This window comes from Streptococcus hongkongensis (genome assembly GCF_053206145.1).
Genome location: NZ_JBRUGD010000002.1, coordinates 57,672 through 115,342, shown reverse-complemented (window position 1 = coordinate 115,342; position 57,671 = coordinate 57,672). Strand labels below are relative to the sequence as shown.

Here is a 57,671-nt window from a genome sequence, read left to right as displayed (position 1 = left end):
AAGAAATTAATATGATATTAGAGGAGGTTAAATCATGACAAAAATTTTGAATTTAGATGGGAATAGTTTAACATTAGAAGATGTGATAACAGTTGCTCGTGAAGGTCAGCAATGTCAAATTGATGAGAATGCAAAAAAAGAAGTAACTGAATCACGTAAAATAGTTGATGATATAGTAAGAGAAAAACGTGTCGTTTATGGGATTAATACTGGTTTTGGTTCTCTATGTAACGTTTCTATCTCACCTGAAGACACAAGACAATTGCAAGAAAACTTAATTAGAACTCACTCATCAGGTTTTGGTGATCCATTACCAGAAGATGCAGTTCGTGCTATCATGTTAATTCGTATTAACTCATTGGTTAAAGGTTTTTCAGGAATCCGTTTGTCAACCATTGAAAAATTGCTTGAACTCTTAAACAAAGGTGTACACCCTTATATTCCAGAAAAAGGCTCATTAGGTGCGTCTGGTGACTTGGCTCCCCTAGCTCACATGGTATTACCAATCTTAGGTTTGGGTAAAGCTTACTATAAAGGTGAACTATTGGCTGGTAAAGAAGCGTTGAAAAAAGCAGGAATTGAACCAATCGAACTTGCTGCTAAAGAAGGTCTTGCTCTTATCAATGGTACAACTGTATTAACTGCAATTGGTGCTTTAGCGACTTATGATGCTATTCAATTATTAAAACTTTCAGATATCGCTGGCGCACTTTCTCTAGAAGTCCATAATGGTATTAACAGTCCTTTCGAAGAAAGATTGCATACTATTCGCCCTCAAAGCGGACAATTAGCTACTGCTCGTAATATCCGTAATCTAATTGAAGGCAGTAAGAATATATCTGAAGCTACGCAGGATCACGTACAAGACCCATATACATTGCGTTGTATTCCACAAATTCATGGTGCAAGTAAAGACTCAATTGCCTATGTCAAAGAAAAAGTAGAAATTGAAATTAACTCCGTTACTGATAATCCAATCATCTGTAAAGACGGACATGTTATTTCTGGAGGCAACTTCCATGGAGAACCTATGGCACAACCATTTGACTTCCTAGGCATTGCCATTTCAGAAATTGGAAATGTTTCTGAACGTCGTGTAGAACGGTTAGTTAATACACAGTTAAGTAAACTACCGTCATTCTTAGTGAAACACCCAGGTCTAAATTCAGGATTTATGATTACACAATATGCTTGTGCAGCTTTAGCTTCAGAAAATAAAGTTTTAGCACATCCAGCAAGTGTGGATTCCATTCCATCTTGTGAAAACCAAGAAGACTTTGTCAGTATGGGGACAATTGCTGCGCGTAAAGCTGGAGAAATCCTAAAAAATTCTCGTCGCATTGTTGCTACAGAAATTATGGCTGCCTGCCAAGCATTGGACCTTAAACCAGAAAATGGCAACCTTGGTAAAGGTACACAACCAGCATACGATGTATTTCGTAAGACTCTTAAATTTATTGAATTTGATAAAGATATCGAAATCTATGACGAATTGAATAAAGCATCTGAAGTTATTGAAAGCAAAGAGTTCTTAGCAGCAGTTGAAAAAGAAGTAGATCTTACTATTCAATTCTAGTTACAATCCATTAGTTAAAGTCTATTTAAGTTGCCATTAAATAGCTTATCCTTAAGTGAGGAAGAGTTTTTGCCAAACTCTTCCTTTTCTTATAAAAAGAAGAATAAGATTTTGTAGACCAAATAATCATTGATAATTGATACAATCACTCTTATAATAGATGTTGGAATTAATAATCGAAGGAGGAAGAAATGTTAAACCATTATTTCCCAACAAGTTGCTCATATTATAGACCTGGAATTGAAGACACAGATTTATATAATGCTAAATGGGGAATGCTTATGTCGTTCCTTGATTTAAATAATCCAGACCTTGTTCCAGAACAAGGAATTGCCTTTGGTATTATTGGCTTTAAAAGTGATAAAGGTGTTTACATCAACAATGGTCGGGTTGGAGCAGGTGAAGGTCCAATTGCCATTCGTTCACAATTAGCTAAGTTACCTTGGCATTTTGGCAATTCAGTAGTATTATATGATTGTGGTGACATTGATGCTCCAAATTATTCTTTGGAAGACATGCAAATGGCTCTTGCGGCAGCTGTGAAGCGAATGAGACAATTACAAATTATCCCTATCGTCTTAGGTGGCGGTCATGGAACTGCCTATGGCCATTATTTAGGACTAAAGGAATCCATGGAAGCTCACGAAGAGTTAGCAGTAATTAATATGGATGCCCATTTTGACCTTCGGCCATATGAGCATACTGGACCAAATTCTGGCACTGGTTTTAGACAAATGTTTGACTATACCTTGGCTAAAAAACAAGTTTTTCCCTATATGGTTTTGGGAATTCAAGAGCATAATAATAATCTATTTCTTTTCGATTTTGTTGCTAAATCAAAAGCTATCCAGTTTTTAACTGGTCAAGACATGTATATGATGGGCTATCAAAAAGTTTGTCTAGCTGTCGATGATTTTTTGAAAGATAAAGAACACGTTTATTTAACTATTGATATGGATTGTTTTAATGTTGGTCATGCCCCAGGTGTTAGTGCCATTCAATCTTTAGGTGTAGATCCGCAATTAGCTCTGATTGTTTTGCAACATATTGCAGCAAGTGGTAAATTGATTGGTTTTGACTTGGTAGAAGTATCGCCACCACATGATATTGATAATCATACGGCTAACCTAGCTGCAACATTTATTTTTTATATTACGCAGATTCTTGCCCAGAAACATCAAATTATTAAAATCATAAAATAAAAACCTGATAAGGAGAAAGAGTTTTGAACTCAAATCTCCATATTAGGTTTTTTACTTTGATAGAACGATTTCTTTGTTCAGAGAATCTAATTCTTTAATTAATTGACAGTCCCGATAAGGATTAAGGTGTGTCTTTGCAGTTGAATAATAATATTGGAAATCATGGGTTAAGAGTGTTTGAAGTCTGTCATCCCGAATGATATTCGTTTGCAGTTTATAGGCTATTATGGCAAATAAATAATTAATATAGCCCTTATCACGTGGATTTGAATAGCGTGAAATCAAACAATCTTGTTTATTAATGACATCAATTAAGGACTGATAATCTCCTTTTGAACAATTAATCAGAGTTGAATAAACTTCTAATTGCGTTTCTTTCCAGGGAAAACGCAATGATTTTAATGCTTTCTTGGATTGCATAAAGATTCGTTCAGCATTTTCATAATCTTGTTTGTAATAGTAGGATATTCCTAATCCAATGTAAAATGAGATGATTGATGGCTCATTTAAATTGTTTTGTGATAATATAATTGCTTTTTGCTGATACGCCATGGCTTGATCAGGATTCCCTTGCATTTGTTTAATTTCTGCCAAATAGTCTAAGGCAGCAGCAATTTGAATAGCATACTTACTTCTTAGACTAGCTGTTAAACTGAAGCAATTAATTGATTCATTGATCTGGTGAATGGCGTCGTCAATTCTTCCCACCATCAGATAATAGAGGCCGTGCAATCTAAGGTTAATGGCGATAGCTTCATGGTTATTTGCCTCCACCGAAGCATCGAGTGCTAAATCAGTGTAGTACTTCATTTCGGGGATGTTTTCTACTTGGATACAGTAGTAAATCAATTGGCGATACCCTTCAAGTAGGTAGTCTGTGTGACGCCACTCATTAGCGAAAGCAATTACCCTTTGGATATTAGCAATCCCTTGTTGATACTGACCAACACGAATCATGTAGCAGCCTTCCAAATAAAGAAACTTAATTAATGATTCTTGGAAATCTTTGATTTTCTCAAAACGTAATTTTAGTTCATCAATTTGTTTACGAATTTGGTCAAATTGATTTTGAATAAGCTGGTGTTTTTCATTCCAAGAGGGACTGATTTGCTCATTTGTCTGAGAGTAAATTGGGAACAGTTCATGGTGAAACTGCAAAATAGATTCCAGATGATTCAATTGAAATGCTAAGGCTTTAATTGGTTGTTTGGCACGCTTATAATGATAAGAAATCTCATTAAAGAGGTGACTTGGATCATGATGTTGATGGATACTCTTTTCCAAGCTCTGAGCAATTTGCGCATGCATCATTCTGCGTTTGGCAATTGTAAGATGTTCATAGCAGTAGATGGCAAATACTCTCTGATGGAAACGACAATTAACTTCTTGCTCACTATATGTTTCTTCCAGAATTTGTTGATGGCATAAGTCTTCGACCATATCCAAACAATCTTGGTAGGAAAGGGTCAGCAATTCAGACAAAAGAGGAAGTGAAGCAGACATGTTAAAGCAGGCCAGATAATTTAAGAGCTCGGCTGCTTGACTATTGACTTGCTCTAATTTAATAGCGAATTTTGCTTCCATTGCTGGCGTCAAAGTTTGGAATTTATAGCCTTGCAATTGCTGCGCACAGTATTCTGAGAGGAAAAATGGGTTACCTTGACTTAGGGTGAGAATTTGTTGAAAATCTTGGTCCCCTAAATTGAGATGGTCTAATTTGTGATGGAGATAAGCTAAACTTTCTTTTTCTGATAAGGGGTTTAACTGTAGCTGATCCAGTTTTTTTCTATAGACCAGTTGATTAATAAACAAGTCTAACTCTCTTGAAGAATCCACATGTTTGGTCAAGACGAATGCAACAGGCAAGTTCTTGATATGATTAATAATATTTTGAAGGATATTAATGCCATCAGTATCCATAAAATGAATATCTTCAATCAGGACAACAGTTGCTTTTTGTTCTGCAATTCCTTTAATTAGGTCAATAATAAAGGCAACTAGTTCGGACTGATTGATAATGACACTTTGATCAGAAAGTAGCGATGGAAAGAAATCTTGAATTCGGTTTTTCCATTCACTTGTCGTCATCAGCTGATGTTGGATGACTAAATCTCCTAAGCCGTCAGTAATTTCTTGCCAGAGGCGAAGTGAATTTTGACTGTCCTCCCGGAAGCATTCAGAGGTAACAATTTGAAACTCTTTAGTTTGATTTGAAAGAACTTGCCTGGTAACAGTCCTTTTTCCAATGCCAGTCCCACCAACTAAGAGCATTGTTCGAGGTTGTGAGCTTTCTAGTATCTTATTAAAATAAGTTTCAAGAGCTTTAATTTCATTAATCCGTCCGTAAAATTGATTAGTTGTTTTAAGGAACTGAGTAACTTTTCGTTGATTTCGATTTTTAGCAACAACTTCTTCATAGATTTGTTGACTAGTTTCACTGGGTGCTATTCCTAGTTCTTTATCTAATAAATTGACCATTTTATAATAAATCTCAATCACTTTCCCGAAACGACGGTGGTGTTGATAAAGACGCATTAATAATTGGTAATTTTTCTCTTCATATTCATCAATTGTTATGAGGTGAAAAATTGTTTCTTCAACCTCTTCAAAAGGAGCAGTAGTCATCATTTGCTCGATTTTTTGATAAGAACATTTAATGAACATCTGTTCACAATGAGAACGCATTTTAGTTAACCAAAGGTCAAAAGTTTCATTCGATTTTAAGTAGAATCCTTGTAAAAAATCACCCTGATATAAATCTAAATGGTGGCTAGGATCTGCTAAAAACTCAGTAACATCAGCTTCAATAGTTAAATCAGGATTGAATGCTAAAATCGAGCGACTGGGACAGATGATAAAATCGTCACCCAGAATTTTATTAACCTGATAAATTGTATTACGCAGATTTTTTTTTGCAGTTTGATTATCTTTATCTTCCCAAAGGATGCCAGCAATTTGATCGCGATTAACGTTACCATTAATTACCATATAATAGAGCAAGGCATTAATTTTAGAGAAGGAGAAAAAAATTTCTTTTTGGTCCAGAAGAATTGAAGGGTTGCCTAATAAATTTAGTGTTAAAACTGACATAATGAAAACGCCTCCATTCACGATATACTACCAATATATACTAATCATTTAGAATAATCAAGCCATCGTAAAAAGCTAGCCTTAATCGACTAGCTCCATTTTTATTTCATTGTTGGGAATAGTAGAACATCGCGAATAGTAGTAGTGTTAGTTAACAACATACACAATCTATCGATACCAATTCCAAGACCACCAGTTGGTGGCATACCATATTCAAGTGCTTCAACAAAGTCGTAGTCAATACCAGTTGCTTCAACATCACCAAGTTCTTTAGCTTGAGCTTGCGCTTCGAAACGAGACAGTTGATCAATTGGATCATTCAACTCCGTGAATGCATTAGCATACTCTTTAGTCATGATGAATAACTCAAAGCGGTCTGTAAAACGGTCATCCTCAGGGTTTTTCTTAGCTAATGGAGAGACTTCGACTGGATGTCCAAAGACAAAAGTAGGTTGAATTAGTGTTTCTTCGACGAATTCCTCAAAGAAGGCATTGATAATATGTCCTACACTTGTAAAGTGTTTTTCAAGTGGAACATGTTTTTCTTTGGCAAGGGCAATTGCATCTTCAACAGACATTTCAGGCCAAAAATCAATCCCAGTAACTTCTTTAATGGCATCAACCATATGAACACGTTTGAAAGGTTGATTGATTAAGATTTCATTTCCTTGATAATCAATTGGTCCATCCCCTTTAACAGCTTTAGCTGCATGTTGGATAATACCTTCAGTCAAGTTCATGATATCTTGGTAATCAGCATAGGCTTGATAGACTTCAATTGAAGTGAACTCAGGGTTATGAGTTGCATCCATACCTTCATTACGGAAGATACGACCAATTTCATAAACGCGTTCCATACCACCTACAATTAAGCGTTTCAAGTGTAATTCTGTAGCAATACGAAGAACCATATCGATGTTTTGGGCATTGTGGTGAGTGATAAATGGACGAGCAGCAGCACCACCAGCTTCATTGTGCAGTACAGGTGTTTCAACTTCCAAGAAATCCATACCATCTAAATAACGACGAATTTCTGAAATCATTTTTGAACGGGTTACAAAACGGTCAAAACTTTCACGATTGGAAATTAAATCTAAGTGACGTTTACGATAAATCGTTTCAATATCCGTTAAACCGTGGAACTTTTCAGGTAGAGGACGGAGTGATTTAGATAAATGAGTTAATTTTGTTGCTTTAATAGACAACTCACCCATATCAGTTCGCATGACTTCACCTTCAACTCCAATAAAATCACCTAAATCGGCTTTTTTAAAGATATCATAGTTTTCTTCACCAACTGCATCCTTACGAACATAAAGTTGGATTTGACCTTCACGGTCTTGTAAATGGGCAAATCCGACTTTACCTTTTCCACGTTTGGTCATAAGGCGTCCCGCAACTGTAGCAGTTTCATTTAAATCATGTAATTCTTCTTTAGTTTTGTCAGCATATTTTTCTTTTAATTGTGCTGAATTGGCAGTGCGTTCGAAACGCTTACCGAATGGATCAATTCCTTGTTCAGCCAAGGCCGTCATTTTTTCACGACGGACAATCTGTTGATCATTTAATTCTTCGATGTGTTCGTTAGACATGGTTTCCTCCAAGTAAGTTTTCCTTCCTATTGTAACACAAAAGCTTCTAGAATACACACACTTTCGCTATAAAAATAGACTGAGTGGCTAGTCTTTTTTTTAACGATTATTTGAATATACGTTACAAAAATAGTATAATGAGCAATAGATTATTCGTAAAAGAGAAAAGAGACTTATGATTACAGCAATTGTTTTTGACGTTGATGATACAATCTATGACCAACAAGCCCCGTACCGAAAAGCTATGGAAAAATGTTTCCCAGATTTTGATATATCTGTAATGAACCAAGCTTATATCCGTTTTCGTCATTATTCTGATATTGGTTTTCCAAGAGTTATGGCAGGCGAATGGACAACAGAATTCTTTAGATTTTGGCGTTGTAAGGAAACTTTACTTGAATTTGGATATAAAGAAATCACTCAAAATGAAGGCGAACACTTTCAAGAAGTTTATGAAAATGAGCTAGAAAACATTACTATGCTTGATGAGATGCGAATGACTTTAGACTTTCTAAAATCTAAAGGTGTTCCAATGGGAATTATTACCAATGGACCAACTGAACATCAATTAAAAAAAGTTAAAAAACTTGGCTTATATGATTATGTGGATCAAAAACGTGTTATTGTTAGTCAGGCAACAGGTTTTCAAAAACCGGAAAAAGAAATTTTTAATTTGGCAGCCGAGCAATTTGACATGAATCCTTCAACAACCTTATATGTTGGTGATTCCTATGATAATGATATTATGGGAGCATTTAATGGGGGATGGCATTCCATGTGGTTTAATCATAGGGGAAGAAAATTAAAAGCTGGAACCAAGCCTGTTTTTGATGTTGCTATTGACAACTTTGAACAATTGTTTGGGGCAGTAAAAGTTTTATTTGACTTGCCTGATAATAAATTTATCTTTGACGTTAACGATAAGAAGAATCCAATTTTGCAATTAGGGTTGAACAATGGTTTGATGATGGCTGCAGAACGATTATTAGAAAGTAATATGAGTATTGATAAGGTTGTTATTTTACTCAGATTAAACAAACAGCAAGAAAAAATATTACGAATGAAATATGTCAAATAAAAAGAGTCTGGGATAGACTCTTTTTAATGCAAGGTATTATCGTAGTATGCCTTTTCGTTCCAAACGAGGCATTGAAAGTTTAGAAAGTCATCCGTTTCAAGAATGGTTAAACTGGCATTATCCAATCCCCCTTGAGCGCGTAATAATGCTGGCTCAAATCCAAGAAGTGAACGAATGGATGCTGTTAAATTAGCACCATGACCAACGATTAAGACGTGGCGATAATCTGTATCCTCAAAACTTTTTATCAAATTTTTAACTCGTTGAGTTGTTTGGTAAATGGATTCTGCCTCAAATTGCGTTGCATTAAATTTGGCTAAGTTATTGTTAAAAGCGTCCATTTGTCCAGGGTAGATCGCTCTCATTGTAGCTATCTTTGCTCCTTCTAATTTACCTAATTGCCATTCTCGAAGAGCTTTAGTATAGGTAATGGGGCAATCATGGCTAGTATTTTCTAATAATAATTCAGTTGTCTTTTTTGCCCGATTTAAATCACTTGAAAAAACGGCATCAAAATCAACTGTCGATAATTTGTGACTTAAGGCTCTAATGTCTTCGTGTGATTCTTCTAAGAGCGGTGAATCTCCAGAGGCACCTTGGAATCGTCCTTCTAAATTCCACTCAGTTTTTCCATGTCTGACAAAATATAACTTCATAAGGTCTTACAAACTCCTTTGTCTCATATGATTTTTACTCCAAAAGGAAAGAGGCTTAACTTAGCTAATTTCAAAGATTGGAAAGCAAACGGTATGCCAACGATGCTAATACATAAAAAGAGAGCAGAAGTGAGATGAATCGTTGCAAGTTGCCATCCACAACAAATGATCCAGATTAGATTCAAAAAGATACTGGTTCCAGACTGACCAATTTCAATCTCTTTTCCAAATGGAAATAGTCCAAAATTAGCTATTTTAAAGCACTGTAAGCCGATTGGAATGCCAACAATGGTGAGTGAAAAGGCAAGTCCAACAAAGCTCCAAGCAAACCATGCCCAAAAGCCTGAGCAGACAAACCAAACTATATTTCCGATTAATTTCATAATGACTCCTTAATATCAACAAATTGACCATTAACGAAATCAGCCAATTCTTGACTATTTATTTGAATAGAACGACCTAGTTCACCAGCAGATACAATTATGGAACCTTTTTCAAGAGCTGACAAGTCAAAAAAAATAGGAAAAGACTGTTTTTGATGGATGCCAACTGGATTATTTGCACCATGTCTATAACCCGTTGTTTTTTGCAAGTCTTTTTGTGGAATCATAGAGACTTTTTTGTTTCCAGATATCTTAGCCAGTTTTTTTTCAGATAAATGATCTGTAAGTGACAAAATACCAATTATAGGTCCAGTTTTATCACCAGTTAAAGCCAACGTCTTATAGATATCCGCCTTAACAATCCCGTCTGGTAAGTCACCTTTCAATGCATTAATTGCTAAGCTTGTATATTGAATTTTTGCCTTATCAAGAATTTGTTCAACTAAGGTTTTTTTGAGTTTTACCTTCTTTGCCATATAACCTTCCTTAACACCAAATAAAAAACGGTATAATAAACTATTATACCATTTTTTTATAATTGCCGTTAGGAACTAATCTTTTGGTGCAAAGAATCGGCCTTGAGTAGGGATTAAAATAATAATAGTAATGAGCACAATGATTGCTGTTAATAAGCCTGCTGTCCCATTAACAGTGAAGGAATACCAAACAGCAGAAGTCCCTTTAGGGGCATAAGACCCCCAGAAGATGACACCAGCGACGAAGTGCCAAAAATACCGAACAAAAGCGGCCAATACTGTTGCTAAAGAGGCAATTGTCAATGCTGACACTTTATTATTAGAATTAATTTGCATTTTTAAATGATTTGAGAAAAGCCCAGCTAACCCCATTGATATAAAAGCAATGATATATTCAATAAATACTTGGCTAAGACTTAGATAGTAAACTTTACCAAGGGCAAAGTGAAGTAAGCCCCAAATTAATCCAGCAAGTAGACCATATTTTAATCCACGACGAAGTGAAAATAAAATTAAAGGAATGGCACCATATGAAGGGCTAAACCAACTAAAAAAGTCTGGAATAAATGATAAGGACATGGCAAGTGCTGCAAAAATAGCAGCTTCAACTAGGTAGCGAACATTAGTATTTTTTGACATAAAAAACTCCTTTTGTTCACAAAAAGAGCCCTGATAGTATGATATTATCATGGTCACAATCCCTACGCTTGTACTAACAAGATCAGGTCTTTAGGATTTCGTCGAAACGATCTCAGCCAAAGCACTCCTTTGTGAAATTTTATTATTTTTAATTATTATAGTATGTAAGCCTTATCCTTGTCAAGATAAGGGGCTTGAAAAGTAATAGGAGGAAGATTGTTAGGCAAGGAATAAAGTGCCTATAAAAAAGCTATTAGGGTAATAAAAAATGAAGGCAACTATTTTTTGACTTCATTTATAGACCTAGAGGTCGTCATTATTTTCCGAATAATTTTTTGTAGGTACTTTTTGTATCTTTGGTAACAGCAATTTGATTTAAATCAAGTGCGTTATTAAAACCAGGTAAGTAACCCTGAGAGGTATACTGATGTAAATCATAGTCAAGCTTTGTGTTAGGGGCAGCTTCATAATATCCCGAGTCACTACCATAAGTAGGGATCCAGACAGCATCAAAACCTTTTGTAGAAATTTCTTGTTCAGCCATGAAATAAGTACCGATATAGAGACCAACATTTTCAGCGCCTAATTTTTTTAATTCGTCACGGAATGCTTGGACGCCTTTATTCATATCTTTCATGGTAACTTCCTCAACATCAATCCAATAGTAAGTAGGATTGTAGGGTGAAGCATTTTTATAGAATGCTCTAGCTTCAGCACGCATTTCTTTTGTGCTTGCACCTAAAGCATAGCTGTAAACTGCGACAGGGACATTGCGTTTCTTGAATTCTTTGATATGTGTTTTAAATGATTTGTCTATACCTGTTGTATAGGCAGCATTGTTTTTAGAAGTAATTTGTGATCCTCCAAAAACACGTACAATGGCTCCAGATATATTTTTTGATAAGGTATCGTAATCAATTTCATTTGGCAATTGCCAACCAGACACATCTACAATGGGATTCAAGATAAATTCTTCATTATCAGTTGTACTCTTGTTTTTTTTATCTGTTTTGCTAGTAACTATTGGAATAGTTGATTTTGCAATACTTAATTCCTTTTCTTTCGTCTTGTCTGAATGATTTTTTCCAATAATTAAAAGAAATGCAAAAAAGATAAAGAAGACTAGTACAACTATAGGCTTTATTCTTCTTCTCATTAGTCATATTGTACCCTAAAGATAAAAAAAAATCAAAATTTCCTAACTGGATTCTTATATTATCTTACTTTATAATCAAATCAGCATAAATCTTTCTTCGATTACTACTATGACAACCTTTAAAGAGTCTAATAAAATGAATTTATTTAGTCTAAAACTATAACAAACCATAAGATGGTATACATTGAAACTATAGGAAAGAGGAAATGAGATTATATTTGTAATTTTTGCTTAATTTTTTTCTTACATCCGATGACTTGTTTATTTTTTTTGACTAGTCAAGATTTCGAATTTCTGTCATAATAGAGTAAAACTGCTAGAAGGAAATTAAGATGTCAAGCAAACAAGTTACCAGAATTGCAATTTTCTCAGCGCTCGCATTTGTTTTACGAATGGCCTTTGGTCAATTGCCAAATATCCAACCGATAACAGCTTTATTTTTTGTCTTTTCTATTTTTTTTGGACTTTATGAAGCTTACTTAGTTATGTTTACGACGCTATTCTTAACATCGTTTTTACTTGGTTTTGGGCCATGGGTATTTTGGCAAATAACTATCTATATGTTGTTATTAACAATTTGGCGTTCTATTTTATACCCGTTTATTAGGAAATGGCATAAACAAGGCCTGTTAATTCAAGCAGGAGTAGTTGCATTTTTAGCCTTACTGTATGGGGTGTTGATTGATTCTTGTTTTGCTTATCTGTATAGTATGCCTTATTGGTCTTATATTTTATTAGGTATACCCTTTGATATTGCACATGCTATTTCTTCATTTCTATTTTATCTAGTTATCATTACCATTTTTAGGAGATTATTTTATGAAAAGAACAGTTAAAACACTTTTATTGTTTACTTTTTCCTTATTTTTAGTTGCTTGTAGTCAGCAAAGCAATTCCAAAAAAGAAAGCTCAGATAGCCATTACTTAACACTAATTGTTAAAGAGGACACAGATACGATTAGTGAGAAGGTTAGTTTTAAGAAGGGGGATACTATTATGGATGTCTTAAAAGCTAACTACAAAGTGAAAGAACAATCTGGTTTTATTACGTCAATAGATGGATTTGAGCAAGATACCAAAAACAAAACGTATTGGTTCTTCAAAATCAATAAAAAAATGGCACCTAAAGCGGCTGATAAAATAAAAGCGCATGAAGGGGACAGAGTTGAATTTTATCAAGAAAAAATAAAATAAAAGGGATGACACAGTCATCCTTTTATTTTATAGTTTTGCACTATATGCAATCACTTGATCAACAGTCTCGCTTAGGAATTGAATAGTATCGCGAAGTGGTTTATCTGTTGAAATATCAGCATGTATCAAACGTGCTGTCTCTAAAGGTGTTAAGCTACCACCTGACTTCAATAAAGTTAGCCATTCTTGTGCACCTTTTTCATTATGTTTTAGGTTCAAATAGCCAGCCGTTGAAATGACCAAACCTGCTGAGTAAGTATAGCTATATAAGCCCATATAGTAGTGTGCTTGACGCATCCAAGTTAGGGCAGCATTGTCATCAATTTCAATAGCATCTCCCCAGAATTCAATTAAAACATCTTTCATCATTGTATTTAATTGTTCAGCACCGAAAGTGCCTCCATTTTCAATCACGGTATAAACTTTTCTTTGGAAGGCTGCTTCAAGTAAATGGGTGATGAAGTTGTGGAAGTAGGTGTCAGTGAGTCTATGGGCTAAGGCGAAGCGTTTTTGGCGAGGGTCTTCAAAAGCATGTTCTAAATAATCACTTAATAATAGTTCGTTAAATGTAGAAGGTGCTTCAACGTAGTAGGTTGACATATGTGTATTAAAATAGCTTTGGTGGTTGTCAGAGAAAATAAATTGTCCAGAATGACCAATTTCGTGAATGAGGGTGTAGACGTCTGACATACGACCTGTCCAACTCATTAATACATACGGGTGAACTTTATAGGGATCAGCTGCATACCCACCAGAATCTTTGTTAGCATTTGCTGCAAAATCAACCCATCGTTCACTTTGATAGCGAGCAACTTCTTGAGTGTACTCAGGACCTAATGGAGCAACAGATTTCATCACTAAGTCGTAAGCATCATCAATTGATACCTGAGGATTGAGTTCATTGTCAATATCTAACTTCCAATCGGCAAATGTCATTTTTTCAAGACCATTGACCTCAGCAACATGTTTAACGAATTTTTGAGCAACAGGTCCAAAATCGGACATGATTAAATCAATTTGACGATCAAACATGGAACGATCAACTTCTTGCTCAGCTAATAAGTAGTCAAAAACGGAGTCATAACCACGCATATCGGCAATTAACTTTTCAGATTTTACTTTAGCAAGATAGGCTGCTGCCGCTGCATTTTGATGTTTTGCCAATCCTTTTGAAAACGAGTCGAAAGCCTTGGCACGAACGTCGTGATTCTCATGATTTTGATAAAAGTTTTCATAAGTAACAAAAGAATTTTTGTAGCTTTTACCATCTACTTCAAAATCATCCATTTCAAAGTCACCGGCACGCATTTTTGTATAAATATCGTATGGCGCATTAAGCACTTCGCGCAAGTTAGCTAAAGCTTTCTCAACATTTGGGTTTAAAAGAAATTTCTTTTGAACTTTTGCTTGACGAATCGTTGCACTATAGTAGCTATTTGATTCTAATTGATTTAGAATGTCGTCACTAGCATTAGCAAGTGCTGTTTCAAAAAAACTAAGTTCAACGCTGGCTTTGGTCATAAAATCTTCACCCGATTGTGCAATCTGAGCAAATTCTTCATTTGAAAAATCAGTTGTTTGTGGCATGAAAGAGTAAGTTGAAATATGACTCATTTGGATATAGATTTGCTCAATCTCCATTAAAGCTCTGTCAAAATCCTCATAGGTATTCAGATGTCCATCAAAGTCTTTTTTAAATTGAACAACATCACCTAAAGCTTTCTCGATAGCTAAGAGAAAGTCTTGTTTGTCTTTGTAGAGTGCTGATAAATCCCAGAGTTCATTTTCTGGAAATTGGCTACGTTCTTTTAATTCCATGTAAGTCTCCTTTGATTACTTGTAATATTAGTATAACAAAAATAAGACGCATATGATATAGGTATTAGAACAAACGATTTTTGAAAATAGAGAGAATAAATTTGTAAAAAACAGACATTATTTTGAAATGTTCTTACTTTTTTTAGAAAAAATGGTATGATAAAAAGGGAAGGTATGTAGAAAAGGAGTGACTAAGATTGGCTATAAAAAAGTTAGAAAGTAGTAATAACCACGAAATTATTGCTGAAGAAGTTAATATTCTAAAAGAGATTTTGGAATCAATCACCCGTCAAATGATTGGAGATGAGGCTTTTTCAAAAATAGAAGATATTCTAAGCATTTCTGAAAAACAAGATTATGTCTTACTTGAGAAAGTAATCGGACAATTAAGCAATGATGACATGGTTGTTATCTCGCGCTATTTTACCATTTTACCTCTTCTCATCAATATCTCCGAAGACGTTGATTTGGCCTACGAAATCAACTTTCAAAATAATACGGATAGCGATTATCTTGGTAAATTATCTCAGACAATTGCTGAAGTAGCAGAGCATGATAAAGCTCAAGATATTCTTGAACATGTCAATGTTGTTCCAGTTTTAACTGCTCACCCAACACAAGTTCAGCGTAAAACGGTCCTTGAATTAACAAATAAAATCCATGATTTGCTAAGAAAGTACCGGGATGTAAAAAATGGTGTAGTTAACAAGGAAAAATGGCTGAGTGATTTACGCCGTTACATTGAAATCATTATGGAAACTGACATTATCCGTGAAAAGAAACTAAAAGTAAAAAATGAAATCACAAATGTCATGCAATATTATAATTCTTCACTTATCGAGGCAATCACATCCTTAACTAATAAGTACAAACAAATAGCTAAAGAAAAAGGTTTCGACTTATCTAATCCTAAACCTATCACAATGGGGATGTGGATTGGTGGCGACCGTGATGGCAATCCTTTTGTAACTGCTGAAACTTTAAAATTATCAGCTTTGCTCCAAAGTGAAGTTATTTTAAACTATTATATTGAAAAATTAACAAACCTTTATAGGAGTTTCTCTTTATCTTCAACCTTGACTAAAACCAGTCGTCAAGTGGAAGAATTAGCTGATTTATCCAATGATAAATCAATTTATAGAGAAAATGAACCATATCGGAAAGCTTTTCATTATATCCAGTCTCGGATGATTCAGACCCTCCTTAGTTTGACGAGTAATGGAGAAAATCAACCATTTGAGCGATATAAAAATCCTCTTGAAGGAAGTGATAATACCAATGCCTCACTGATAGCGGACTATCTACAATCACGACTTAATAACTTATCTGACGATATTAAAGAAAACCGAGTTCCAATTTATCAGTCAGCTAATGAATTTAAATTAGACTTATTGCAAATTGAATCATCATTGGTAGCCAATGGAGATGGTAATTTAGTTAGTGGAGACTTAGAAGAGTTAATTCAGGCTGTTGATATCTTTGGCTTCTACTTAGCAAGTATTGACATGCGTCAGGACTCTAGTATTCAAGAGGCTTGTGTGGCTGAATTATTGAAATCAGCTAATATTTGTCACAATTACAGTGACTTGACAGAAGATGACAAATGTCAGTTATTGCATAAACAATTGACAGAAGATCCAAGAACCTTATCTTCGACGAATTCTGAAAAATCGGAGTTACTCAAAAAAGAATTAGCTATCTATCAAACGGCTCGCTATTTGAAAGATACTCTAGGTGAGGAAGTTATCAAGCAGCATATTATCTCACATACTGAAAGTGTTTCAGATATGTTTGAATTAGCTATTATGCTAAAAGAAGTAGGATTGATTGATCAAGATTCTGCTCGGATACAGATTGTTCCATTGTTTGAGACGATTGAGGACTTAGATAATTCTAACACTATCATGAAGGCTTTCTTGGCTTATCCAATTGTTAAAAACTGGATAGCCTCTAAAGATGACTATCAAGAAATTATGCTTGGTTATTCTGATAGTAATAAAGATGGGGGCTACCTATCATCCGGCTGGACATTGTATAAAGCTCAAAATGAATTGACGCAAATTGGTGACGAACATGGGATAAAAATCACATTTTTCCATGGACGTGGTGGGACAGTTGGTCGAGGTGGTGGCCCTTCATATGATGCCATTACTTCTCAACCGTTTGGTTCTATTAAAGACCGTATTCGTTTAACAGAACAAGGGGAAATTATAGAGAATAAATACGGCAATAAGGACGTCGCCTATTATAATCTAGAAATGCTTATTTCTGCGTCCATTAATCGAATGGTAACAAAAATGATTACTAATCCTGCAGATATTACAGATTACCGGGCGACGATGGATGGTATCGTTGATTATAGTAATCATATATATCGTCAACTGGTATTTGAAAATCCTCATTTTTACGATTATTTCTTTGAAGCAAGTCCTATCAAAGAAGTATCAAGTTTAAATATTGGTTCTCGTCCTGCTGCACGTAAAACAATTACTGAAATCACAGGTTTACGTGCTATTCCTTGGGTTTTCTCTTGGTCTCAAAACCGGATTATGTTCCCAGGGTGGTACGGCGTAGGTTCTGCTTTTAAACACTTTATTGATCAAGCTGATGGAAATTTGGCTAAACTTCAGGATATGTATGATAACTGGCCATTTTTCCACTCCTTATTATCTAATGTTGATATGGTCTTATCTAAATCAAATATGAATATTGCCTTTCAATATGCACAACTCGCAGAAAAAGAAGAAGTGAGAGATGTCTTCCATGCTATTCTTGATGAATGGCAGTTGACTAAAAATATTATCTTATCTATTGAGCAACATTCAGAGTTATTAGAAGATAATCCCTCTTTAAAACATAGTTTAGATTTCCGTCTCCCATATTTTAATGTCCTAAATTACATTCAAATTGAATTAATTAAACGACTCCGTCACAATCAATTGGATGAGGATTATGAAAAACTGATCCATACGACAATTAATGGTATTGCAACTGGACTTCGTAATTCGGGTTGATCTGCCTTTAAGTAGCAGAAATCATATCTGTTACAATAGTTAGTGATTCTATGAAATAGGAACTAAGTATAGACTGACGATTAAAGACAGTTTTGCTTGGTCCTTTTTCTCTTTTTTTTGAACTAGAAAGATGATATAATGCTAAAAGATTATCAGATATATAGGGGAAACTATGAAAATCGATAAAAAGCACTTGTTAAATTACTCTATTTTGGTACCTTACATAATCCTTTCAGTTATAGGACTGATTGTGGTCTACTCTTCTACAAGTGCAACTCTCATTCAATACAATGCAAATTCGTTTCACTCGGTTTTAAACCAAGGGATATTTTGGATTATTTCATTAATAGCCATTTGGTTCATTTATAAATTAAAATTGAATTTTTTAAATAATTCTAAAGTACTTACCTTAGTCATGCTTATTGAAGTGGCCTTGTTATTGATTTCTCGATTTTTTACAAAAGAAGTCAATGGCGCTCATGGATGGATTATCGTGGGGCCAGTCAGTTTTCAACCAGCAGAGTATTTAAAAATTATTATGGTTTGGTATCTGGCATCAACTTTTTCAAGGCGCCAAGAAGAAATTGCTGTTTATGATTATCAAGCATTAACCAGAGGCAAATGGCTACCTCACCAAGTTAGTGATTTAAAAGACTGGCGTGTCTATTCATTAATTTTAATCCTATTGGTTGCTGCACAACCTGACTTAGGAAATGCTGCGATTATTGTTTTAACTTCGATTATGATGATTTCAATTAGTGGAATTGGCTATAAGTGGTTTTCCGCAATCTTAACTCTCATTACAACGTTCTCAGTGCTCTTTTTAGGTAGTATTTCTGTAATTGGGGTAAACAGAGTAGCGGCAATTCCAGTTTTTGGTTATGTTGCTAAACGTTTTAGTGCATTTTTTAATCCATTTCAAGATTTAAAAGGCTCAGGACACCAGTTAGCGCATTCATACTACGCAATGAGTAATGGTGGCTGGTTTGGTATGGGACTCGGGAATTCTATTGAAAAGCGTGGCTATTTACCTGAAGCACAAACAGACTTTGTTTTTTCTATTGTCATTGAAGAATTAGGATTAATTGGTGCAGGTTTAATTCTTGCACTAGTCTTCTTCCTGATTTTAAGAATTTTAAATGTAGGAATTAAAGCTAAAAAACCGTTTAATTCGATGATAGCATTAGGCGTAGGAGGGATGATATTAACGCAAATATTTGTTAATATTGGTGGTATTTCAGGCTTAATCCCTTCGACAGGTGTTACTTTTCCATTTCTTTCCCAAGGTGGAAATAGTTTATTAGTTTTATCGGTTGCCATTGGTTTTGTATTGAATATTGATGCGAGTGAAAAGCGCGACGAAATCATGAAAGAAGCAGAGCTATCCTACAGAAAAACGATTAGCAAAGAACAAAAAAGTACAAATGTCATTAATCTTAATCAATTTAAATAAAATCTTCCGTAAGGAAGGTTTTTTACTTGGCCTATTTAGGAGATAAGTCAAGCTTCAGTGAGCTAAATAGAAAAATAAATTTTATATCAATAGGTAATTAAATAAATTTAATGGATAAATCTTGAATTTTAGATATGATGTGAAAGAAAGAAATGGCTTTAAACATAAAATACTTGCATTTTCCTTAGAATTTGCTACAATAGTAAGGTAAAGTTAGACTGTATTGCCTACCGTCTATCTATAAAATATATTTTATTGGAGGCTTTTCCCAAAATGGCAAAAGAAAAATACGATCGTAGTAAACCCCACGTTAACATTGGTACAATCGGACACGTTGACCATGGTAAAACTACTTTAACTGCTGCAATTACAACAGTACTTGCACGTCGCTTACCAAGCTCAGTTAACCAACCAAAAGACTATGCTTCTATCGATGCTGCTCCAGAAGAACGCGAACGCGGAATCACAATCAACACTGCACACGTTGAGTATGAAACTGAATCACGTCACTATGCCCACATCGATGCCCCAGGACACGCGGACTATGTTAAAAACATGATCACTGGTGCTGCCCAAATGGACGGAGCTATCCTTGTTGTTGCTTCAACTGATGGACCAATGCCACAAACTCGTGAGCACATCCTTCTTTCACGTCAGGTTGGTGTTAAACACCTTATCGTCTTCATGAACAAAGTTGACTTAGTTGATGATGAAGAATTGCTTGAATTAGTTGAAATGGAAATTCGTGACCTTCTTTCAGAATACGATTTCCCAGGTGATGACCTACCAGTTATCCAAGGTTCAGCTCTTAAAGCTCTTGAAGGTGATTCAGCACATGAAGATATCATCATGGAATTGATGGCTACTGTTGACTCATATATTCCAGAACCAGAACGCGACACTGACAAACCATTACTTCTTCCAGTCGAAGATGTATTCTCAATCACTGGTCGTGGTACAGTTGCTTCAGGACGTATCGACCGTGGTACTGTTCGTGTCAACGACGAAATCGAAATCGTTGGTATCAAAGAAGAAACTAAAAAAGCTGTTGTTACTGGTGTTGAAATGTTCCGTAAACAACTTGACGAAGGTCTTGCAGGAGATAACGTAGGTATCCTTCTTCGTGGTGTTCAACGTGACGAAATCGAACGTGGACAAGTTATTGCTAAACCAGGTTCAATCAACCCACATACTAAATTTAAAGGTGAAGTATACATCCTTTCTAAAGAAGAAGGTGGACGTCATACTCCATTCTTCAACAACTACCGTCCACAATTCTACTTCCGTACTACTGACGTAACAGGTTCAATCGAACTTCCGGCAGGTACAGAAATGGTTATGCCTGGTGATAACGTGACAATTCAAGTTGAATTGATCCACCCAATCGCCGTAGAACAAGGTACTACATTCTCAATCCGTGAGGGTGGACGTACTGTTGGTTCAGGTATCGTTTCAGAAATCGAAGCTTAATTAAAAATTAAGTTCCCAAATTAACAATTATTTGTCAGACAACAATGTAATTGTAAGGAGTCTCGTAAGAGGCTCCTTTTTTGTACAATTTTAGAAAGTTTTCAGAAATTTTTTGAAATTTATTTGTGAAAATATTCCTAAATTCCAGTCAAATTCTTTTAATAGGTAGTGAATTATGATAAAATATAAGTGTAAATAAAAAAAGAAGAGGTATGTGAAATGTCACGTAAACCAATTATTGCCGGTAACTGGAAAATGAATAAAAACCCACAAGAAGCTCAAGCATTCGTTGAAGCGGTTGTAGGAAAATTACCATCATCAGAATTAGTAGAAGCAGCAATTGCAGCTCCAGCTGTTGATTTGAATGCTTTACTATGGTTTGCTAAAGATTCAGAATTAAAAGTTGCTGCTCAAAACTGCTACTTTGAAAATGAAGGTGCATATACTGGTGAAACAAGTCCTAAAGTATTGAATGAAATGGGCGTGAACTATGTTGTTATTGGTCACTCTGAACGTCGTGAATATTTCCATGAAACAGACCAAGATATCAACAAAAAAGCGAAAGCAATCTTTGCTAATAACATGACACCAATTATTTGTTGTGGTGAAACTCTTGAAACTTATGAAGAAGGAAAAGCTGTTGATTTTGTAGGCGCTCAAGTTTCTAAAGCACTTGCTGGCTTAACAGAAGAACAAGTTTCAACTCTTGTTATTGCATACGAACCAATTTGGGCTATTGGTACTGGTAAATCAGCTACTCAAGATGATGCACAAAAAATGTGTAAAGCGGTTCGCGATGTTGTTGCTGCAGATTTTGGTCAAGCAGTTGCGGATAAAGTGCGTGTTCAATACGGTGGTTCAGTAAAACCTGAAAACGTAGCTTCATACATGGCATGTCCTGATGTTGATGGTGCATTAGTAGGTGGCGCATCACTTGAAGCAGAAAGCTTCCTGGCTTTACTTGATTTTGTGAAATAATAAAAAAGACTTCAGTCTGATGACTGAAGTCTTTTATTTTCTACCTAAGATGGTTTTAAGAAAGGTAATAGCTTTGTGTTTTAGAGGGTTAGGATAGTAGGTGAAAGTGCCTGGTGCTCTTTCAACGAATCCATTAAAGTTTTGTTTGAAACCTAATACGCCATCAGAACCATCAAAATTTCCTGAGATACCCAGTAGATTATAGCGATTAATTCCTCTTTTAATACCTTCTAGCATAGCATATTCTTGCAAAATAGCAGGAGCATAGAATTTGTTAAACTCTGTATAAGATCCGCTAAAGAGGTAAACAACTTCTTGTTTAGTGAAAATAAATAATGAGCCAGCAAGTATGACATCTTGGTCTTTATATTTTGCAATAAACGCTTTCGCTTCATCTTTTCGAACTTCAAAAGTTTGATATTGACTAGAAAACTCTTTGTGTTGATTTTGTTTCTTTTCAGAGTTAGGATTAATCTCTAACTCGTTTTCTAATTTATCCAATTTAGCCTGTAATTTTGCTTGGTCTTTTTCTAAATTAGTATAATAATCTTGGAAATTTAAAGTAGCTACTATAAATTCAGCTTGTTGACCAAAACTATCAAATAAGGCTTCGTAGTAATCAAGTGTTTTATCGTTATAATCTCTTCGATCAGAAGTTGAGGAAGTGATTTCCTTGAAAGATATTAATTCGTCACGCTTCAAAGGACGAATCTTAATTCCGAAGGTTTTTGCTTTTTTTACTAATGGTTTCCCTTTTTTACTGAATGATTTCAGTAAATCTTTTTCGGTAATCTCGGTCAAATCTTTGATGTAATGCCAATCAAAAGAGTCATATCCTTTTGTTAAGCCTTGATAATTATAGCCGGCTTTTTCAAATAGGGTAATGAGGGAATGGTCTTCTTCATTAATAGGATCGCCATGGTCATCAAAGGTCTGGAAAACACTATAAGGTTTAATCACAAGCTCCATAACGTGCTTATCATTGGCATAGTCTCGTAATTCTTCTAAGAAAAGGGGCAAATACGAGATGTCGTTGTATAGTGGTCCGCAATGAATTTCCATATGTTGGCCACCAAACATTGTAGTACAGTAGATGACTGCAGCGACTTGGATGGTTCCGTTTTTATCTTCATAACCAACTAATTCCGTTGTATAACCACGTTGCTTAAGAAGTGATTTCATACTAGTTGATTGTTCAAAGAAGCGGTGATTAACGGATTCTGAGAATTGTTCGAAACGCTCTTCTGTCAAGGTGATTAATGACATTACTATTTACTCCTAATTTGTTTTCGTAAGTTGTAAGCTAACATTGCCGGACCATAAAGAGGACTAACTGGGATATTGAATTCTCCAGCAAATTCCTCAATACTTGGATTTAATTTTGATTTAAAGTGGTACAAGCCACCGTCTAAATTGTTTTCTACACCACCTAAATTATGGCACAGACATCCCCGTTTGAAAGCTTCTTGAGCTGTCTCGTACCATGTTAAGAGTGCAGCTTGGTAATTTTTGAAGTTCTCATCCATGCCTGCATAGAGATTTTCAGAGGTTTTGCCATAGATTATTGTCAGGGTTGCTGCTAATGGAGCAGTTGTAACACCAGCTTCAAGATAGTCATTTAAGAATGACATTTCACTTGTTAAGCGTTTAATGGCGTTTTCGATTTCGTTCACTTTTCCAGCTTTTGTTTTCTCAGTAAATTGACTTTGTGTCAGCATTGCTTGGTGTAATTGTTCAGTTAATTCTTTCTGACGCTTTTCCAAGTTTAGACTTGCCATTGTTATATAAGAGCTATCTGGATAGCTTTCCATTAGTTTGCGGTAGTAATCAATTCCTCTGAGATTTATCCCTTTTCGGTCTTCAGTTTTCTTCATTAAAGAAGCAAAATCTGTCAAAAGCTCAACTCCCCCAATTGTTAGATCGATACCTTTGTTTTGAGCTGTACGAATAGCTTGCTTGGTTTTTTTAGGAAGTTGTTGAAAAGTTGCATGCTCTGCATGGATATTAGCTTGAATGCGTGGTTGAATTGTTTGACCGATATCTCGTGTTTTCCCTCCCCATTCAACGCCTAACTGATTGAGGAATTGAATGAGTGTGGTAGTGACTTCGTCTTCCTCATCAGTTGTTTCAGAACTATTCGTGACAAGATACCTAGTGAGGAAAAGGGATGGATCAAATTTTACAAAAATAGCGCGTTTACTTTTTCCGAATTTTTTGAGTGATGATACAACAAAATCTACTAATTCATAGTCTGTGTAGTCCATGATTGGCCCACGCGGAATATAAATTAAGGTAAAATTCAGTGGTAAATTTTTGATTAAGAGCGAAGCAGTAGCAATTAATTGATTATCTTGATAAAACCCGATTCTTTCTGTAGCCCAATTTGATTTAATGCTAGCCCAGATGGAACTTTGTAAGAGATTGCATTGTTTATTGGAAAGCAAGAATTGATCATGCTCTTGCTCAGAAATTCCAATTTTATAAGTATACATTAATTTAATACCCACTCGCGTATAGCATGCGCTACGCCGCTTTCATTATTTGATTTAGTAATATATTTAGCAATTTTCTTTAATTCTGGCACACCGTTTTCCATGACAACTGGGTTGCCGACAACTTCTAACATAGCCCGGTCATTCTCGGCATCTCCAATAGCCATGGTTTGATTCATGTCAAGTCCGAGTTTATCAGCAAGGTGTCGAATGGCATTGCCTTTGCTTACAGATTTGGTCATCAATTCTAAATAGAATGGTGTTGATTTGACAATGTTGTATTTGTCATAAAAACTTTCAGGAATATTTTTGATGGCTTGGTCTAAGACTTCAGGTTCATCAATCATCATGATTTTAACAATTTCACGATTTTGCATTTCTTCAGGAGTGCGGTAGAATATTGGCATGTTAACTAAAGTTGCTTCGTGAACAGTATATTTTCCAATATTTCTGTTTGCTGTGTAAATGCCCTCTTTTGTGATGGCATGCATATGAACATCAAGTTTGCGACTTAAGAATTCAATATCTAAGTAATCTTCATAGGACATTGTTTCTTTTACAATCTCTTCACCAGTAGCAGCATCTTGTACTAATCCACCATTAAAAGTAATAACATAGTTACCAGGATGATTTAAATTTAAGTCTTCTAATAATTGGGTAACCCCAGCGATGGGTCTACCAGTAGCTATGACAATGTGTACACCTTCTTTTTTGGCATCTTGTACAGCTTGATAAACCTGGCTTGTTATTTTACGGTCATCAGTAATGAGAGTGCCATCAATATCAACAGCAACTAGTTTTACAGACATGGAATTCTCCTTGAAATAGTCAAATAATAATAAAGATAAAAAATATCCACCCTCTATCATACTAAAAATGAGTCGATTTGTCATGATATAGACAATTATAACTGCTGAGGAAAACGTTTTAACTGCTAAAAATCAACTAATCATAAAAAGGACACGCTTGTCCTTTTAATTTGGAAATTGAAAATGTTCATTTGTTATAAATGCCTTAAATTCTTCTTTTATTGGTTCAAATAAATCATTCGTTTTAAGCATTTCCTTAGGAAAATAGAAGCGTCTGTCCCCGTAGGTTGTTCCAGTTAACGTTTTTACAATTGGTGATAATTGAGAAAGTTCAGAACGGCTACCATCTTTATGAATCATTTCGATTTGAGTTCGTGGATTTTTAGTTTCTGGACGATAAATATCATATGGTAAGTCGAAATTGACATGGATGCCTGTGTAGTATTCAGGATCAAAGCCAACGGCTTCAACTAAATCAGTTACTTTTTTTAAATCCTCAGTGGAATCCTGATCAAAGGTGACTGACTTGAAAATTTTCCGATTAATAAAGCGACCTGCTAAATCGGCTAAAATATCATCAGAACTCGTCATCCAGTTTTGGAAATAAGTATTCATGACACCGTCATCTAATTTTAGATAGTCCATTAAATCAAATTGCCCACTTAAAAATGGGATTAAGGCTGGTGCCGTTTTTTCAAAATAGTTCGGCTCTTTTTCAAACAAATATTTAGCACGTTTTAATAGATTTTGCAAATTGAGTTCGACACCTCGGCTAGCAGGATGGAAATAAACTTGCATATACATTTGAAAGCGACTAACAATATAATCTTCTACAGCATGCATGCCATTTTTTTCAAAGACAATACCGTCTTCCACCGGTCGAATAACTCTCAAAATTCGCATTAAGTCAAATTGCCCATAATTAGCAGCAGAAAAATAAGAATCACGTAACAGATAGTCCATTCGGTCGCAATCGATTTGACTTGAAATGAGCTGAACGACCTGTTTGTTTGGGTAGGTGTGATTGATGACACTCGCAATCTTTTCTGGAAAATCTGGTGCAACTTTAACTAATATTTGATTAATTTCGGTTTTAGGGTTGCAAATAATTTCTTGTGTAATAGCTTCATGGTCAGTCTCAAATAATTTTTCAAAGGTGTGGGAATAAGCACCATGTCCAATATCATGAAGCAAGGCAGCAGTCATAGTTATAAGTGATTCTTCTTTATCCCAAACATCGGGATATTTGTCATCAAAAATCTCAGTAACGCGTCTAGCTATTTCGTAAACACCGAGGCAATGCGAAAAGCGACTATGTTCAGCACCATGGAAGGTGAATGCTGTAGTCGGTACTTGTTTTATACGTCTGAGTCTTTGAAACTCTCTTGAGTTCACTAAATCATAGATGAGCTGATGATTCATGTGAATATAGTTGTGGACAGGATCACGAAATACTTTTTCATTCATGGCTTTATTATATCAAAAATTGCTAAAATGCACAGAAATTGGTAAAATAGACTGATTAAAATTTGCGATACATAAGAAAGATTATAATGACAATTCTAATAAAAAATACAATCAGATATGATGACCAGATAGAAAAAATAAAAGAAGAGTATTCAAGCCAGTTTCAAGAAAAAGGGCGCTATTACTATCTCAGTTATCAAAATACCGAAGAAGAAAAAGTAGTTATTAAATTTAATACTGAAGAAATGACAATCAGTCGTTTTTCACAACCGCAATCAATCATGAAATTCAAAAAGAATAAGCAGGCTTTAATAGCTATACCAACGCCTGTAGGTATTCAACAGTTTATTACGGATACCAGCACTTTTGAACTTAATGAAAGAGATCAAAAGGTTATAGTCACTTATAAATTGCTTCAAGCAAGTAGTCAATTAGAATTTGCTCAGTATCAGCTAGAGATAGAATGGAAATAATATAGAAACGAAAAAGAGTCATAGTATGGCCAGTATTATTGCGTCTTTGGTATGATGGTTGAAGGAAGCAGTTTACGAGTTGCTTTTAAAGAAATAAATGATTTAAATACGGAAAAGACAGTTATTCTTAAATTTCTGAAAGCCGCCATAATGAAACTATAATCGTTTTTGATGAGGACTTTTGTGCCGTTATTGGACTCGCTCTTGCCATTGTTGGAACTGTTTTAACGATGCTAACTCAGAATAGTTTCTATGATGCCTTCTCAGGTTTACTGATAGGTCTGATGCTCTGCGTAGTTGCAATACTGTAAGCTAGGGAATTCTATGGCTTACTATTTGGTGAAAGAGTAAGTGCTGCTGATTTGCAGTTGATAAAGTCAGTTTTTCACCATGAAGATGTTCAGCGGGTTATTGATATCAAAACAATCCATCTCAGTGCAATTGATATTTTAATCACAGCTAAGATTGAATTGAAAGAAACACACAAAATGAAATCATCTGACCTTGTTAATGAAATTGAGGCTTCTATCCGAGAAAATCTATCTGGTAAAAAAGGTTTATATCTATAATAGAATTAGATCGATTTGATGAAAATTACGGGAATAAGATACGATAAATCATCTGATGAATAAGCTTGTTTTTTTGAAAATTGCGGTGTTTTCACTTGTGTTTTCCTAGAAATTTTAATATAATATTCCTATATCAAGGGAGTAGCAGACGGTTTACCGTGGCTTGTGTCGTCATTACGGAATTTCGATTTCCGGCACAGTCTGAAACAGCGAGACTTGTTTAAGAAAATGAACAGGTCTTTTTATATACTTTTTAGGGGACCAAGGAGGAAAGAAATTTGTCGAAAGAACAAAAGAAACACACCTTTTACGTAGAGTCGGAGGAATCTGTCTTAAGTATTCTAGACTCTAGCAGAGAAGGTTTAACTAGCGATCAAGCAGAAAAACGATTAGCAGAATATGGTCGAAATGAACTTGATGAAGGTGAAAAACGTAGTCTCTTGATGAAATTCATTGATCAATTTAAAGATTTAATGATTATTATCTTAATTGTGGCAGCAATTTTGTCAGTGGTCACTGAAGGCTCAAAAGGGTTAACGGATGCCATCATTATCTTAGCAGTTGTTATTTTAAATGCTGCTTTTGGGGTTTATCAAGAAGGACAGGCTGAAGCAGCCATTGCAGCCTTAAAATCTATGTCTAGTCCCATTGCTCGTGTACGACGCAATGGGCATATTGTGGAAGTTGATTCTAAAGAATTGGTTCCCGGAGACATTGTTTTACTTGAAGCAGGTGATGTTGTTCCGGCGGATATGCGCTTTTTAGAAGCAAGTTCGCTTAAGATTGAAGAAGCTGCTTTAACAGGTGAATCTGTTCCCGTAGAAAAAGATTTGAATGCAACTGTCGCTGCTGATGCAGGTATTGGTGACCGTGTTAATATGGGGTATCAAAACTCAAATGTTACTTACGGACGTGGAACAGGTCTTGTAACAAATACTGGTATGTACACTGAAGTTGGACATATCGCAGGTATGCTTGCTAATGCTGACGAAACAGATACACCATTAAAACAAAATCTAGATAACCTATCTAAGATTTTGACTTATGCTATTTTAGTTATTGCAGCAGTAACTTTTGCAGTTGGTGTTTTCTTGAGAGGTCAACATCCTCTTGAAGGATTGATGACTTCAGTCGCACTAGCCGTTGCAGCAATTCCAGAAGGATTACCTGCCATAGTTACAGTTGTCCTTTCCCTTGGTACACAAGTGTTAGCCAAACGTAATGCCATTATTCGTAAATTACCAGCAGTTGAAACATTAGGTTCAACAGAAATCATTGCATCAGATAAAACAGGGACATTGACAATGAACCAAATGACTGTTGAGCAAATTTATACAAATGGTAGCTTACAAGATTCAGCACAAGAAATTCCTGCTGAAAATAACACACTTCGTGTTATGACTTATGCAAATGATACAAAAATCGACCAAACTGGTAAATTAATTGGTGATCCAACAGAAACAGCCTTGGTTCAATACGGTTTAGACCACAGTTTTGACGTTCGAGATTACATGGTGACTGAGCCCCGTGTTGCCGAATTACCATTTGACTCTGACAGAAAATTGATGTCAACAATCCACAAAGAAGCTGATGGAAAATACTTTGTAGCAGTCAAAGGGGCTCCAGATCAGCTATTAAAACGTGTCACACAAATTGAAGAAAATGGGCAAATTCGTCCAATCACCGATCAAGATAAAGAAACTATCCTTGCAACTAATAAGAGTCTTGCTAAACAAGCGCTTCGTGTATTAATGATGGCTTATAAATACACAGAATCTGTGCCAACTTTAGAATCAAATATTGTTGAGTCAGAGCTAGTTTTCTCAGGTCTTGTTGGGATGATTGACCCAGAACGTCCAGAAGCAGCTCAAGCCGTTAAGGTTGCAAAAGAGGCAGGCATTCGACCAATCATGATTACTGGTGACCACCAAGATACTGCTGAGGCAATTGCTAAGCGACTTGGCATCATTGATGAAAATGATCATGAAGATCACGTTTTCACTGGTGCGGAACTTAATGAGATTTCTGATGAAGAGTTCCAAAAAATCTTCAAACAATACTCAGTTTATGCGCGTGTTTCACCTGAGCATAAAGTACGTATCGTTAAAGCTTGGCAAAATGAAGGTAAAGTTGTTGCCATGACAGGTGATGGGGTAAATGATGCACCGTCACTTAAAACAGCTGATATCGGAATTGGTATGGGAATCACTGGTACAGAGGTTTCTAAAGGAGCTTCTGACATGGTCCTTGCTGATGACAACTTTGCAACAATCATTGTTGCCGTTGAAGAAGGCCGCAAGGTATTTTCAAATATTCAAAAAACAATTCAGTACCTACTCTCAGCAAATATGGCAGAAGTATTTACTATCTTCTTAGCAACATTATTTGGTTGGGATGTCTTACAACCTGTTCATTTACTTTGGATCAACTTGGTAACTGATACACTTCCAGCTATTGCTTTAGGTGTAGAGCCAGCTGAACCAGGAGTGATGAAGCATAAACCTCGTGGTCGTAAATCAAGTTTCTTCGACGGTGGTGTTAAAGAAGCCATTCTTTATCAAGGAGCTTTCCAAACAATGCTTGTTTTAGGCGTCTATGCATTTGCATTATTCTTCCCAGAACATGCTACTTATAAAGAAGTTCATGCTGATGCCTTAACGATGGCATATGTGACACTTGGTTTGATCCAATTGGTTCATGCTTACAATGTTAAGTCTGTTTACCAATCAATGTTTAAGGTTGGTCTTTTCAGAAATAAATTATTCAACTATTCAATCCCAGTAGCTTTCATCATGCTTATGGTGACGGTTGTTGTACCTGGATTTAATCAATTCTTCCATGTATCACACTTAAGTGCAACACAATGGTTAGTTGTAGTCATTGGTTCATTACTGATGGTTGTTCTGGTTGAGATTGTTAAAGCTATCCAACGTGCTATGGGTCTCGATGAAAAAGCAATTTAACTAATAAAAAGACAGATTCGATGGAATCTGTTTTTTTCCTACCATTTGTCAAGCCTACCAAGGCTTTAAGGTGAAAATATTTTGAGGACAGTAGTTCAATGTAGCTTATTGTCCTCTCTTTCTGTGGTAAGCATGAAAAAAGTGTACGCCAAAGAAACACCTTATCTAGCCTTTTTAAAAATAAGGTGTTAGAATAATATGGCATAAAAGCTTTAATGATTTTGGATTGAAGTATAATCGTAAAGTTTGTTGTGCGTTATAAGGTAATACATTGTCCGAATAAGACGATGTATAGAGGCAATCGTATGTGGCTTAGTTGAAGCTAGTTGCGATTGTCTTTTTCGTTTCTCATAAAAGTCTGCGATATGACAAGGATTAGTGTGACTAGCTGAAGCGATGTTGTGAATACACTTGAAGAGAATCTTTCTGGCATAAGGATTGCCACGTTTGGTGATATATTCCTTGGCAAGAAAGTTCCCAGATTCATAGTGTCTGAGGTCAATTCCGATAAAGGCATTGATTTGGTTGGCAGACTGAAACCGGCGAATATCTCCCAATTCACCAATGATAGAAGTCGCTGTTGTTTCTGCAATACCAGGGGTAGACAGTAAGATGTCATATTCAGGCAAAGGCTGAGCTAGGACTACCATATTGTCTAAAACCACTTGTCTATGTTCAGATAGTCGAAGCAATTCTTGGGCATAGTAAGGAACCTCTTCAAGCATTGTAGAGTTTTTCTTAACTGCACAGTAGGATTGTTTAGCGAGTTCTATCAATTTATCAGCCAGATACTCGACACGCTTCTCAGAGATACGTTTGTATGTTGACTTTCGGATGACATTTGACAACTCAACGCTCTTTAGTTCTAGCACCATTTCTTTACAAGGAAAAGCTATCACTAAGTTCCAGTATTGTTCACCCGTTGGGGTAGACAAGAGGCTTTCCAACTCTGGGAAAGTGACTTGCAAGACTTTGTGCAGACGGTTCTTAGTTCGAACGATATCCTCGGTTAAATTTTGGTAGAATCGGCTTAGATCACGTAACTCTTGATAGACTTCTTTCTGCCTATACGTCGGTCTGCGATTCAGCACAAACTGAGACTGAGCTAATTTTTCAGCGTCAATTTTGCCTGTTTTACGGACACGTAAGCTGTCTAGTTGCTTTTTAGCTTCTAGAGGATTTAACCGTGTATAAGCGTAGCCATTGTCCTCAAGAAAGGCTTGAAGGCGACGAGAATAGACTCCTGTTGCTTCGAAGACAATCTCAGGCTGATGAACAGTTTTTAAGTCATCGGATAAACGAGCGAAGCCCACCGTATCGTTAGGCATGGTGTGGCCATGAACCTTCTTACCATTGAGCCAAATGGTCACTTCTGAACTTGCTTTACTCACATCAATTCCAAACACGACTCGCATGATATTACCTCTTTGTCTTGAATGATTCCTAGTTTTAGTGATTTCATTTTCAATACACGACGTCTAGCGCCTAAAGAGAGTACGACTTAACAAGACACCTCTACTTTATCACAAAGAAAAAGTAGTAAGTACTCTCTCCCGTCGGAGATTTCCTCACCACTAATCTTAGTATGTTTTAATCTATTCTTTTAAATTTATATTTTGGGATGAAAAAACTGATAATGACTAGAAGAATCATGAAGCTTGTCAAAATCTGATTAGAAATGAGATGATTGTTAAACCCATTGATTAGGATGATAGCTAAAAAGCAAACTAATTTATAGTATGTAGATACTAAATTAGTAACTAATCGTAATTTATCACCATCAGAGACTATTAATTGGGGGCGGTTATAAAATGGAAAAGAGATTATCGAATAATCTGAAACTACTATTTGGGGATAATCAAAAAAATTATAGGAAATGATTGAACCGTCTGTCACTTCTAGTGAGACTTCCTTTTCATTTGCTAAATCAGCGACATATGCTTTATTTAAGCGGATTGTAATTGGTCCACTTGAGTACTTTCCTGTTTGTCTTTTGATTGTGATGGTCAATTTACATTACCCTTTCTGTCTTTTCACCTTAATTATACTGATTTTGAACACTTTTGCAATACACTACCGTTCTTGATATGGTAAACTAGACAATAGAATAAATAATAGGAGTCCTTATGACAGTCATTTTTGCCCATAGAGGAAGTAAGTCTAATAGACCAGAAAATACACTCATTTCTTTTAAAGAAGCGTTGAGAGTTGGGGCTGATGGTATTGAGCTGGACGTCCACAGAAGTAATGATAATCACTTAGTTGTTATTCATGATGAAACAGTTGATCGGACCACAAATGGCATTGGATTAGTCCGCGATTTAACATTAAAACAATTAAAAGAACTTGATGCAGGCTCATGGTTTGCACCTGAATACTTTAGAGAGAAAATTTCGACTTTAGAAGAAGTTTTGGATTTCTTAGTCGATGAGGGGTTTCGCGGTACCTTAAATATCGAAATTAAAACGGATAAATACCATTATCCAGGAATTGAGCATGATTTTGCCCGACTGCTGCAGTCTCAAAAATGGCCCTTTGACTATCTTTATTGCAGTTTTAATTTTAAGAGTCTTAAATTAATGTCTGAGTTGGATCCAGATGTTGAATTAGCCTTTTTAATGAAGAAAAATCCATTTCATATTTGGTTGGGCAAAAAAACACCATTTGTTGCTGCCATTCATCCTAATAAAGTATGGTTTTTAAATGATTTAACAGGCGTTAATCATTTTTCGAAAGCAATTAGACCGTGGACCTTAAATAAAGAAAGTCAAATCAACTTGGCGTTTAAGTATCACCTGGCTGGTTTTATGACAGATTACCCAGAATTAGCAGTAAAACTCAAGCAGTTATGGCAAGAAAAAAATCAATAGATCAGTCCTATTGATTTTTGATTGTCAGTTTAACTTGAGGCATTAAGTAGCTGAAGACAATTAGTAGGAGTGATAAGATACTTAAATAATAGAGTACAGGTGAGTCATAAGACAAGCACAGATGACTAATCACCACTGTCAAAATACCTGACCAAAAGAGGAGTAAAGGTAATGGATTATCACTAATAACAATGTGATCAGAATCTGTGATAAGTATTTTCTTTTGCAAGCTAGATTTTACTTTAAGTTCTTGCTTACCCTCAAAGTGACACGTCATTTCTTGACTGTTTTTAAGTTTAGCAGTATAAAGATTTCCAATATAAACTGTAATTGTAGTTCCAATTTTGAAAAATGTTGTTTGTCTTTTAATATTCATTCTATTTTTTATCCTCTAACTCAATAATTGTCATTGCTAAACGGAACTCCTCTGCTAATTTTTGCCTACGGAACTCCTCAAATTCAGCTGATTCTCTAATCGCAGAGTAGCGTTTAGAAAGTTTCCAATAGTCTGTAGGCATCAAATCGGGATGAGCTATTAAAAAAGCGTTGTTTAACTGCCATTCTTTTTGATAGCCGAGCGGACGAGAGTGATAGGTCACATCATCAATTTTATGTGGCGAAATTCTGTGGTGATTGTGACCAAAATAGACCATTTTGACATGGTGCTTTTTGAAAATGTTATGAAATTTTTGACTCCCTAAGAATGCATTAAAGGGTCTAAATTTAGGATGTTGGAGAATAAAGTCGCTGTGAGGAACAAAGTGCATGCTGATAATAACTTGTCCTGGTAGTGAACTAAGTACCCCTTCTAGCTTTCGACAGATTATCTGGGTCAATTCAATGTCAGAATAGGGCCTTTTTAGACGCCGATCAAACCAAAACTGATTTTTAAAAGCTAGATTTTCAGCAGATGATTTGTCAGGAAAAAAGGAATAGTCATACCAGCCGTGAAAAGCCAGCAAGGTTTCCTGTGAGCTTAAGGGAATCACTTGAAAATCAAGTGCCTCAATTCTTTTTTCATCAAGATCTAAAAGGTCATGATTCCCTAGGTTGTGACTAGTTTTTATTGATGGATTAATTTGTTTTAAAAATGGGCGACTTTTTCGGTCGTAATGATTGGATATATCACCTGCAATATGGAGAAAATCAATCTTATTTTCTAATAAGACGTGATTTAAACAATCGATATCAGCTTGACTAAACTGATTGAGGTCGATATGCAAGTCACTCATGATAGCTAGTTTTTTCATGCTTTTATTCTATCAAAAAATATAGAAGAATGCTATTTATGGTAAAATGGATAAAAGGAGAATGCCATGGTCAAAGCAATTATTTTTGATATGGATGGTGTCTTATTTGATACAGAGCCATTTTATCTTAACAGAAGACAACAATTTTTTGATGAACACGCAATTTCTATCAACCATTTGTCAGCTAGTGATTTTATTGGTGGGAATTTGCAACACATTTGGAAAGATTTATTGAGCAAGCACTATCAATCAGAACAAGCGAAGGCAGTTAGCGATGCGTATGATGCTTATAAAAAAAGGCATTTGGTACCTTATTGTGATCTTTTATTTCCAAATGTCAAACAGACATTGGCAAAATTGAAAGAAGACGCTATTAGCCTTGTCCTTGCCTCAAACTCAAGTAGAACAGATATTGAGCAAGCTTTGGAATCTTGTCATTTGAAGGAGTATTTCACTTTTGTTTTATGTGCTGAAGATGTTAGCCATCCAAAACCAGCACCTGACATTTATCTTAAAGCGAAGCAATTGTTGGAACTTGAAAAACAGGATATATGGGTAATTGAAGATAGTCAAAAGGGAATTTTAGCAGCAAAAAATGCAGGGTATAAGGTCTTTGCCATTAAGGATACGAGGTACGGTATTGATCAAAGTCAAGCAGATCAGCTGATTGATGCTGTTGAACAAATCATAGATTATTTAATATAGAATGCTCCCATAAGGGAGTGTTTTTTGTAAGCCTTTGCAGTTTTTGGTTGGCAAATTTTTTGAGAAGTTTTACAATGAGTTAGAAGACTTTTTTATTTTTTGAGCTAGTTGCTCTTTCATGGAAAGGAATCAATCATACTAATGTCTAACTATTATCAATTGTTGAAAGAAAAGTTTCCAAGTAAATCATCATTGGTTACTGAAATGATAAATCTTGAAGCGATTTGTCATCTCCCTAAAGGGACAGAACATTTTTTAAGTGATTTGCACGGTGAATATGAAGCGTTTGATTACCTGTTAAGAAATGGCTCGGGCTCCATCAAGAAAAAAGTTGCGGAATGTTTCCCTGATAAATCAGCTGAGGAAATTGATTACTTATGCCAGTATATTTATTATCCTAAAGCTAAAATTGAAGTGAGACAAGAAGAGTTAACATCTCAACAACTGATAGAGGAACTTAGTCAATTCTTACCTGATTTGTTGCAATTGGTAAAGTATATTGGGGGGAAATACACGCGGTCAAAGGTTCGTAAAATGATGGCTAGAGATTACGCCTATATTATGGAAGAACTTTTAATGGTTGAGCAACTAGATGTTAATAAACGGTCATATTATGATTCCATTATTGCTAAAGTCATTGAATTAGGACAGCTTGATGATTTATTTATTGCTTTTGCGACCTTGCTACAAGAGCTATCTATAGATCATTTGCATGTGGTTGGTGATATTTATGATAGAGGGAAATACCCAGATCTAATTATTGATCGCCTTCAAAAATTTAGTAAAATTGATATTCAATGGGGCAATCATGATATTACATGGATTGGAGCTGTTTCTGGTTCAACCATTTGTATGATTAATGTGATTCGGATTGCAGCTAGATATAATAGTATTGGTTTAATTGAGGATCGGTATGGTATCAATTTACGCCGTTTAATTGATTATGCCCAAAAACACTTTGACGTCGAAGAGGTTTTTAATCCAATTTTAGACGGTGATGATATTTCTGAGACAGACAAAACGATTTTGAATAAATTGCAACAAGCAACTGCCTTCTTGCAGTTTAAGTTAGAACATCAATTGATTAGCAGAAGACCTGAATTTGGCATGGAAGCTTCTAACTTATTTTCCAAAATAGATAAAGAAGCCAAAACAATTAGCATAAAAGGTAAAAACTATCCCTTACAATCTTTTCCTTATGAGATGATTAATTGGGAAAATCCACAAGAATTGACAGCCGAAGAAAAGCATATTCTATCAGGATTAATGCACCGTTTTCAGAATTCTGCTCGCTTAACACAACACATTGATTTTTTAATGGAAAATGGGTCCATTTATAAAATAACAAACAATCACTTGCTTTTCCATGGTGGTATGCCAATGCATTCAAATGGTGATTTCAAGTCCATGCATTTTGGAAATGTTGCTTATGCTGGTAAAGACTTAATGGACTTTTTTCAAGAGCAAGTTATCAAATCCTATAAGAATAAAGATAAGCAGGAAGATTTTGAAACGGATTTATTTTGGTACCTCTGGTGTGGGGAAGTGTCCTCTCTCTTTGGAAAGGATCGCATGACAACCTTTGAACGCTATTATATTGCAGATAAAGAAACGCATATAGAAATAAAGAATGCCTATTATCAGCTGCGTGAAAGAGAAGATATTTGCTTGCGCCTCTTAAATGAATTTGGTTTAGATGGGTCAGCTCATATTGTTAACGGTCATACACCGGTGAAAGAAAAAGTTGGTGAGTTACCCATCAAAGCTAATGGTCGCCTAATCATTATTGATGGTGGGCTTGCTAAAGGGTATCAAAAGAAAACAGGTATTGCTGGGTATACCCTAATTTCAAATAGTTATGGCCTAGAATTAGTAGCGCACAAACCATTTTCATCAGTCGCAGATGTTTTAGAGGGCGAATGCGATATTATTTTTATCAAACGCTTAGTTGAAGAAGTATCGCAACGGACACTAGTAAAAGAAACTGATAATGGAAAGTCTCTTTTAAAGGAAATTGCAGCTTTGGATTATTTATACCACCATTTTGACTTATATTAATAATTGTGGAGGACTTGGGGCGTGACCAGTTCTCCATTTTTTGCTGTTATAACTTTTTAATAAATGACACAATTCGTAATGACTTAGTCTTGAACTCTTTATATATTTCGATTATGATAGTAATATGGAAATAAAGGTGGCAATTCAACAATTAGCTCAAGAAATTGGGATTTCAAAGATAGGTTTTACAAGTGCAGATGATTTTTCTTATTTGGAGAAATCGCTGCGCTTAAGTGTTGAAGAAGGGAGAAATTCTGGTTTTGAACACAAAAATATAGAGGAAAGAATCCGTCCAAAATTAGCTCTGGAATCTGCAAAAACGATTATTTCCATAGCTGTTGCCTATCCCCACAAATTGCCAATAGCGCCGCAGAAAACAGAATATAAAAGGGGCAAAATTACGCCTAATTCTTGGGGCTTAGATTACCATCATGTTCTTGCTGACAAGTTAGAAAAATTAGCGCGTGGAATTGAAACCATGACAGAGAACTTTGAATACAAAGGCATGGTCGATACCGGGGCACTTGTTGATACAGCAGTAGCAAAAAGAGCGGGAATCGGTTTTATTGGTAAAAATGGCTTAGTCATTTCAAAAGAGTTTGGCTCCTATATGTATTTAGGGGAATTGATTACTAATTTAGAGATAGAGCCTGATCAAGAGGTTGATTATGGGTGTGGAGACTGCACAAGATGTTTGGATGCTTGTCCGACATCCTGTTTAATTGGTGATGGGACCATGGATGCTAAACGGTGTTTGTCATTTCAAACTCAAGATAAAGGCATGATGGATTTGGAATTCCGTAAAAAGATAAAAACCGTTATTTATGGCTGTGATATTTGTCAGATTTCTTGTCCTTATAATAAGGGGATTTCTAATCCTCTGGCAAGTGAGATTGACCCTGATTTAGCGCAGCCAGAATTGATCCCATTCTTAGAGTTGTCAAACAAGGGTTTCAAAGAAAAATTCGGTCATATCGCCGCCTCTTGGCGTGGAAAAAATATCCTTCAGCGTAATGCCATTATTGCACTTGCCAATGGACATGACCGCACAGCAATTGTTAAGCTAATGGAAATCATTGATAAAAATAACAATCCTATCCACACAGCAACAGCTATTTGGGCATTAGGTGAGATTGTCAAAGTGCCTGATCAAGGAATGATTGACTTTTTGCAGGAAATCACGATTACAGATGAAAGTATTCAAAAAGAATTTGATTTGGTTCGCGCAAAATGGCAATTCTAGTGGCAGTGTGTTAAAATAGGGAAGATAAAAAAGTAAAAAAGATAAGAAGGTAATGATATGGAAGTGGCAGAAATACGCCAAAAAATAGTAGAAAATAAAGAGAAGTTGACTAGCTTCAGGAGGTCTCTTTGACTTAGATCGTTTGGAGGAAGACATTGCGCTCTTAGAAAACCAAATGACAGAACCTGACTTTTGGAACGATAATATCTTGGCTCAAAAGACCTCTCAGGAATTAAATGAGTTAAAGGTTAAGTTTAATACGTATCATGATATGCAGAACTTGTCAGAAGAAACTGAACTGTATTTAGAAATGTTGGATGAAGATGATTCTGTACAAGAGGAATTAGAAGCTAGTTTAGAAAAATTAGATCAGATTTTGTCAAGTTACGAAATGACCTTGCTTTTGTCAGAACCTTATGATCATAATAATGCTATTCTTGAAATCCATCCTGGATCGGGTGGAACAGAAGCGCAAGACTGGGCAGACATGCTCTTTAGAATGTATACCCGTTTTGGTAATGCCAAAGGCTTTAAAGTTGAGACCTTGGATTATCAGGCTGGAGATGAAGCAGGTATTAAATCGGTTACTCTCTCATTTGAAGGACCAAATGCCTATGGTTTCTTAAAGTCAGAAATGGGTGTTCATCGTTTAGTACGTATTTCACCTTTTGATTCAGCAAAGAGACGCCATACGTCATTTACTTCTGTTGAAGTGATGCCAGAGTTAGATGATACTATTGAAGTTGATATCCGAGATGATGATATTAAAATGGATACCTTCCGTTCAGGTGGAGCTGGTGGACAAAATGTCAATAAAGTCTCTACAGGGGTTCGCTTAACCCACATTCCAACGGGGATTGTTGTGGCATCAACAGTTGATCGTACACAGTATGGGAATAGAGACCGAGCAATGAAGATGTTGCAAGCTAAACTTTACCAATTAGAGCAAGAGAAGAAGGCTGAAGAGGTCAATGCTTTAAAGGGTGACAAAAAGGAAATAACCTGGGGAAGTCAAATTCGCTCTTATGTCTTCACCCCTTATACCATGGTAAAAGATCACCGAACAAACTTTGAAGTTGCTCAAGTTGATAAAGTAATGGATGGTGATATTGATGGATTTATTGATGCTTATTTGAAATGGCGTATGAGTGACGACTAATTCATAAGAAAATAGAAAGAAGAAAATAATGGCTTTAATTGAAATGAAGGATGTTTCTAAGAAATACCGCAGATCAACAACAGCCTTGAGAGACATTACAGTTTCTGTAAATCAAGGAGATTTTGTTTATTTGGTTGGCCCTTCTGGTGCAGGTAAATCTAGCTTCATCAAATTGTTATACCGAGAAGAACAGGTAACAAGTGGTTCCATTTATGTTGGGGAATTTGATTTAACCAAATTACGTAAAAAAGATGTTCCTATTTTACGTCGTAATATTGGAGTAGTCTTCCAGGATTATAAACTGTTAGAAAAGAAAACTGTTTTTGAAAACGTTGCTTATGCTATGGAAGTTATTGGAGAAAAGCGTCGTAATATTAAAAGACGCGTTCCGGAGGTTCTTGAATTGGTAGGATTGAAGCATAAGATGCGTTCATTCCCTAATCAATTATCTGGAGGGGAGCAACAACGTGTTGCTATCGCGCGAGCAATTGTGAATAATCCAAAATTATTGATTGCTGATGAACCGACTGGTAACCTTGATCCTGAGATTTCTTGGGAAATTATGCATTTGCTTGAGAGAATTAACCTACAAGGGACAACTGTCTTGATGGCTACTCATAACAGTCACATCGTAAACACGCTTCGTCACCGCGTCATTGCGATTGAAGATGGACGACTTGTTCGTGATGAAGAGGAAGGAGATTACGGATACGATGATTAGATACTTTTTCCGCCATATTTGGGAATCAATAAAAAATCTCAAGCGCAATATTTGGATGACAATGGCAGCCATCAGTTCAGTTGCCATTACACTGACTTTAGTAGGGATTTTTGCAGCCACCTTGCTTAATATTCAACGAGTTGCGTCTGGTGTTCAAAATAATATTCAGATTAATACTTACTTGAATGTTGATTCAACGGATACTGCAAAAGTTGTTCAAACTACTGATGGTAAGCAAATTAAAAATGAAAAATACCATGAAGTTTATGATCAGATTTTAAAAGTTCCTGGTGTTACTAAAATAACTTTTTCAAGTAAAGATGAACAATTGAAGAAATTACAAGATACAATGGGTGATGTTTGGAAATTGTATGATAAGGATAGTAACCCACTTCAAGATATTTACATTGTTGAAACTGAAAAACCATCACAAGTCAAAGCTACTAGTAAAACCATTAAATCAATTAGTGGAGTTGAGTCTGTAGACTACGGTGGTGTTAATTCTGAAAAACTCTTTAAGTTTGGTGAATTCATTAAAACATGGGGCTTAGCTGGGACGCTATTGTTGATTCTCATTGCAATTTTCCTTATTTCAAATACTATTCGTATGACAATTATGAGCCGTCAAAGAGATATTGAAATTATGCGATTAGTAGGAGCAAAAAATTCTTATATTCGTGGACCATTCTTCTTTGAAGGAGCTTGGGTTGGTCTTTTAGGAGCTATTTTACCGGCAGTTATTATTTACTTTTCATATATCTATGTCTATCACAAATTTACTCCTGAGTTGCAGTTAAATAATTTATCAATGTATCCTATTAATTATTACCTTTATATTATAATAGCAGCGCTATTTGTTATTGGGATTATCATTGGTTCACTTGGTTCAGTCTTGTCAATTAGACGCTACCTTAAATTCTAAAAAAACGAGAGTGGAATAAAATCAGTAATGTCGTAGAAATTTGATTTTGTCGTCCCACCTTCGCAAAGTTGAGTAGGGCTGTAACAGTTGATTTTCAACGTATTAAAGTTCACTCAACCACTGCGTTACATTCATAAATCTATATAAAAACTAGAGTCTGAGAACATTTGTCCCAGACTCGTTTTTTTTTATGATAGATATGGATTGAAATTTTTTTCATGCCCAATTGTCGTTGTAGGGCCATGCCCAGGATATACGGTATAATGATTTGGAAGCATATAAAGTTTCTCTTTGATGGATTGTGTTAGTTGTTTGAAATCACCAGTTGGTAAATCAGAGCGACCAATACTCTCACGAAATAGTGCATCACCGGTAATGACAAATTCATCTTCAAAGAAGTTAAATGAGACGCCACCGATAGAATGACCTGGTGTTTCAAGCAACGTAAAGGTGAAATCAGCAATATGATAAGTTTTGTTATTTTCAAAAATGTTTTCAGCAGGTTTTGCAATGACATCTGGAATGTCAGCGTGACGAATTAACCCAGATAAATTGTCTTTAGCTGTAAATAGCCAAGTGGCCTCCTTAGAAGAAACATAGACTGGTGGCCAATCAAACCTTTCTCTAACCAAGTCTAAACTAAAAATATGATCGTAATGAGTATGAGTCAATAATATAGCTGCAATTGGTTTACTAGCTGTTTCGATGGCTTTAATAATTTCTTGACCATTACTCCCTGGATCAATCAGGAGAATGGACTGATCATTTTCAAGAATATAGGTATTTTCACTAGCAATATCATTTAAAATAGTTATAATTTTCATATGTTTAGTGTAACAAATTTTAGGTAAAACTTCTAAGAAAAAATATAACTGATTGAAACAAATACTAGTAGTAGTTAAGTTTAGATAGCGGGTGATCCAGTTGTCAAAAAGAAAAAAGGCTAGATGTCCTTTTCTAAAACACTAATAAAAAATGGTATAATACTAAGTACTATGACTAAAGAAAAAACTCCTAAATATGCTGTCATTGACCTGGAAGCAACAAATGCAGGGGCTACAGCTAAAATTATTCAAGTGGGTATTGTCATTGTTGAAGATGGAAATATCACGGATAGTTATCAAACTGATGTCAATCCTCATGAAAACCTGTCTGAGCATATCAAAGCGTTAACAGGAATTACAGATCAACAATTAGCCAGTGCACCAGAATTTTCACAAGTGGCAAGTACTATCTTTGATTTGATTAAAGAGTGTATTTTTGTTGCTCATAATGTTAAATTCGATGCTAACTTATTAGCAGAAGCTTTATTTTTTGAGGGGTATGAGTTACGAACACCACGTGTTGACACTGTTGAACTAGCTCAGGTTTTCTTTCCTAGCTTAGAAAAATATAATCTTAGTCATTTATCTCAGGAATTACAGCTAGACCTTTCAGACGCCCATACTGCAATTGCGGATGCTATGGCAACGGCCAATTTACTTCTTGTTTTACAAGCTAAAATTAAATCTTTGCCAAGAGAAACTTTGGCTTATATGCTTCGCTATTGTGATAGTTTACTATTTGAATCAGCTTTAGTTATTGAAGAAGGTCTGAGGCAAGCCAAATCTTTTGATTCCGCTACCCATTATCAAGTCAATCAATTAGTGCTAAGAAAAGATGTGAAACAAACTCCAGCTCTCAAATTATCTCAGTCATTTGACATTAATACCGCTTTACTGGGACTGGAAAATAGACCTAAACAAAATCAATTCGTACATCTTGTTGAGCAAGCATTTCATCATCCTGAAGCAAGCTTTATCCAAGCACAAGCAGGTATAGGAAAAACCTATGGCTATTTATTGCCTTTACTAGCTAGAGCAAATGGTAATCAGGTCTTAGTGAGTGTTCCAACTAAGATTTTGCAAGATCAAATGGTCGCTAAAGAGTTGCAATCCTTAGTTGACCAGTATCATCTAAAGGCACACAGTTTAAAAGGTCCAGGAAATTATATTAAGTTGGATGCCTTTCAAGCTAGTTTAGAAGATATCCATGATAATCGCTTAATTAACCGTTATAAAATGCAATTGCTTGTTTGGCTTTTGGAAACCCAAACAGGTGATCTTGATGAAATTAAACAGAAACAACGGTTTGCTGCTTATTTTGATCACATTAAACATGACGGCAATGTGAACAAGTCATCTGATTTTTATGACCACGATTTTTGGCAAAGAAGTTATGAAAAAGGAAAACAAGCCGACTTGCTGATTACAAATCATGCCTATTTTTTGCACCGTGTTGAAGATGATAAAAGCTTTGCAAAAGGTAAGATATTGGTTTTTGATGAAGCACAAGGATTGACCTTGCAATTAGATCAGTTGTCGCGAAAACAAGTTAATGTAAGTCAACTGCTCCAAGAAATAATGGGGAAGCTTAGTTTAACTGAATCGTTACTAAAAAAAAGGTTATATGAAAGTTTAACATTTGAACTATCCCAGTTGGCTAATCAGTTTTACCAGTCTCAAAAAAATGAAGTGTCAGTGGATGTTGTCACAGTTTTAAAGACCTTAGTGACAGAAATCGACGATATTGAGTTAAGTGACTTAAAGGAAATGTTTCGTTATGAAGACAGTGATTTTTGGCTATCAACGGAAAAAAATCAAGAGAAGCGTGAAACCTATCTTAATGCGACAACGAGACAATTTGTTAACTTTAGAGACTTTTTACCAGAAACAGCTAAAATTTACTTTATTTCGGCAACTTTACAAATTAGCCCCCAAGTTTCCTTGGCTGATCTTTTGGGGTATGATCATTTTTCTTATGACGTCATTGCTAAGGAAAAATCGCAAAGCCAATTAGTTTTAATCGATCAGGATATGCCAATTTTGGATGTCCTATCGGACCAAGAGTATTGTCAAGAGATTGCTAAACGCATCTACCACTTAAAGTCTTTAAATTATCCCATTTTGGTCCTCTTTAATTCACGACACCATCTATTAATGGTTTCGGAACTTTTGGATCAATGGCAAGTCACACATTTATGTCAGGAAAAAAATGGTACAGCCTATAATATCAAGAAACGGTTTGATAGAGGAGAGCAATCAATCTTATTAGGTATGGGAGCCTTTTGGGAAGGTGTTGACTTTATTCATGCAGATCGAATGATTGAAGTGATTACACGACTACCATTTGATAATCCCAAAGATCCATTTGTGAAAAAAATGAGCCATCATATTTCTTCAAGAGGGAAACAAGCCTTCACTGACTATTTTCTTCCGATGACAATCCTTAAACTTAAACAAGCTATTGGACGAACAATGAGACGAGATAATCAAAAGTCCTGTGTGCTTATATTAGATAAACGGATAATGGTTAAATCCTATGGTCCAGAAGTCTTTGCGGGACTGGACCAAGAATTTGTGGTCACACATGAAAAATTTGAAAACTGCTTAGGTGAAATGGCTCATTTTCTGATATAATAGAAAAGATCACATGTTATTTTTTGAAAAATAAATGGTGTCCTTTCAATTTGACTAAAGAGAGTTAAGTGACGATTGCCCCTTGATTTTGAAATCATACCATGTGAAAAAGGAGAAACTATGACAAAGTTATCTAATCGTGTATTAGGCATGGAAGAAAGTGTAACTCTAGCAGCAGGTACACGTGCAAAAGAATTAGCATCTCAAGGGAAAGACATCCTCAGTTTAACACTTGGAGAACCTGATTTTATCACACCAAAGAATATCCAAGAAAAAGCAATTCAATCCATTGAAAATGGGAAAGCTAGCTTCTATACAGCGGCTGGTGGTATGCCTGAATTAAAAGCTGCTATTGCAAGCTATATGCAAGAATTTTATGGTTATACGGTGACTTCTAATAATATTGTAGCTGGGACGGGTGCCAAATTTATCCTTTATGCTTTTTTTATGGCAGTTTTAAATCCTGGTGATGAAGTGATCATTCCAACACCATACTGGGTTTCATATGCGGATCAAATCAAAATGGCAGATGGTAAGCCCGTTTTTGTTGAAGGTTTGGAATCAAATGATTTCAAAGTAACGGTTGATCAGTTAGAAGCAGTTAAAACTGAAAAAACGAAAGTGTTACTGATTAATTCTCCTTCAAATCCAACGGGGATGATTTATGGTAAGGAAGAGTTAGAAGCATTAGGCAATTGGGCTGTTTCAAATGATATTCTCATTTTAGCTGATGATATCTATAGTCGCTTAGTTTACAATGGTAATCACTTTACCGCTATGTCATGCTTATCAGAAGAGATTCGTCGTCAAACCATTACGATTAATGGTGTAGCTAAAACTTATTCAATGACGGGTTGGAGAGTTGGCTTTGCTGTAGGAAATCACGACATCATTGCGGCAATGGATAAAATTCTTGGTCAAACAACCTCAAATCTAACGACAGCATCACAGTATGCAGCTATTGAAGCCTTCACAGGTGACCAATCTGCTGTTGAAGAAATGAGACAAGCTTTTGAAGAACGCTTAAATATTATTTATCCATTACTATCTGAGATTCCTGGTTTTAAGGTACTTAAACCACAAGGGGCTTTCTATTTATTCCCAAATGTTAAAGAAGCAATGGCAATGACCGGTTATACTGATGTCACAGAGTTTACTAATGCTATTTTAGAAGATACAGGACTTGCTTTAGTGACAGGAGCTGGCTTTGGCGCACCTTATAATATTCGACTAAGCTACGCTACAGATTTAGATACTTTAAAAGATGCCGTTAATAGACTACAGGTATTTATGTCTATGCACAGCATTTCTTAAAATGATAAAAAAATATGAAAAGAAAAGAGAATTTATGACTAAAAAACTTATTTCAATAATTGATGTTAAAAAATATGTCGGTGAAGAGATTACAATTGGTGCTTGGGTTGCTAATAAATCTGGTAAAGGTAAATTAGCTTTTCTTCAACTACGTGACGGAACTGCCTTTTTCCAGGCTGTTGCTTTTAAACCAAACTTTATTGAAAAATTTGGTGAGGAAAAAGGAGCTGCTAAATTTGATACTGTAAAACGTCTAAGTCAAGAAACTTCTGTTTATGTGACTGGTATTGTTAAAGCAGATGAGCGCTCAAAATTTGGCTATGAGTTGGATGTGACAGATTTAGAAGTTATCGGTGAATCTGTTGATTATCCAATTACACCAAAGGAACACGGAACAGATTTCTTAATGGACCATCGTCACCTTTGGTTGCGTTCTCGTAAACAGATGGCAGTGATGCAAGTTCGTAATGCAATTATTTATACAACATACGAATTCTTCGATCAAAATGGCTTTATCAAGTTTGATAGCCCAATTCTATCTGGTAGTGCGGCTGAAGATTCGACAGAATTGTTTGAAACAGATTATTTTGGAACACCAGCTTATTTAAGCCAGTCTGGTCAATTATATTTGGAAGCAGGAGCTATGGCTCTTGGTCGTGTGTTTGACTTTGGTCCAGTTTTCCGTGCTGAAAAATCTAAAACACGTCGCCATTTAACTGAGTTTTGGATGATGGATGCAGAGTATTCATTCTTGAATCATGATGAATCGCTTGACTTACAAGAGGCTTATGTTAAAGCTTTGATTCAGGGTGTTCTTGACCGTGCACCTCAAGCATTGGAAATTTTAGAACGCGATACTGAAGCACTGAAACGTTATATTGCAGAGCCATTCAAACGTGTTGCCTACGATGATGCAATTAGTCTTCTTCAAGAACATGAAGCTGATGAAGATACAGATTATGAGCACTTAGAACACGGCGATGATTTCGGTTCACCACATGAAACTTGGATTTCAAATTATTTTGGTGTGCCAATCTTTGTTGTTAATTATCCAGCAAGCTTTAAAGCCTTCTATATGAAACCAGTTCCTGGTAATCCTGAACGTGTACTATGTGCGGACCTTTTGGCACCAGAAGGTTATGGCGAAATCATTGGCGGTTCTATGCGTGAAGATGATTATGATGCACTTGTTGCAAAAATGGAAGCTTTGGAAATGGATAGATCAGAGTATGAATTCTACCTTGACTTGCGTAAATACGGATCAGTACCACATGGTGGTTTTGGTATTGGTATTGAACGTATGGTAACTTTCGTTGCTGGTACAAAACATATCCGTGAAGCCATTCCATTTCCACGTATGTTACACCGTATTAAACCATAATTACAATAGCTGATTTTTCAGCTATTTTTTGTTATAGGAAAATATGGAAATACTGACAAATGAAAGTGGCATTCTAGAAAATTTAGATGGATAATGGCTATCCAATCAATTAATTACAGGATTTTATCTTATAATATTTATTAACCTTTTTTTAAGAAATAGAATCTACCTTTTTTAAGGTTATTGTTTTCACAATAGCAATGCAATGCTTAACTAAACAATTAGTTACATTTACATTAATCAGATTAGTCTGAAAGAAGAAGTCTTAACTGAGAAATAGGGTATGAGTAAAATATGCAATAAATGGGCAGGATTATTTTATTTCAGAAGTTATTTTCCTTACTGAACTTTGACTATTAATAATAAGAAATTATCACAATTGACCACTCTTATCTGACGCGTTCATCCTTTATTAGTCATGATAATTTTGCTGACTATAGTTTGTCTTACATAAATGGACTGATTGATAATACTCAATTGAAAAATGAAAGCATTCACGAAATGGTAAATGATGTTTCAAAAAATGAAAAATATGCTTTACTTAATGTTCAAGAAGGACTAGATAGTAAAATGACATTTGATCAAAGGTCAGCTGATCAGGTTGCCCATTTTGGTGGAGCATGGACTTTTATTATTTTGTTTATGACATTTATGGCAATTGGATGCTTTTTAATGACATTCACCCATTCGGATTGGCTTTTGACCGTTATCCATTTGTCTTCTTGAATTAACGATTGCCGTAATTCAAGCGCCATTAATTATGATGAGCCCAAACAGTGGCTTCAGAATATGATTGTTTGCAAGCCCGAAATGACTATTTAGTTAATAAAAAATCAGAAGAAGGTGTGCATTTACTTCATTCAAAAATTGATTACTTAGTTTTACAGCATCAATCTGATGTAATGAAGATTCAACGTTTACAAACTAAGGTTTTAGTGTCTATTACAAAGCAGTTAGATCGAATTGATAAGAGGAATAGCTATGATAATTTCGAAGAATAAAAAACATTAAACCAGTAATATTCTAAACTTTTCTGGTTTTTTATTATTGGGGTACGAATGCCTTAATAATAAGTGACATGGTTAAAAAGAAATTATAGTCACTATTATTCGGATAATCAGGTAAGGGGTAAGGCTAAGATTAATAGAATTCGTTCGGCTTTAAAGTGTTATATGATATAATATGGAGAGTAACTATGGGAAGAGAAAGGATTTAGGGAAATGTTAGATAAGAAAATTGAACTAGTTATTGTTTCAGGGATGAGTGGAGCAGGTAAGACTGTTGCGATTCAATCTTTTGAAGATTTAGGATACTTTACTATTGACAATATGCCACCAACTCTTGTACCTAAGTTTTTGGAAATTATTGAACAAACAAATGAAAATAAGCGTGTTGCCTTAGTGGTTGATATGCGTAGTAGACTTTTCTTTAATGAAATAAATATGATTTTAGATACGATTGAAACCAATCCTAATCTAAATTTTCGACTATTATTTTTAGATGCTACAGATACAGAATTGGTTTCTAGATATAAAGAAACAAGACGTAGCCATCCACTAGCACCAACAGGACGCGTATTAGATGGGATAAAACTTGAGCGTGAATTATTAGCTCCACTGAAAAGTCTTAGTCAAAATGTTGTTGATACTAGTGATTTGACACCTAGACAATTGCGTCAGACAATATCTGAACAATTTTCGGATGAATCTAATCAAGTGTCATTTCGTGTTGAAGTGATGAGCTTTGGTTTTAAATACGGGGTTCCTTTAGACGCGGATTTGATTTTTGATGTTCGTTTTCTCCCAAATCCTTATTATCTACCTGAATTACGCGAAAAAACAGGTTTGGATGAAGAAGTTTATAACTATGTGATGCAACATCCGGAATCTGAAGATTTTTATAATCATTTAACAGCTTTACTTTTGCCTATCTTACCTGGCTATAAAAAAGAAGGTAAATCGGTTTTAACAATTGCAATTGGCTGTACAGGTGGGCAGCATCGAAGTGTTGCATTTGCACATCGCTTAGCTCAAAGTATTGCAGAAAAGTGGCCAGTCAATGAAAGTCATAGAGATAGAAATAAACGTAAGGAAACTGTAAATAGATCATGAGAAAACCCAAAATAACAGTCATTGGTGGTGGAACTGGGATACCTGTCATATTAAACAGCTTAAGGACAGAAGATGTTGATATTACTGCAGTTGTAACGGCTGCAGATGATGGCGGTTCTTCAGGTGAAATTCGAAATGCAATGCAGCAAACACCACCTGGTGATTTGAGAAACGTGTTAGTCGCCATGAGTGATATGCCACGATTTTATGAGAACGTATTTCAATATCGATTTAATGAAAATGATGGCGCCTTAGCTGGTCATCCGCTTGGCAACCTTATTATTGCAGGGATTTCGGAGATGCAAGGCTCTACCTATAATGCTATTCAACTGCTTTCTAAATTTTTTCACATTACAGGAAAAATTTATCCATCAAGTGAGCATGCACTAACCCTTCATGCGGTTTTTAAGGATGGGCATGAAGTCATTGGGGAAAGTTCGATTTCAGATTACCAGGGTATGATTGATTATGTTTATGTCACAAATACTTATAATGATAATGAACCTCAGGCGAGCAGAAAAGTTGTTGATGAAATCATGACTAGTGACATGATTGTTCTTGGGCCAGGCTCACTTTTCACCTCGATCTTGCCAAACTTAGTTATTCCAGAAATCAACTCAGCCTTAAAGCGAACCAAAGCAGAAGTTGTTTATATTTGTAATATTATGACGCAACATGGAGAAACGGAACATTTTTCTGACTCGGATCATATTTCTGTTTTGAATCGTCATTTGGGACAAGATTTGATTGATACTGTACTTGTCAACATTGAAAAAGTACCTCAAGACTATATGGATAAAAATAAATTTGATGAGTACCTTGTACAAGTAGAGCATGATTTTGCAGGATTGACAAATGAAGCAAAGAAAATTATTTCTTCAAACTTCCTTCGTTTAGAGAATGGCGGTGCTTTCCATGATGGTCGCTTAGTTGTTGAAGAAATTATGAACTTGGTAAGGAATAGGTGCCTATGAGTTTTACTACCAAAGTGAAAGAAGAATTAATTCAATTATCTGAGTCAGATAAAATTGAACTGTCAGCCATCATAAAATTATCAGGAAGCTTGACTTTGGCTAATCAAGGCTTACACCTTTCAATAACGACTGAAAATGCAAGAATTGCTCGATATATCTATTCATTATTGGAAAAAAGTTATGGCATTTTACCAGAAATTCGATACCATCAAAAAACTAATCTCAAAAAGAATCGCGTTTACACCGTATTTTTAGATCAAGCTGTTGAGAAAATTTTAGCAGATTTAAAATTAGCAGATTCATTTTTTGGTCTTGAAACAGGCATTGAAAAAGAGACGATGACAGATGATAATTTGGGCAGGTCTTATTTAAAAGGTGCTTTTTTAGGTTCTGGTACAGTTCGAGACCCTGAATCAGGAAAGTATCAGTTGGAAATCTACTCAGTCTATTTAGACCATGCCCAAGATTTAGCACAATTAATGCAAAAGTTTATGCTAGATGCTAAAACAATTGAACGAAAAAGCGGTGCAGTAACTTACCTTCAAAAAGCAGAAGACATCATGGATTTCTTAATTATTATTGGTGCCATGGTCTGTAAAGAAGAATTTGAATCAGTCAAACTAGTTAGAGAAACTCGTAATGATATTAATCGAGCTAATAATGCTGAAACAGCAAATATCGCAAAGACAATTACTGCAAGTATGAAAACGATTAACAATATTATCAAAATTATGGATACCGATGGTTTGGAATCTTTGCCGATAGAATTGCAGCAAATTGCTTTAATTCGGATAAATCATCCAGATTATTCGATCCAGCAAATTGCAGATAATCTTGACTTTCCATTGTCAAAAAGTGGTGTGAATCATCGCTTACGAAAAATCAATAAGATTGCAGACGATATTTAAAAGGGTGCTGTATCAACTTTGACGTAAGAAGTTACCTAATTTAGAAAAGAAAAGGAGAAATAATATGGGTTGTACTACAATTTTAGTTGGAAAAAAAGTGTCTTACGATGGCTCAACCTTGGTTGCAAGAACTGAGGATTCACAAAATGGTGATTTTACTCCTAAAAAAATGACTTTTGTAAGAAGACAGGATCAACCAAAACACTATAAGTCAGTCTTATCAAGTTTTGAAATTGATTTACCTGAAACCCCAATGGCATATAGTTCAGTGCCAGATGCATTAGGTAAAGATGGTATCTGGGGTGAAGCAGGTGTTAATGAAGAAAATGTCGGTATGAGTGCTACTGAAACGATTACGACTAATGCGCGTGTTTTAGGGGCAGATCCTCTTGTTACATCTGGAATTGGGGAAGAGGACATGTTAACGCTAGTGCTTCCTTATATTCATTCTGCTAAAGAAGGGGTATTACGACTTGGTCAGATTCTTAGCCAATACGGAACTTACGAATCAAATGGCGTTGCATTTTCAGATGCTAATGAAATTTGGTGGTTGGAGACAATTGGTGGACACCACTGGATTGCTCGTCGTGTACCAGATGATGCTTATGTAACAAACCCAAATCAATTAGGTATTGATCATTTTGAATTTAATAATCCTGATGAATACTTGTGTTCGGATGATTTAAGTGAATTCATAAATAAGCATTGCTTGGATTTAACTTATTCAAATGAGCATTTTAACCCTCGTTATGCTTTTGGTAGCCACAGTGACAAAGATCGTCATTATAATACACCACGTGCATGGGTAATGCAAAAGTTTTTGAATCCAGAAATTGAACAGGACCCTCGTAGCTTTGCTATTCCTTGGTGCCAAAAACCCTATCGTAAAGTGACAATTGAAGATATCAAGTATGTTTTAAGTAGTCATTATCAAGATACTATTTTTGACCCTTATGGTCCCGAAGGTGACAAAGTCAGTCAAAAATCATTCCGTCCAATAGGAATTAATCGAACAAGTCAGACATCTATTTTACAAATTAGATCTGATAGACCAAAAGAAATTGCAGCTATTCAATGGATAGCCTATGGTGCCATGCCTTTTAATACAATAGTGCCTTTCTTTACACAAGTCACAGACTTTCCTGAATATTTTACTAATACTAACCAAGATGTTAATACAAATAATTTTTATTGGATGAATCGCTTAATTGCAGCTATTGCAGATAGCCATTATTTACATCATAATGCACGCATTGAAGACTATCAAGAAAAAACGATGGGACAAGGTCATTACATGCTTCACCAAGTTGAGGATGCTTACGCCAATGGTCAGAAACTTAATTTAACCGAACAAAATCAAGTGATGAGTGACTACATTCAAGTTGAAACACAAGCATTATTAAATACTATTTTATTTGATGCCAGTAATCTGATGACTAATCGTTTTAGTCAAAGTGATTAAATATAAAATAAAAGTTCAGTGGGAGGTTTTTCCAGTGGACTTTTACTTTTGAGATAATGACATAAAAGACTTGCAAAAAAAATTCAGTATGGTATTATGTTAACTGGTAAACATTTAACCAGTAAATTACTTGTAAAGTAATTTGTATAGGAAAGAGGAGTCAACGTGAAAAAGAAAGTTCTTTTAATGATGAGTTTTGTCGGTTTAACATCTGCTTGGCAATTAAGTCAAGCTCAGCATGTTGCTGCAGATGATAACAAGGTAAAAGTTGTAACAACATTTTACCCAGTCTACGAATTCACAAAAGGTGTAGTTGGAAATGAAGGTGATGTTTCCATCCTAATGAAAGCTGGAACAGAACCTCATGATTTTGAACCATCTACAAAAGATATCAAGAAAATTCAAGATTCAGATGCCGTTGTTTACATGGATGACAATATGGAGACATGGATTCCAAAAGTAAAAAAATCTATTAAGTCTAAGGATGTTGACTATATCGAAGGAACTGGCAATATGATTTTGGCAGCTGGTTCTGAAAGTGAACATGAACATGACGGTGAAGATAAGGAACATAAACACGATAAACATGGTGAAGAAGGCCATAGTCATGCTTTTGATCCACACGTTTGGTTATCGCCTTATCGTAGTATAACAGTAGTTGAAAATATTCGTGACTCCTTATCAAAAAAATATCCTAAAAAAGCAAATAGCTTTAAGAAAAATGCAGATACCTATATCGCAAAATTAAAGCAGCTTGATGCAGACTATGCTAAAACGTTAGGGCAAGCTAAGCAAAAGAGTTTTGTTACACAACATGCTGCCTTTGGCTACTTAGCCCTTGATTACGGATTGAATCAAGTAGCGATCAATGGTGTCTCAGCTGAAAATGAACCATCAGCAAAACGTATTGGAGAGCTCTCTAAATATGTTAAAAAGTATGATATCAAGTATATTTATTTTGAAGAAAATGCCTCAAATAAGGTAGCTAAAACATTAGCTAATGAAGCCGGAGTTAAGGCTGTTGTGCTTAGTCCACTTGAAAGCTTAACACAAAAAGAAATTAAAAATGGTGAAGACTACTTTACCGTTATGCGTGACAATCTAAAAGCATTGCAGTTGACCACAACACGAGAAGGTAAGGAAATTAAACCTGAGGAAGATACTAGCAAATCTGTTTACAATGGTTACTTTAAAACAAAGGATGTCAAAGATCGTAAGCTTACAGATTATGCAGGAAGTTGGCAATCAGTTTATCCTTACCTTAAAGATGGAACTTTAGATCCAGTAATGGAATACAAGGCTAAAAAATCAAAAGGTCAAATGTCAGCCAAAGAGTATAAGGAGTATTATACAACTGGTTATAAGACAGATGTAACTAAAATTGATATTGATGGGAAGAAAAATGTGATTACCTTTGAAAGAAATGGTCAAAAGAAAGCATTTACCTATAAATATGCAGGTAAAGAAATCTTAACTTATCCAAAGGGAAATCGTGGTGTTCGATTCATGTTTGAAGCAAAAGAAAAAGATGCTGGTGAGTTCAAATATATTCAATTCAGCGATCACGGCATTGCACCTGGAAAAGCTAATCATTTCCATCTTTACTGGGGTGGGGAAAGCCAAGAAAAATTACATAAAGAGTTAGAACACTGGCCAACTTATTACCCAGCCGACTTATCAGGTCGTGAAATTGCTCAAGAAATTAATGCTCATTAAAATAAATTAGTGATGAATAATAAAAAAACAAATCATAACGGTTGTGATTTGTTTTTTATTATGGCTTTCTTGTTTTTCTCTACGAGAAAAACAAGAAAGCCACCAGCTTAGCTGGTGGCTAAAAAGGCTTGTAGCTTCCATTTATTTTTCCTAGTATAATCTAATTGTTCAGGTTAGACAAAGGAGGAAAAATAAATGGCTAAAACCAGTTACAGTTTATCACACACAAAGTGGCTGTGTTCTATCACATTGTGTTCCCCCCTAAGTATAGACGAAAAGTAATCTATAATCAATATCGAGGCAGTTTGGGAGAAATTTTTCAAAGATTATGTAGCTATAAAGGTGTAGAAATAATGGAAGGACATCTGATGCCATACACGTACACATGTTAGTAAGCATTCCACCCAGAATAAGTGTTTCAAGTTTTATGGGCTATTTAAGAGGTAAGAGTGCACTTATGATGTTCGACAAACACGCCAATCTGAAATACAAATTTGGTAATCGACATTTTGGGGAAGAAGGCTATTATGTTAGTAGGGTTGGATTAAATGAAGCTACAATAAAAAAATATATTCAAGAACAAAAAAACACGATATAGCCTTAGATAAATTGAGTGTCAAAGAATATGAGAATCCCTTTAGGGGATGATAGTAAGTAATACAAATGCCTCTTTGAGAGGCCGGTGACGAGTCAAAAGCAATGAGGCTTGAACAAAGTGAAAGCCAGCGTCTTTAGGCGCTGGCTAGTTATTTGGGCTTATAGCCCTGGACTAAACCACCCGTTTTCGGGTGGTTATGATTGTCTTAACAAAAAGACCTTAGCTGATTTTGCTAAAGTCTTTGGTGGTTGTGTGCTTAGTTCGTTTTCTTTTCTGATGCTTGAGTTTGTTTTACTTTCCCACTAATGGTATACAGTTCTTCTTTTTTTGTTTCTTTTGTCATGATATGACCTCCCTCTTTAGAGAAATAATAGCATGATTTCATTTTTTGGACAAGTATTTTTACATAAAATTAGAAATCTTTTGGAGTTGCAAAGACAATATTGCGTAAATTGATTAATACATTTCTATGATGGTCTTCAGTGATTAATTCAATAGCAGTAGGATCAAACTCCATTTCATTAGCTACTTTAATGGCAACCATTTTTTCACCTGTTACAAAGGTAATTTCAAGGGGTTCATTTTCTTTTAAGATACTAATAATAAATGCTTTCATCTGAATTTCCTCCTTATAGCTATTTTACCAGATTTATAAAACGCTTACAATGATTTGTTTTGATTCTTTAACTTAATTGATAGAAATGGTAGTTCATGTCAAAGAGATGAAAAAAACATTCCCATAAAACTGGGAATGTTTAGTAAAAGCGTAAGTCTTATTTTGCTGCGTTCGCATCTTTGAGACCGTATTTTTTGTTGAAACGGTCCACGCGTCCGTCTGCTTGCGTGAATTTTTGACGTCCAGTATAGAATGGATGTGAATCTGAAGAAATTTCTACACGGATAAGTGGGTAAGTTTCCCCTTCGAACTCAACAGTTTCATTACTATTTTTAGTAGAACCGCTAAGGAATTGGTAACCTGTAGTTGTATCAAGGAATACAACTGGACGATAATCTGGATGAATGTCTTTTCTCATCTTAAAAATATTTCCTTTCTGCCATGGCACTTGTGCCCCATAGTTATTAACTCAACTAGTGTAACAAAAATAGATCTGTTTGACAAGCTTTTTAGACGAATAAATTTAATCTGCTAGTAAGTCTTTAATCTCTTTGTAAATTTCTTCGTTCTCTTCAAGACTATAGGAGTTAGCTCCACTAGCTAATGGATGTCCTCCTCCATGGTGTCTTTTAGCAATCTCATTGATAACTTTAGTTTTGCTACGCATTCTGACACGGTAGTGCCCGTCAGCTTGCTCAACAAAGATTGCCCAAGCCTGAACGAGGTCTATCTTTCCAGGCGTTGAGACAATAGCAGAGCTTTCTGCATCTGTGATATCAAAAGCTTTGAGAATGTCTTGCGTCAGCACAACTCGTGCAGCTCCATTTTCATCCAATTCGAGGTTATCAAATATATAACCTTGCAGCTTAGCAATTTTTAATGAGAAAGAATCCATTTGTCGTCCAATGGCAGAGAAGTCAAAGTCGTATTGGCGTAATTTACTAGCAATTAAGAAAGTTTTGCTACTTGTTGCAGGATAAAGGAAACGGCCAGTATCTCCGACAATTCCAGCATAAAGTAATTTTGCTGCTAAACTGGATAGATTTAAGTTCATTGTGAAAGCGAAGTCGGCGATAATCTCACTGGTACTTGATGCTGAGGTATCAACATGGCAAATATCACCATAACTATCATCATTTGGGTGATGGTCAATTTTGATGGTGGCATTCCCTTGCAAGAAACGATCATCATCAATTCGTGGTTGATTAGCAGTATCTGTAATAATGACTAGTGCATCACGGTAGTCACTGTCTTGGACTTGATCCATCATTGCTATCCAATCTAAGCTTGGTTCATCGTAACCTGTAATGAGCACTTTTTTGTCAGGGAAATTAACTGTTATGATTTCCTTTAATCCAGCCTGACTACCAATAGCATCTGGGTCGGGATTCTTGTGACGGTGAATAATAATCGTTTGATATTTCCTAATTTGCTCTAGGATTTCTTTGTAAATAGTCATTCTTAATCGTTCTCTTTCATCATATCAATATGTGGGATATTGTCCTCTAAATAGACTTCAGAAGTAGCTTTAAAGCCAAACTGGTCATAGAAGTCTTGTAGGTGGGCTTGTGCTTGCGCATAGACTGGTAAGTGTGGGGAATTTTCTTGGCAATAGCTAAGCGCAGTTGCAACCAATTCGTGTCCTAAACCTTTACCT

The 57,671-nt window shown here is 35.5% G+C and carries 51 protein-coding genes, 1 pseudogene and 1 riboswitch (2 of these 53 cut by a window edge); of the genes and pseudogenes, 31 read left to right on the top strand and 21 right to left on the bottom strand.

The features are described from left to right. The 3 genes from ACVRZD_RS01735 to ACVRZD_RS01725 all read left to right on the top strand — a co-directional run. On the top strand, positions 1-10 hold the final stretch of the coding sequence (locus tag ACVRZD_RS01735) for an APC family permease (protein ID WP_037625023.1). The gene continues 1,328 nt to the left of window position 1, outside the view; only the last 10 of its 1,338 coding nucleotides appear in the window; its start codon lies beyond the left edge, outside the window; the stop codon is at positions 8-10. Positions 11-34: 24 nt separating this feature from the next. Continuing rightward, a complete protein-coding gene (gene hutH / locus ACVRZD_RS01730; protein ID WP_037625021.1) occupies positions 35-1,576 on the top strand; it encodes a histidine ammonia-lyase in 1,542 nt (513 codons plus the stop codon). A 191-nt stretch (positions 1,577-1,767) separates the two neighbouring features. Then, positions 1,768-2,778, top strand: a complete 1,011-nt coding sequence (locus tag ACVRZD_RS01725; RefSeq protein WP_037625019.1) for an arginase family protein — start codon at positions 1,768-1,770, stop codon at positions 2,776-2,778. A gap of 51 nt (positions 2,779-2,829) precedes the next feature. Here the strand turns inward: ACVRZD_RS01725 and ACVRZD_RS01720 are convergent, their stop codons facing one another. Both ACVRZD_RS01720 and lysS read right to left on the bottom strand, forming a co-directional pair. Beyond that, positions 2,830-5,868 (bottom strand): ATP-binding protein, encoded by a 3,039-nt coding sequence (locus ACVRZD_RS01720; RefSeq protein WP_447450205.1) that lies wholly within the window; start codon positions 5,866-5,868, stop codon positions 2,830-2,832. 101 nt (positions 5,869-5,969) lie between these two features. Then, entirely contained in the window at positions 5,970-7,460 is a 1,491-nt protein-coding gene (gene lysS, locus ACVRZD_RS01715; protein WP_037625173.1) for a lysine--tRNA ligase, read from the bottom strand. A 175-nt stretch (positions 7,461-7,635) separates the two neighbouring features. Here lysS and ACVRZD_RS01710 point away from each other — a divergent pair, with 175 nt between their 5' ends. Next, positions 7,636-8,538: an HAD family hydrolase gene (locus ACVRZD_RS01710; RefSeq protein ID WP_037625017.1), complete on the top strand. Its 903-nt coding sequence runs from the start codon at positions 7,636-7,638 to the stop codon at positions 8,536-8,538. 23 nt (positions 8,539-8,561) lie between these two features. Here ACVRZD_RS01710 and ACVRZD_RS01705 read toward each other — a convergent pair whose 3' ends face one another. From ACVRZD_RS01705 to ACVRZD_RS01685, 5 genes are all read right to left on the bottom strand, one after another. Next, positions 8,562-9,194 carry a histidine phosphatase family protein gene (locus tag ACVRZD_RS01705; protein ID WP_037625016.1) on the bottom strand — a complete coding sequence of 211 codons (633 nt, stop codon included), beginning with the start codon at positions 9,192-9,194 and terminating at the stop codon, positions 8,562-8,564. 23 nt (positions 9,195-9,217) lie between these two features. Next, a complete protein-coding gene (locus ACVRZD_RS01700; protein WP_037625014.1) occupies positions 9,218-9,577 on the bottom strand; it encodes a YccF domain-containing protein in 360 nt (119 codons plus the stop codon). Then, on the bottom strand, positions 9,574-10,053 hold the full coding sequence (locus ACVRZD_RS01695) for an aminoacyl-tRNA deacylase (RefSeq protein WP_037625012.1): 480 nt from the start codon (positions 10,051-10,053) through the stop codon (positions 9,574-9,576). The genes ACVRZD_RS01700 and ACVRZD_RS01695 overlap by 4 nt, the downstream gene beginning before the upstream one ends. A gap of 75 nt (positions 10,054-10,128) precedes the next feature. Further along, positions 10,129-10,692 (bottom strand): energy-coupled thiamine transporter ThiT, encoded by a 564-nt coding sequence (gene thiT, locus ACVRZD_RS01690; RefSeq protein WP_447450204.1) that lies wholly within the window; start codon positions 10,690-10,692, stop codon positions 10,129-10,131. Positions 10,693-10,734: 42 nt separating this feature from the next. Then, a riboswitch (TPP riboswitch) is annotated at positions 10,735-10,831 on the bottom strand. 177 nt (positions 10,832-11,008) lie between these two features. Continuing rightward, positions 11,009-11,848, bottom strand: coding sequence for a glycoside hydrolase family 25 protein (locus ACVRZD_RS01685; protein ID WP_037625010.1), 840 nt, complete (start codon positions 11,846-11,848; stop codon positions 11,009-11,011). 332 nt (positions 11,849-12,180) lie between these two features. Between ACVRZD_RS01685 and ACVRZD_RS01680 the strand changes: the two genes are divergently transcribed. Both ACVRZD_RS01680 and ACVRZD_RS01675 read left to right on the top strand, forming a co-directional pair. Then, positions 12,181-12,684 (top strand): ECF transporter S component, encoded by a 504-nt coding sequence (locus ACVRZD_RS01680; protein ID WP_037625008.1) that lies wholly within the window; start codon positions 12,181-12,183, stop codon positions 12,682-12,684. Then, a complete protein-coding gene (locus tag ACVRZD_RS01675) occupies positions 12,668-13,042 on the top strand; it encodes a DUF4430 domain-containing protein (protein ID WP_037625006.1) in 375 nt (124 codons plus the stop codon). Before ACVRZD_RS01680 ends, ACVRZD_RS01675 begins: the two co-directional genes overlap by 17 nt. Before the next feature lie 27 nt (positions 13,043-13,069). Here ACVRZD_RS01675 and pepF read toward each other — a convergent pair whose 3' ends face one another. Beyond that, entirely contained in the window at positions 13,070-14,860 is a 1,791-nt protein-coding gene (gene pepF, locus ACVRZD_RS01670; protein WP_037625004.1) for an oligoendopeptidase F, read from the bottom strand. 197 nt (positions 14,861-15,057) lie between these two features. Between pepF and ppc the strand changes: the two genes are divergently transcribed. From ppc to tpiA, 4 genes are all read left to right on the top strand, one after another. Then, complete coding sequence (gene ppc / locus ACVRZD_RS01665; protein WP_037625002.1) at positions 15,058-17,874, top strand: phosphoenolpyruvate carboxylase; 2,817 nt, start codon at positions 15,058-15,060, stop codon at positions 17,872-17,874. A gap of 172 nt (positions 17,875-18,046) precedes the next feature. Then, positions 18,047-19,327 (top strand): cell division peptidoglycan polymerase FtsW, encoded by a 1,281-nt coding sequence (gene ftsW, locus ACVRZD_RS01660; RefSeq protein ID WP_037624999.1) that lies wholly within the window; start codon positions 18,047-18,049, stop codon positions 19,325-19,327. 273 nt (positions 19,328-19,600) lie between these two features. After that, positions 19,601-20,797, top strand: coding sequence for an elongation factor Tu (gene tuf / locus ACVRZD_RS01655; RefSeq protein WP_037624997.1), 1,197 nt, complete (start codon positions 19,601-19,603; stop codon positions 20,795-20,797). 219 nt (positions 20,798-21,016) lie between these two features. Next, entirely contained in the window at positions 21,017-21,775 is a 759-nt protein-coding gene (tpiA, locus tag ACVRZD_RS01650; RefSeq protein WP_037624996.1) for a triose-phosphate isomerase, read from the top strand. 33 nt (positions 21,776-21,808) lie between these two features. Here the strand turns inward: tpiA and ACVRZD_RS01645 are convergent, their stop codons facing one another. The 4 genes from ACVRZD_RS01645 to ACVRZD_RS01630 all read right to left on the bottom strand — a co-directional run bounded on the left by ACVRZD_RS01645 (position 21,809) and on the right by ACVRZD_RS01630 (position 26,543). Further along, positions 21,809-23,041: an aminoacyltransferase gene (locus tag ACVRZD_RS01645; protein ID WP_037624994.1), complete on the bottom strand. Its 1,233-nt coding sequence runs from the start codon at positions 23,039-23,041 to the stop codon at positions 21,809-21,811. 2 nt (positions 23,042-23,043) lie between these two features. Next, on the bottom strand, positions 23,044-24,267 hold the full coding sequence (locus ACVRZD_RS01640) for an aminoacyltransferase (RefSeq protein ID WP_037625171.1): 1,224 nt from the start codon (positions 24,265-24,267) through the stop codon (positions 23,044-23,046). After that, a complete protein-coding gene (gene yidA, locus ACVRZD_RS01635; protein WP_447450203.1) occupies positions 24,267-25,076 on the bottom strand; it encodes a sugar-phosphatase in 810 nt (269 codons plus the stop codon). Before yidA ends, ACVRZD_RS01640 begins: the two co-directional genes overlap by 1 nt. A gap of 165 nt (positions 25,077-25,241) precedes the next feature. Further along, positions 25,242-26,543, bottom strand: a complete 1,302-nt coding sequence (locus tag ACVRZD_RS01630) for an HD domain-containing protein (protein WP_037624992.1) — start codon at positions 26,541-26,543, stop codon at positions 25,242-25,244. 86 nt (positions 26,544-26,629) lie between these two features. On the opposite strand from ACVRZD_RS01630, the gene ACVRZD_RS01625 reads away from it, so the two are divergent. The 3 genes from ACVRZD_RS01625 (at position 26,630) to ACVRZD_RS01615 (ending at position 30,548) form a co-directional block, all read left to right on the top strand. Then, a complete protein-coding gene (locus ACVRZD_RS01625; protein ID WP_037624989.1) occupies positions 26,630-27,016 on the top strand; it encodes a YwiB family protein in 387 nt (128 codons plus the stop codon). 368 nt (positions 27,017-27,384) lie between these two features. After that, positions 27,385-27,585 carry a hypothetical protein gene (locus ACVRZD_RS01620; protein WP_230588930.1) on the top strand — a complete coding sequence of 67 codons (201 nt, stop codon included), beginning with the start codon at positions 27,385-27,387 and terminating at the stop codon, positions 27,583-27,585. A gap of 278 nt (positions 27,586-27,863) precedes the next feature. Beyond that, positions 27,864-30,548 (top strand): cation-translocating P-type ATPase, encoded by a 2,685-nt coding sequence (locus tag ACVRZD_RS01615; protein ID WP_037624987.1) that lies wholly within the window; start codon positions 27,864-27,866, stop codon positions 30,546-30,548. 212 nt (positions 30,549-30,760) lie between these two features. Here ACVRZD_RS01615 and ACVRZD_RS01610 read toward each other — a convergent pair whose 3' ends face one another. Together ACVRZD_RS01610 and ACVRZD_RS01605 are read right to left on the bottom strand one after the other, a co-directional pair. Further along, entirely contained in the window at positions 30,761-31,963 is a 1,203-nt protein-coding gene (locus ACVRZD_RS01610; RefSeq protein WP_447450202.1) for an IS110 family RNA-guided transposase, read from the bottom strand. A 175-nt stretch (positions 31,964-32,138) separates the two neighbouring features. Then, on the bottom strand, positions 32,139-32,558 hold the full coding sequence (locus ACVRZD_RS01605) for a hypothetical protein (RefSeq protein ID WP_037627322.1): 420 nt from the start codon (positions 32,556-32,558) through the stop codon (positions 32,139-32,141). 116 nt (positions 32,559-32,674) lie between these two features. Here ACVRZD_RS01605 and ACVRZD_RS01600 point away from each other — a divergent pair, with 116 nt between their 5' ends. Then, positions 32,675-33,418 carry a glycerophosphodiester phosphodiesterase gene (locus ACVRZD_RS01600; RefSeq protein WP_037627321.1) on the top strand — a complete coding sequence of 248 codons (744 nt, stop codon included), beginning with the start codon at positions 32,675-32,677 and terminating at the stop codon, positions 33,416-33,418. Between the two features lie 7 nt (positions 33,419-33,425). On the opposite strand, the gene ACVRZD_RS01595 is transcribed toward ACVRZD_RS01600, so the two are convergent. Further along, positions 33,426-33,794 (bottom strand): hypothetical protein, encoded by a 369-nt coding sequence (locus ACVRZD_RS01595; protein ID WP_037627319.1) that lies wholly within the window; start codon positions 33,792-33,794, stop codon positions 33,426-33,428. Position 33,795: 1 nt separating this feature from the next. Beyond that, positions 33,796-34,668, bottom strand: coding sequence for a putative phosphoesterase (locus ACVRZD_RS01590; protein WP_447450201.1), 873 nt, complete (start codon positions 34,666-34,668; stop codon positions 33,796-33,798). A gap of 66 nt (positions 34,669-34,734) precedes the next feature. Here ACVRZD_RS01590 and ACVRZD_RS01585 point away from each other — a divergent pair, with 66 nt between their 5' ends. From ACVRZD_RS01585 to ftsX, 6 genes are all read left to right on the top strand, one after another. Further along, positions 34,735-35,373, top strand: a complete 639-nt coding sequence (locus tag ACVRZD_RS01585; protein WP_037627317.1) for an HAD family hydrolase — start codon at positions 34,735-34,737, stop codon at positions 35,371-35,373. Between the two features lie 141 nt (positions 35,374-35,514). After that, positions 35,515-37,431 carry a fructose-1,6-bisphosphatase gene (locus ACVRZD_RS01580; RefSeq protein WP_447450200.1) on the top strand — a complete coding sequence of 639 codons (1,917 nt, stop codon included), beginning with the start codon at positions 35,515-35,517 and terminating at the stop codon, positions 37,429-37,431. A gap of 124 nt (positions 37,432-37,555) precedes the next feature. Then, positions 37,556-38,674, top strand: a complete 1,119-nt coding sequence (queG, locus tag ACVRZD_RS01575; protein WP_037627315.1) for a tRNA epoxyqueuosine(34) reductase QueG — start codon at positions 37,556-37,558, stop codon at positions 38,672-38,674. Positions 38,675-38,731: 57 nt separating this feature from the next. Then, positions 38,732-39,833 (top strand): peptide chain release factor 2 gene (gene prfB / locus ACVRZD_RS01570; RefSeq protein WP_155274966.1). Its coding sequence is split into 2 segments (ribosomal slippage): positions 38,732-38,803 and positions 38,805-39,833, totalling 1,101 coding nucleotides; the frame shifts between segments, so codons are not numbered across the junction. 28 nt (positions 39,834-39,861) lie between these two features. Further along, positions 39,862-40,554 carry a cell division ATP-binding protein FtsE gene (gene ftsE / locus ACVRZD_RS01565; RefSeq protein ID WP_447450199.1) on the top strand — a complete coding sequence of 231 codons (693 nt, stop codon included), beginning with the start codon at positions 39,862-39,864 and terminating at the stop codon, positions 40,552-40,554. Further along, complete coding sequence (gene ftsX, locus ACVRZD_RS01560) at positions 40,547-41,476, top strand: permease-like cell division protein FtsX (protein WP_037627314.1); 930 nt, start codon at positions 40,547-40,549, stop codon at positions 41,474-41,476. Before ftsE ends, ftsX begins: the two co-directional genes overlap by 8 nt. A gap of 188 nt (positions 41,477-41,664) precedes the next feature. On the opposite strand, the gene ACVRZD_RS01555 is transcribed toward ftsX, so the two are convergent. Then, a complete protein-coding gene (locus tag ACVRZD_RS01555; RefSeq protein WP_037627312.1) occupies positions 41,665-42,300 on the bottom strand; it encodes an MBL fold metallo-hydrolase in 636 nt (211 codons plus the stop codon). Positions 42,301-42,471: 171 nt separating this feature from the next. Between ACVRZD_RS01555 and ACVRZD_RS01550 the strand changes: the two genes are divergently transcribed. From ACVRZD_RS01550 to tnpA, 11 genes and pseudogenes are all read left to right on the top strand, one after another. Beyond that, the gene (locus ACVRZD_RS01550) at positions 42,472-44,934 is read left to right on the top strand and encodes a bifunctional DnaQ family exonuclease/ATP-dependent helicase (RefSeq protein ID WP_447450198.1); all 2,463 of its coding nucleotides are present in this window, start codon (positions 42,472-42,474) and stop codon (positions 44,932-44,934) included. A gap of 120 nt (positions 44,935-45,054) precedes the next feature. Next, positions 45,055-46,248: a pyridoxal phosphate-dependent aminotransferase gene (locus ACVRZD_RS01545; protein WP_447450197.1), complete on the top strand. Its 1,194-nt coding sequence runs from the start codon at positions 45,055-45,057 to the stop codon at positions 46,246-46,248. Positions 46,249-46,282: 34 nt separating this feature from the next. Next, positions 46,283-47,629: an asparagine--tRNA ligase gene (asnS, locus tag ACVRZD_RS01540; RefSeq protein WP_037627308.1), complete on the top strand. Its 1,347-nt coding sequence runs from the start codon at positions 46,283-46,285 to the stop codon at positions 47,627-47,629. A gap of 501 nt (positions 47,630-48,130) precedes the next feature. Next, positions 48,131-48,355: a hypothetical protein gene (locus ACVRZD_RS01535; protein ID WP_447450196.1), complete on the top strand. Its 225-nt coding sequence runs from the start codon at positions 48,131-48,133 to the stop codon at positions 48,353-48,355. 50 nt (positions 48,356-48,405) lie between these two features. Beyond that, a complete protein-coding gene (locus ACVRZD_RS01530; protein WP_447450195.1) occupies positions 48,406-48,630 on the top strand; it encodes a hypothetical protein in 225 nt (74 codons plus the stop codon). Positions 48,631-48,849: 219 nt separating this feature from the next. Then, on the top strand, positions 48,850-49,740 hold the full coding sequence (rapZ, locus tag ACVRZD_RS01525) for an RNase adapter RapZ (protein ID WP_037627306.1): 891 nt from the start codon (positions 48,850-48,852) through the stop codon (positions 49,738-49,740). Further along, positions 49,737-50,714 carry a YvcK family protein gene (locus tag ACVRZD_RS01520; protein ID WP_037627305.1) on the top strand — a complete coding sequence of 326 codons (978 nt, stop codon included), beginning with the start codon at positions 49,737-49,739 and terminating at the stop codon, positions 50,712-50,714. The genes rapZ and ACVRZD_RS01520 overlap by 4 nt, the downstream gene beginning before the upstream one ends. Beyond that, complete coding sequence (gene whiA / locus ACVRZD_RS01515) at positions 50,711-51,622, top strand: DNA-binding protein WhiA (protein ID WP_447450194.1); 912 nt, start codon at positions 50,711-50,713, stop codon at positions 51,620-51,622. The genes ACVRZD_RS01520 and whiA overlap by 4 nt, the downstream gene beginning before the upstream one ends. Positions 51,623-51,686: 64 nt before the next feature. Next, the gene (locus ACVRZD_RS01510) at positions 51,687-53,084 is read left to right on the top strand and encodes a C69 family dipeptidase (RefSeq protein WP_447450193.1); all 1,398 of its coding nucleotides are present in this window, start codon (positions 51,687-51,689) and stop codon (positions 53,082-53,084) included. 165 nt (positions 53,085-53,249) lie between these two features. Then, positions 53,250-54,800 (top strand): zinc ABC transporter substrate-binding protein AdcA, encoded by a 1,551-nt coding sequence (locus tag ACVRZD_RS01505; protein ID WP_037627303.1) that lies wholly within the window; start codon positions 53,250-53,252, stop codon positions 54,798-54,800. Positions 54,801-54,995: 195 nt separating this feature from the next. Then, positions 54,996-55,448 (top strand): annotated as a pseudogene (gene tnpA, locus ACVRZD_RS01500) (IS200/IS605 family transposase). Positions 55,449-55,810: 362 nt separating this feature from the next. Here the strand turns inward: tnpA and ACVRZD_RS01495 are convergent. The 4 genes from ACVRZD_RS01495 to ACVRZD_RS01480 form a co-directional block, all read right to left on the bottom strand. Further along, positions 55,811-56,014, bottom strand: coding sequence for a hypothetical protein (locus tag ACVRZD_RS01495; RefSeq protein ID WP_037627443.1), 204 nt, complete (start codon positions 56,012-56,014; stop codon positions 55,811-55,813). 157 nt (positions 56,015-56,171) lie between these two features. Continuing rightward, complete coding sequence (locus tag ACVRZD_RS01490; RefSeq protein ID WP_037627445.1) at positions 56,172-56,432, bottom strand: type B 50S ribosomal protein L31; 261 nt, start codon at positions 56,430-56,432, stop codon at positions 56,172-56,174. Positions 56,433-56,537: 105 nt separating this feature from the next. Then, positions 56,538-57,473 carry a DHH family phosphoesterase gene (locus ACVRZD_RS01485; protein ID WP_037627448.1) on the bottom strand — a complete coding sequence of 312 codons (936 nt, stop codon included), beginning with the start codon at positions 57,471-57,473 and terminating at the stop codon, positions 56,538-56,540. A 2-nt stretch (positions 57,474-57,475) separates the two neighbouring features. Beyond that, a protein-coding gene (locus ACVRZD_RS01480; RefSeq protein WP_037627450.1) for a GNAT family N-acetyltransferase crosses the window boundary here: on the bottom strand, positions 57,476-57,671 show its 3' end. It continues 245 nt past the right edge of the window; the window shows 196 of its 441 coding nt (coding positions 246-441); its start codon lies beyond the right edge, outside the window; its stop codon occupies positions 57,476-57,478.

Excerpts from the sequence above, each read along its gene's own strand:
- hutH (WP_037625021.1), top strand. The coding sequence starts at position 35 with ATGACAAAAATTTTGAATTTAGATGGGAATAGTTTAACATTAGAAGAT.
- ACVRZD_RS01725 (WP_037625019.1), top strand. The coding sequence starts at position 1,768 with ATGTTAAACCATTATTTCCCAACAAGTTGCTCATATTATAGACCTGGA.
- ACVRZD_RS01720 (WP_447450205.1), bottom strand. The coding sequence starts at position 5,868 with ATGTCAGTTTTAACACTAAATTTATTAGGCAACCCTTCAATTCTTCTG.
- lysS (WP_037625173.1), bottom strand. The coding sequence starts at position 7,460 with ATGTCTAACGAACACATCGAAGAATTAAATGATCAACAGATTGTCCGT.
- ACVRZD_RS01710 (WP_037625017.1), top strand. The coding sequence starts at position 7,636 with ATGATTACAGCAATTGTTTTTGACGTTGATGATACAATCTATGACCAA.
- ACVRZD_RS01705 (WP_037625016.1), bottom strand. The coding sequence starts at position 9,194 with ATGAAGTTATATTTTGTCAGACATGGAAAAACTGAGTGGAATTTAGAA.
- ACVRZD_RS01700 (WP_037625014.1), bottom strand. The coding sequence starts at position 9,577 with ATGAAATTAATCGGAAATATAGTTTGGTTTGTCTGCTCAGGCTTTTGG.
- ACVRZD_RS01695 (WP_037625012.1), bottom strand. The coding sequence starts at position 10,053 with ATGGCAAAGAAGGTAAAACTCAAAAAAACCTTAGTTGAACAAATTCTT.
- thiT (WP_447450204.1), bottom strand. The coding sequence starts at position 10,692 with ATGTCAAAAAATACTAATGTTCGCTACCTAGTTGAAGCTGCTATTTTT.
- ACVRZD_RS01685 (WP_037625010.1), bottom strand. The coding sequence starts at position 11,848 with ATGAGAAGAAGAATAAAGCCTATAGTTGTACTAGTCTTCTTTATCTTT.
- ACVRZD_RS01680 (WP_037625008.1), top strand. The coding sequence starts at position 12,181 with ATGTCAAGCAAACAAGTTACCAGAATTGCAATTTTCTCAGCGCTCGCA.
- ACVRZD_RS01675 (WP_037625006.1), top strand. The coding sequence starts at position 12,668 with ATGAAAAGAACAGTTAAAACACTTTTATTGTTTACTTTTTCCTTATTT.
- pepF (WP_037625004.1), bottom strand. The coding sequence starts at position 14,860 with ATGGAATTAAAAGAACGTAGCCAATTTCCAGAAAATGAACTCTGGGAT.
- ftsW (WP_037624999.1), top strand. The coding sequence starts at position 18,047 with ATGAAAATCGATAAAAAGCACTTGTTAAATTACTCTATTTTGGTACCT.
- tuf (WP_037624997.1), top strand. The coding sequence starts at position 19,601 with ATGGCAAAAGAAAAATACGATCGTAGTAAACCCCACGTTAACATTGGT.
- tpiA (WP_037624996.1), top strand. The coding sequence starts at position 21,017 with ATGTCACGTAAACCAATTATTGCCGGTAACTGGAAAATGAATAAAAAC.
- ACVRZD_RS01645 (WP_037624994.1), bottom strand. The coding sequence starts at position 23,041 with ATGTCATTAATCACCTTGACAGAAGAGCGTTTCGAACAATTCTCAGAA.
- ACVRZD_RS01640 (WP_037625171.1), bottom strand. The coding sequence starts at position 24,267 with ATGTATACTTATAAAATTGGAATTTCTGAGCAAGAGCATGATCAATTC.
- yidA (WP_447450203.1), bottom strand. The coding sequence starts at position 25,076 with ATGTCTGTAAAACTAGTTGCTGTTGATATTGATGGCACTCTCATTACT.
- ACVRZD_RS01630 (WP_037624992.1), bottom strand. The coding sequence starts at position 26,543 with ATGAATGAAAAAGTATTTCGTGATCCTGTCCACAACTATATTCACATG.
- ACVRZD_RS01625 (WP_037624989.1), top strand. The coding sequence starts at position 26,630 with ATGACAATTCTAATAAAAAATACAATCAGATATGATGACCAGATAGAA.
- ACVRZD_RS01610 (WP_447450202.1), bottom strand. The coding sequence starts at position 31,963 with ATGCGAGTCGTGTTTGGAATTGATGTGAGTAAAGCAAGTTCAGAAGTG.
- ACVRZD_RS01600 (WP_037627321.1), top strand. The coding sequence starts at position 32,675 with ATGACAGTCATTTTTGCCCATAGAGGAAGTAAGTCTAATAGACCAGAA.
- ACVRZD_RS01595 (WP_037627319.1), bottom strand. The coding sequence starts at position 33,794 with ATGAATATTAAAAGACAAACAACATTTTTCAAAATTGGAACTACAATT.
- ACVRZD_RS01590 (WP_447450201.1), bottom strand. The coding sequence starts at position 34,668 with ATGAAAAAACTAGCTATCATGAGTGACTTGCATATCGACCTCAATCAG.
- ACVRZD_RS01585 (WP_037627317.1), top strand. The coding sequence starts at position 34,735 with ATGGTCAAAGCAATTATTTTTGATATGGATGGTGTCTTATTTGATACA.
- ACVRZD_RS01580 (WP_447450200.1), top strand. The coding sequence starts at position 35,515 with ATGTCTAACTATTATCAATTGTTGAAAGAAAAGTTTCCAAGTAAATCA.
- queG (WP_037627315.1), top strand. The coding sequence starts at position 37,556 with ATGGAAATAAAGGTGGCAATTCAACAATTAGCTCAAGAAATTGGGATT.
- ftsE (WP_447450199.1), top strand. The coding sequence starts at position 39,862 with ATGGCTTTAATTGAAATGAAGGATGTTTCTAAGAAATACCGCAGATCA.
- ftsX (WP_037627314.1), top strand. The coding sequence starts at position 40,547 with ATGATTAGATACTTTTTCCGCCATATTTGGGAATCAATAAAAAATCTC.
- ACVRZD_RS01555 (WP_037627312.1), bottom strand. The coding sequence starts at position 42,300 with ATGAAAATTATAACTATTTTAAATGATATTGCTAGTGAAAATACCTAT.
- ACVRZD_RS01550 (WP_447450198.1), top strand. The coding sequence starts at position 42,472 with ATGACTAAAGAAAAAACTCCTAAATATGCTGTCATTGACCTGGAAGCA.
- ACVRZD_RS01545 (WP_447450197.1), top strand. The coding sequence starts at position 45,055 with ATGACAAAGTTATCTAATCGTGTATTAGGCATGGAAGAAAGTGTAACT.
- asnS (WP_037627308.1), top strand. The coding sequence starts at position 46,283 with ATGACTAAAAAACTTATTTCAATAATTGATGTTAAAAAATATGTCGGT.
- ACVRZD_RS01535 (WP_447450196.1), top strand. The coding sequence starts at position 48,131 with ATGGTAAATGATGTTTCAAAAAATGAAAAATATGCTTTACTTAATGTT.
- rapZ (WP_037627306.1), top strand. The coding sequence starts at position 48,850 with ATGTTAGATAAGAAAATTGAACTAGTTATTGTTTCAGGGATGAGTGGA.
- ACVRZD_RS01520 (WP_037627305.1), top strand. The coding sequence starts at position 49,737 with ATGAGAAAACCCAAAATAACAGTCATTGGTGGTGGAACTGGGATACCT.
- whiA (WP_447450194.1), top strand. The coding sequence starts at position 50,711 with ATGAGTTTTACTACCAAAGTGAAAGAAGAATTAATTCAATTATCTGAG.
- ACVRZD_RS01510 (WP_447450193.1), top strand. The coding sequence starts at position 51,687 with ATGGGTTGTACTACAATTTTAGTTGGAAAAAAAGTGTCTTACGATGGC.
- ACVRZD_RS01495 (WP_037627443.1), bottom strand. The coding sequence starts at position 56,014 with ATGAAAGCATTTATTATTAGTATCTTAAAAGAAAATGAACCCCTTGAA.
- ACVRZD_RS01490 (WP_037627445.1), bottom strand. The coding sequence starts at position 56,432 with ATGAGAAAAGACATTCATCCAGATTATCGTCCAGTTGTATTCCTTGAT.
- ACVRZD_RS01485 (WP_037627448.1), bottom strand. The coding sequence starts at position 57,473 with ATGACTATTTACAAAGAAATCCTAGAGCAAATTAGGAAATATCAAACG.